Annotated in this window: 61 protein-coding genes and 1 riboswitch (1 of these 62 only partly in view); of the genes, 32 read left to right on the plus strand and 29 right to left on the minus strand. The window is 50.2% G+C overall.

Annotated features, from left to right (window positions below):
• Positions 1-481: 481 nt before the first annotated feature.
• Positions 482-952, minus strand: a complete 471-nt coding sequence (bfr, locus tag IOQ59_RS08315) for a bacterioferritin (protein ID WP_193952818.1) — start codon at positions 950-952, stop codon at positions 482-484.
• A 20-nt stretch (positions 953-972) separates the two neighbouring features.
• Complete coding sequence (gene bfr / locus IOQ59_RS08320) at positions 973-1,443, minus strand: bacterioferritin (protein ID WP_193952819.1); 471 nt, start codon at positions 1,441-1,443, stop codon at positions 973-975.
• A 195-nt stretch (positions 1,444-1,638) separates the two neighbouring features.
• On the opposite strand from bfr (IOQ59_RS08320), the gene IOQ59_RS08325 reads away from it, so the two are divergent.
• Positions 1,639-1,848 carry a (2Fe-2S)-binding protein gene (locus IOQ59_RS08325; RefSeq protein WP_193952820.1) on the plus strand — a complete coding sequence of 70 codons (210 nt, stop codon included), beginning with the start codon at positions 1,639-1,641 and terminating at the stop codon, positions 1,846-1,848.
• A gap of 90 nt (positions 1,849-1,938) precedes the next feature.
• Here IOQ59_RS08325 and IOQ59_RS08330 read toward each other — a convergent pair whose 3' ends face one another.
• On the minus strand, positions 1,939-2,334 hold the full coding sequence (locus IOQ59_RS08330) for a gamma-glutamylcyclotransferase family protein (RefSeq protein WP_193952821.1): 396 nt from the start codon (positions 2,332-2,334) through the stop codon (positions 1,939-1,941).
• 244 nt (positions 2,335-2,578) lie between these two features.
• Here IOQ59_RS08330 and IOQ59_RS08335 point away from each other — a divergent pair, with 244 nt between their 5' ends.
• Positions 2,579-2,869, plus strand: coding sequence for a hypothetical protein (locus tag IOQ59_RS08335; RefSeq protein ID WP_193952822.1), 291 nt, complete (start codon positions 2,579-2,581; stop codon positions 2,867-2,869).
• Here IOQ59_RS08335 and IOQ59_RS08340 read toward each other — a convergent pair.
• Positions 2,857-3,294: a GNAT family N-acetyltransferase gene (locus IOQ59_RS08340; protein ID WP_193952823.1), complete on the minus strand. Its 438-nt coding sequence runs from the start codon at positions 3,292-3,294 to the stop codon at positions 2,857-2,859. The two genes, IOQ59_RS08335 and IOQ59_RS08340, sit on opposite strands and share 13 nt — an antisense overlap.
• 438 nt (positions 3,295-3,732) lie before the next feature.
• Between IOQ59_RS08340 and IOQ59_RS08345 the strand changes: the two genes are divergently transcribed.
• On the plus strand, positions 3,733-4,389 hold the full coding sequence (locus tag IOQ59_RS08345; RefSeq protein WP_193952824.1) for a TorF family putative porin: 657 nt from the start codon (positions 3,733-3,735) through the stop codon (positions 4,387-4,389).
• 261 nt (positions 4,390-4,650) lie between these two features.
• Here IOQ59_RS08345 and gatB read toward each other — a convergent pair whose 3' ends face one another.
• The 3 genes from gatB to gatC all read right to left on the minus strand — a co-directional run bounded on the left by gatB (position 4,651) and on the right by gatC (position 7,924).
• On the minus strand, positions 4,651-6,105 hold the full coding sequence (gene gatB / locus IOQ59_RS08350) for an Asp-tRNA(Asn)/Glu-tRNA(Gln) amidotransferase subunit GatB (RefSeq protein WP_193952825.1): 1,455 nt from the start codon (positions 6,103-6,105) through the stop codon (positions 4,651-4,653).
• A 14-nt stretch (positions 6,106-6,119) separates the two neighbouring features.
• On the minus strand, positions 6,120-7,571 hold the full coding sequence (gene gatA / locus IOQ59_RS08355) for an Asp-tRNA(Asn)/Glu-tRNA(Gln) amidotransferase subunit GatA (RefSeq protein ID WP_193952826.1): 1,452 nt from the start codon (positions 7,569-7,571) through the stop codon (positions 6,120-6,122).
• Between the two features lie 65 nt (positions 7,572-7,636).
• Positions 7,637-7,924: an Asp-tRNA(Asn)/Glu-tRNA(Gln) amidotransferase subunit GatC gene (gene gatC / locus IOQ59_RS08360; protein ID WP_193952827.1), complete on the minus strand. Its 288-nt coding sequence runs from the start codon at positions 7,922-7,924 to the stop codon at positions 7,637-7,639.
• Between the two features lie 359 nt (positions 7,925-8,283).
• On the opposite strand from gatC, the gene IOQ59_RS08365 reads away from it, so the two are divergent.
• From IOQ59_RS08365 to IOQ59_RS08395, 7 genes are all read left to right on the plus strand, one after another.
• The gene (locus IOQ59_RS08365) at positions 8,284-9,321 is read left to right on the plus strand and encodes a rod shape-determining protein (RefSeq protein ID WP_193952828.1); all 1,038 of its coding nucleotides are present in this window, start codon (positions 8,284-8,286) and stop codon (positions 9,319-9,321) included.
• 121 nt (positions 9,322-9,442) lie between these two features.
• On the plus strand, positions 9,443-10,270 hold the full coding sequence (mreC, locus tag IOQ59_RS08370) for a rod shape-determining protein MreC (protein ID WP_255512533.1): 828 nt from the start codon (positions 9,443-9,445) through the stop codon (positions 10,268-10,270).
• A complete protein-coding gene (gene mreD, locus IOQ59_RS08375) occupies positions 10,267-10,755 on the plus strand; it encodes a rod shape-determining protein MreD (RefSeq protein WP_193952829.1) in 489 nt (162 codons plus the stop codon). The genes mreC and mreD overlap by 4 nt, the downstream gene beginning before the upstream one ends.
• A complete protein-coding gene (locus IOQ59_RS08380) occupies positions 10,745-11,368 on the plus strand; it encodes a Maf family protein (RefSeq protein WP_193952830.1) in 624 nt (207 codons plus the stop codon). Before mreD ends, IOQ59_RS08380 begins: the two co-directional genes overlap by 11 nt.
• 25 nt (positions 11,369-11,393) lie before the next feature.
• Entirely contained in the window at positions 11,394-12,878 is a 1,485-nt protein-coding gene (gene rng / locus IOQ59_RS08385; protein WP_193952831.1) for a ribonuclease G, read from the plus strand.
• A gap of 11 nt (positions 12,879-12,889) precedes the next feature.
• On the plus strand, positions 12,890-16,744 hold the full coding sequence (locus IOQ59_RS08390) for a YhdP family protein (RefSeq protein WP_193952832.1): 3,855 nt from the start codon (positions 12,890-12,892) through the stop codon (positions 16,742-16,744).
• Positions 16,744-17,571, plus strand: a complete 828-nt coding sequence (locus tag IOQ59_RS08395; RefSeq protein WP_193952833.1) for a carbon-nitrogen hydrolase family protein — start codon at positions 16,744-16,746, stop codon at positions 17,569-17,571. The genes IOQ59_RS08390 and IOQ59_RS08395 overlap by 1 nt, the downstream gene beginning before the upstream one ends.
• A 10-nt stretch (positions 17,572-17,581) precedes the next feature.
• Here IOQ59_RS08395 and yjgA read toward each other — a convergent pair whose 3' ends face one another.
• The 13 genes from yjgA to IOQ59_RS08460 form a co-directional block, all read right to left on the minus strand.
• Entirely contained in the window at positions 17,582-18,112 is a 531-nt protein-coding gene (gene yjgA / locus IOQ59_RS08400) for a ribosome biogenesis factor YjgA (RefSeq protein ID WP_193952834.1), read from the minus strand.
• Between the two features lie 12 nt (positions 18,113-18,124).
• On the minus strand, positions 18,125-19,474 hold the full coding sequence (gene mgtE, locus IOQ59_RS08405; protein ID WP_193952835.1) for a magnesium transporter: 1,350 nt from the start codon (positions 19,472-19,474) through the stop codon (positions 18,125-18,127).
• Positions 19,475-19,719: 245 nt separating this feature from the next.
• A complete protein-coding gene (locus IOQ59_RS08410; protein ID WP_193952836.1) occupies positions 19,720-19,989 on the minus strand; it encodes an HPr family phosphocarrier protein in 270 nt (89 codons plus the stop codon).
• 13 nt (positions 19,990-20,002) lie between these two features.
• Complete coding sequence (rapZ, locus tag IOQ59_RS08415) at positions 20,003-20,863, minus strand: RNase adapter RapZ (RefSeq protein ID WP_193952837.1); 861 nt, start codon at positions 20,861-20,863, stop codon at positions 20,003-20,005.
• Positions 20,864-20,895: 32 nt separating this feature from the next.
• Complete coding sequence (gene ptsN, locus IOQ59_RS08420) at positions 20,896-21,351, minus strand: PTS IIA-like nitrogen regulatory protein PtsN (RefSeq protein ID WP_193952838.1); 456 nt, start codon at positions 21,349-21,351, stop codon at positions 20,896-20,898.
• A gap of 24 nt (positions 21,352-21,375) precedes the next feature.
• Positions 21,376-21,666 (minus strand): ribosome hibernation-promoting factor, HPF/YfiA family, encoded by a 291-nt coding sequence (gene hpf / locus IOQ59_RS08425; protein WP_193952839.1) that lies wholly within the window; start codon positions 21,664-21,666, stop codon positions 21,376-21,378.
• Positions 21,667-21,714: 48 nt separating this feature from the next.
• Positions 21,715-23,223 carry an RNA polymerase factor sigma-54 gene (locus IOQ59_RS08430; protein WP_193952840.1) on the minus strand — a complete coding sequence of 503 codons (1,509 nt, stop codon included), beginning with the start codon at positions 23,221-23,223 and terminating at the stop codon, positions 21,715-21,717.
• A 56-nt stretch (positions 23,224-23,279) separates the two neighbouring features.
• A complete protein-coding gene (lptB, locus tag IOQ59_RS08435; RefSeq protein WP_193952841.1) occupies positions 23,280-24,005 on the minus strand; it encodes an LPS export ABC transporter ATP-binding protein in 726 nt (241 codons plus the stop codon).
• Positions 24,002-24,511, minus strand: a complete 510-nt coding sequence (gene lptA / locus IOQ59_RS08440) for a lipopolysaccharide transport periplasmic protein LptA (protein WP_193952842.1) — start codon at positions 24,509-24,511, stop codon at positions 24,002-24,004. The genes lptB and lptA overlap by 4 nt, the downstream gene beginning before the upstream one ends.
• Positions 24,501-25,067, minus strand: a complete 567-nt coding sequence (lptC, locus tag IOQ59_RS08445; RefSeq protein ID WP_193952843.1) for an LPS export ABC transporter periplasmic protein LptC — start codon at positions 25,065-25,067, stop codon at positions 24,501-24,503. The genes lptA and lptC overlap by 11 nt, the downstream gene beginning before the upstream one ends.
• A complete protein-coding gene (locus IOQ59_RS08450; protein WP_193952844.1) occupies positions 25,067-25,609 on the minus strand; it encodes a KdsC family phosphatase in 543 nt (180 codons plus the stop codon). The genes lptC and IOQ59_RS08450 overlap by 1 nt, the downstream gene beginning before the upstream one ends.
• Positions 25,610-25,649: 40 nt before the next feature.
• A complete protein-coding gene (locus IOQ59_RS08455; RefSeq protein ID WP_193952845.1) occupies positions 25,650-26,624 on the minus strand; it encodes a KpsF/GutQ family sugar-phosphate isomerase in 975 nt (324 codons plus the stop codon).
• A 20-nt stretch (positions 26,625-26,644) separates the two neighbouring features.
• Complete coding sequence (locus IOQ59_RS08460) at positions 26,645-27,598, minus strand: calcium/sodium antiporter (protein WP_193952846.1); 954 nt, start codon at positions 27,596-27,598, stop codon at positions 26,645-26,647.
• A 255-nt stretch (positions 27,599-27,853) separates the two neighbouring features.
• On the opposite strand from IOQ59_RS08460, the gene IOQ59_RS08465 reads away from it, so the two are divergent.
• The 9 genes from IOQ59_RS08465 to hisD all read left to right on the plus strand — a co-directional run bounded on the left by IOQ59_RS08465 (position 27,854) and on the right by hisD (position 34,473).
• The gene (locus IOQ59_RS08465; RefSeq protein WP_193952847.1) at positions 27,854-28,663 is read left to right on the plus strand and encodes an ATP-binding cassette domain-containing protein; all 810 of its coding nucleotides are present in this window, start codon (positions 27,854-27,856) and stop codon (positions 28,661-28,663) included.
• A 2-nt stretch (positions 28,664-28,665) separates the two neighbouring features.
• The gene (gene mlaE / locus IOQ59_RS08470; RefSeq protein ID WP_193952848.1) at positions 28,666-29,448 is read left to right on the plus strand and encodes a lipid asymmetry maintenance ABC transporter permease subunit MlaE; all 783 of its coding nucleotides are present in this window, start codon (positions 28,666-28,668) and stop codon (positions 29,446-29,448) included.
• A gap of 1 nt (position 29,449) precedes the next feature.
• Complete coding sequence (mlaD, locus tag IOQ59_RS08475; RefSeq protein WP_193952849.1) at positions 29,450-29,905, plus strand: outer membrane lipid asymmetry maintenance protein MlaD; 456 nt, start codon at positions 29,450-29,452, stop codon at positions 29,903-29,905.
• 10 nt (positions 29,906-29,915) lie between these two features.
• Positions 29,916-30,560, plus strand: coding sequence for an MlaC/ttg2D family ABC transporter substrate-binding protein (locus IOQ59_RS08480; RefSeq protein WP_193952850.1), 645 nt, complete (start codon positions 29,916-29,918; stop codon positions 30,558-30,560).
• Positions 30,553-30,849: an STAS domain-containing protein gene (locus IOQ59_RS08485; RefSeq protein ID WP_193952851.1), complete on the plus strand. Its 297-nt coding sequence runs from the start codon at positions 30,553-30,555 to the stop codon at positions 30,847-30,849. Before IOQ59_RS08480 ends, IOQ59_RS08485 begins: the two co-directional genes overlap by 8 nt.
• A gap of 108 nt (positions 30,850-30,957) precedes the next feature.
• The gene (locus tag IOQ59_RS08490; RefSeq protein ID WP_193952852.1) at positions 30,958-31,200 is read left to right on the plus strand and encodes a BolA family protein; all 243 of its coding nucleotides are present in this window, start codon (positions 30,958-30,960) and stop codon (positions 31,198-31,200) included.
• A gap of 26 nt (positions 31,201-31,226) precedes the next feature.
• Entirely contained in the window at positions 31,227-32,489 is a 1,263-nt protein-coding gene (gene murA / locus IOQ59_RS08495) for a UDP-N-acetylglucosamine 1-carboxyvinyltransferase (protein ID WP_193952853.1), read from the plus strand.
• Between the two features lie 20 nt (positions 32,490-32,509).
• The gene (gene hisG / locus IOQ59_RS08500) at positions 32,510-33,166 is read left to right on the plus strand and encodes an ATP phosphoribosyltransferase (protein ID WP_193952854.1); all 657 of its coding nucleotides are present in this window, start codon (positions 32,510-32,512) and stop codon (positions 33,164-33,166) included.
• Positions 33,163-34,473 (plus strand): histidinol dehydrogenase, encoded by a 1,311-nt coding sequence (hisD, locus tag IOQ59_RS08505; RefSeq protein ID WP_193952855.1) that lies wholly within the window; start codon positions 33,163-33,165, stop codon positions 34,471-34,473. The genes hisG and hisD overlap by 4 nt, the downstream gene beginning before the upstream one ends.
• A 77-nt stretch (positions 34,474-34,550) precedes the next feature.
• On the opposite strand, the gene IOQ59_RS08510 is transcribed toward hisD, so the two are convergent.
• Positions 34,551-35,702 (minus strand): trypsin-like peptidase domain-containing protein, encoded by a 1,152-nt coding sequence (locus tag IOQ59_RS08510; protein ID WP_193952856.1) that lies wholly within the window; start codon positions 35,700-35,702, stop codon positions 34,551-34,553.
• Positions 35,703-35,782: 80 nt separating this feature from the next.
• Here IOQ59_RS08510 and IOQ59_RS08515 point away from each other — a divergent pair, with 80 nt between their 5' ends.
• A complete protein-coding gene (locus IOQ59_RS08515) occupies positions 35,783-36,544 on the plus strand; it encodes a Nif3-like dinuclear metal center hexameric protein (RefSeq protein WP_193952857.1) in 762 nt (253 codons plus the stop codon).
• 73 nt (positions 36,545-36,617) lie between these two features.
• Here the strand turns inward: IOQ59_RS08515 and IOQ59_RS08520 are convergent, their stop codons facing one another.
• Positions 36,618-37,181 carry a Z-ring associated ZapG family protein gene (locus IOQ59_RS08520; protein ID WP_193952858.1) on the minus strand — a complete coding sequence of 188 codons (564 nt, stop codon included), beginning with the start codon at positions 37,179-37,181 and terminating at the stop codon, positions 36,618-36,620.
• 139 nt (positions 37,182-37,320) lie between these two features.
• The gene (locus IOQ59_RS08525; protein ID WP_193952859.1) at positions 37,321-38,061 is read right to left on the minus strand and encodes a FadR/GntR family transcriptional regulator; all 741 of its coding nucleotides are present in this window, start codon (positions 38,059-38,061) and stop codon (positions 37,321-37,323) included.
• A 122-nt stretch (positions 38,062-38,183) separates the two neighbouring features.
• On the opposite strand from IOQ59_RS08525, the gene acuI reads away from it, so the two are divergent.
• The gene (gene acuI / locus IOQ59_RS08530; RefSeq protein WP_193952860.1) at positions 38,184-39,167 is read left to right on the plus strand and encodes an acrylyl-CoA reductase (NADPH); all 984 of its coding nucleotides are present in this window, start codon (positions 38,184-38,186) and stop codon (positions 39,165-39,167) included.
• A 64-nt stretch (positions 39,168-39,231) separates the two neighbouring features.
• Here acuI and IOQ59_RS08535 read toward each other — a convergent pair whose 3' ends face one another.
• Positions 39,232-40,410 carry an NnrS family protein gene (locus tag IOQ59_RS08535; protein WP_193952861.1) on the minus strand — a complete coding sequence of 393 codons (1,179 nt, stop codon included), beginning with the start codon at positions 40,408-40,410 and terminating at the stop codon, positions 39,232-39,234.
• On the opposite strand from IOQ59_RS08535, the gene IOQ59_RS08540 reads away from it, so the two are divergent.
• The 5 genes from IOQ59_RS08540 to IOQ59_RS08560 are packed head-to-tail and all read left to right on the plus strand — an operon-like array spanning position 40,385 to position 45,219.
• Entirely contained in the window at positions 40,385-41,470 is a 1,086-nt protein-coding gene (locus tag IOQ59_RS08540; protein WP_193952862.1) for a cobalamin-binding protein, read from the plus strand. The genes IOQ59_RS08535 and IOQ59_RS08540 overlap by 26 nt on opposite strands.
• Positions 41,467-41,982 carry a bifunctional adenosylcobinamide kinase/adenosylcobinamide-phosphate guanylyltransferase gene (gene cobU, locus IOQ59_RS08545; RefSeq protein WP_193952863.1) on the plus strand — a complete coding sequence of 172 codons (516 nt, stop codon included), beginning with the start codon at positions 41,467-41,469 and terminating at the stop codon, positions 41,980-41,982. Before IOQ59_RS08540 ends, cobU begins: the two co-directional genes overlap by 4 nt.
• Positions 41,979-43,052 (plus strand): nicotinate-nucleotide--dimethylbenzimidazole phosphoribosyltransferase, encoded by a 1,074-nt coding sequence (gene cobT / locus IOQ59_RS08550; RefSeq protein WP_228050788.1) that lies wholly within the window; start codon positions 41,979-41,981, stop codon positions 43,050-43,052. The genes cobU and cobT overlap by 4 nt, the downstream gene beginning before the upstream one ends.
• Positions 43,053-43,068: 16 nt before the next feature.
• Positions 43,069-43,686 carry a histidine phosphatase family protein gene (locus tag IOQ59_RS08555; protein WP_193952864.1) on the plus strand — a complete coding sequence of 206 codons (618 nt, stop codon included), beginning with the start codon at positions 43,069-43,071 and terminating at the stop codon, positions 43,684-43,686.
• Positions 43,687-43,707: 21 nt separating this feature from the next.
• Complete coding sequence (locus IOQ59_RS08560; RefSeq protein ID WP_193952865.1) at positions 43,708-45,219, plus strand: HDOD domain-containing protein; 1,512 nt, start codon at positions 43,708-43,710, stop codon at positions 45,217-45,219.
• A gap of 19 nt (positions 45,220-45,238) precedes the next feature.
• Here the strand turns inward: IOQ59_RS08560 and IOQ59_RS08565 are convergent, their stop codons facing one another.
• From IOQ59_RS08565 to IOQ59_RS08580, 4 genes are all read right to left on the minus strand, one after another.
• A complete protein-coding gene (locus IOQ59_RS08565) occupies positions 45,239-45,529 on the minus strand; it encodes a hypothetical protein (protein ID WP_193952866.1) in 291 nt (96 codons plus the stop codon).
• Positions 45,530-45,666: 137 nt separating this feature from the next.
• Positions 45,667-46,227 (minus strand): cob(I)yrinic acid a,c-diamide adenosyltransferase, encoded by a 561-nt coding sequence (locus IOQ59_RS08570; protein ID WP_193952867.1) that lies wholly within the window; start codon positions 46,225-46,227, stop codon positions 45,667-45,669.
• Between the two features lie 52 nt (positions 46,228-46,279).
• The gene (locus IOQ59_RS08575) at positions 46,280-48,166 is read right to left on the minus strand and encodes a TonB-dependent receptor family protein (protein WP_193952868.1); all 1,887 of its coding nucleotides are present in this window, start codon (positions 48,164-48,166) and stop codon (positions 46,280-46,282) included.
• Between the two features lie 33 nt (positions 48,167-48,199).
• Positions 48,200-48,400, minus strand: a riboswitch (cobalamin riboswitch).
• Between the two features lie 74 nt (positions 48,401-48,474).
• A complete protein-coding gene (locus IOQ59_RS08580; RefSeq protein WP_193952869.1) occupies positions 48,475-49,383 on the minus strand; it encodes a ketopantoate reductase family protein in 909 nt (302 codons plus the stop codon).
• A gap of 129 nt (positions 49,384-49,512) precedes the next feature.
• Here IOQ59_RS08580 and IOQ59_RS08585 point away from each other — a divergent pair, with 129 nt between their 5' ends.
• Positions 49,513-49,998, plus strand: coding sequence for a YajQ family cyclic di-GMP-binding protein (locus tag IOQ59_RS08585; RefSeq protein ID WP_193952870.1), 486 nt, complete (start codon positions 49,513-49,515; stop codon positions 49,996-49,998).
• Between the two features lie 49 nt (positions 49,999-50,047).
• A complete protein-coding gene (locus IOQ59_RS08590) occupies positions 50,048-51,625 on the plus strand; it encodes an AmpG family muropeptide MFS transporter (protein ID WP_193952871.1) in 1,578 nt (525 codons plus the stop codon).
• A gap of 144 nt (positions 51,626-51,769) precedes the next feature.
• Here IOQ59_RS08590 and IOQ59_RS08595 read toward each other — a convergent pair whose 3' ends face one another.
• Positions 51,770-52,537 carry an SDR family oxidoreductase gene (locus tag IOQ59_RS08595; RefSeq protein WP_193952872.1) on the minus strand — a complete coding sequence of 256 codons (768 nt, stop codon included), beginning with the start codon at positions 52,535-52,537 and terminating at the stop codon, positions 51,770-51,772.
• A gap of 424 nt (positions 52,538-52,961) precedes the next feature.
• On the opposite strand from IOQ59_RS08595, the gene IOQ59_RS08600 reads away from it, so the two are divergent.
• The 4 genes from IOQ59_RS08600 to IOQ59_RS08615 all read left to right on the plus strand — a co-directional run.
• Positions 52,962-53,501 carry an FxsA family protein gene (locus IOQ59_RS08600; protein ID WP_193952873.1) on the plus strand — a complete coding sequence of 180 codons (540 nt, stop codon included), beginning with the start codon at positions 52,962-52,964 and terminating at the stop codon, positions 53,499-53,501.
• A gap of 157 nt (positions 53,502-53,658) precedes the next feature.
• Positions 53,659-53,952, plus strand: a complete 294-nt coding sequence (locus tag IOQ59_RS08605) for a co-chaperone GroES (RefSeq protein WP_193952874.1) — start codon at positions 53,659-53,661, stop codon at positions 53,950-53,952.
• A 60-nt stretch (positions 53,953-54,012) separates the two neighbouring features.
• Positions 54,013-55,662, plus strand: coding sequence for a chaperonin GroEL (groL, locus tag IOQ59_RS08610; protein WP_228050789.1), 1,650 nt, complete (start codon positions 54,013-54,015; stop codon positions 55,660-55,662).
• A 141-nt stretch (positions 55,663-55,803) separates the two neighbouring features.
• Positions 55,804-55,854 carry the beginning of a hypothetical protein gene (locus IOQ59_RS08615; protein ID WP_193952875.1) on the plus strand. 924 nt of this gene lie beyond the right edge of the window, so only the first 51 of its 975 coding nucleotides appear in the window; it begins with the start codon at positions 55,804-55,806; its stop codon lies beyond the right edge, outside the window.

Here is a 55,854-nt window from a genome sequence, read left to right on the forward strand (position 1 = left end):
TAAAAGAGGCCAGCCTAGTGCTGGTTTTTTTGTGTCTGGAATTTAGCTTTTCAAGAAAGCATGGCGGTCGTCAGCCAAGGTGGCCCCGATCAAATCCGGTCCCCCGCTACCCATGAATAGTCGTGAGAAGTAAGCTGTTAGCTATCAAGCAGTAAAAGAGGCCAGCCTAGTGCTGGTTTTTTTGTGTCTGGAATTTAGCTTTTCAAGAAAGCATGGCGGTCGTCAGCCAGGGTGGCCCCGATCAAATCCGGTCCCCCGCTACCCATGAATAGTCGTGAGAAGTAAGCTGTTAGCTACCAAGCAGTAAAAGAGGCCTGTCTAGTGCTGGGTACCTGAAGTGTGGTGCTTTTAAGAAAACACAGAGGTCGTCAGCGAGGTGCCGATTATTCTTCGGGTAGCTGATTCTGTGCAGGGTGTTGTAGGTCGGGTAGTGCTAGCTAGGATACTGCACCTCAGAAGAGGTGCAGTATAGGGGTGTGGTTTAACCCATTTGAGACTGCAGGTAGTTCTGGATACCGACCTTGTTAATCAGGCTCAGCTGCTGCTCCAGCCAGTAGGTGTGGTCTTCTTCTGTATCACGAAGCAATACTTCCAGAATTTCGCGAGTTTGGTAGTCTTTTTCCTGTTCGCAAACGGCAATGGCGTCTTTCAGCGCCTGGCCTACTTCATATTCGACTTGTAGGTCGTTGGTCAGCATTTCGGGAACATCTTTGCCTACACGCAGGGGGTCGCGGGACGCAACATCAGGGGTGCCTTCCAAAAACAGGATGCGTTCGATCAGCGCGGATGCGTGCTCCAGTTCTTCTTCCTGTTCGTGAGAGATTCGCTCGTGGAGTTTCTTAAAGCCCCAGTCTTCGTACATGCGAGAATGGATGAAGTACTGGTCTGCTGCGGACATCTCATTGGTGAGTAGTTTGTTCAAGATGTCGATAATCTTGGTATTGCCTTTCATGTGTCTGCTCCTTCGTGCAATCAGTCATCCAGTGTGGACTGGAGATAGTTTGGCAGGCCAATATTGCTGATCAGGCTGATCTGGGTTTCCAGCCAGTCGATGCGTTCTTCTTTAACTTCCAGAAGCTTTTCCAGCAACTCGCGGCTAATATAGTCCTGCAGAGCTTCTGCTTCAGCGATCGCTGCGACCAGATCCTCACGGGCTTCTGTATCCAGTTGGTAGTCGCCTTTAAAGATCTCTTCGACGTCCTCGCCCAGAATCAACTTTCCCAGATCCTGCAGGTTAGGCAGACCTTCCAGGAACAAAATGCGTTCGATAATATCGTCCGCTAACTTCATTGCTTTGATCGACGCTTTGTATTCGTGCTCGTTCAGCTCTTCAAAGCCCCAGTTTTTGCACATGCGAGCATGCAAAAAATACTGGTTGATGGCGGTTAGCTCGTTTCTCAGTACCTGATTGAGGTGTCTAAGTACTTTTGGATCACCTTTCATAGATAGCACTCCGCGGTTCATTGTGTTTTCCGGACAGGGTAGCGGACAGTATAGAACAGTCGTTTCTCTATCCAGAATATTGAAAATTTATTGCAACGTAGATTGTCCTGTATGAAAAAAATTAATGCAATTGATATTGCAAACTGTTCTCATTAAGGTGTAGTATCTGATCATCTCTTAACCAGAGGCTTGATTATGTACGTCTGTATCTGCAACGCTGTCACTGACCGCGATATTATGAAAGCAATTGATGAAGGTGTTTCCACAGTTGAAGGGCTGGGTGAAACGCTGAATGTCGGTACGTGTTGTGGCCGCTGCACAAGTTGTGCAGAAGGTTTAATACAGAGTACGCGAATGAAGGCAGGATATGATAGTGACCCGATGCAGTTGGCGGTCAGTGCCTGATCAGGTCGCAGGGTTTATCTGTATTTAATTTGTTGATTGGTAAGAATGATAAAAAGCCTGAATGGGAAACTGTTCAGGCTTTTTTGTGTGCTAGCGGCGATTAAAGTTTGCCAGGTCGACGTTTAGAAAGTGCTGATAATCCCACATATCAGAAAGCAGCTCAGGATAGTATTCGGGTTTTATCAGATAGCACCAAGCGGTGTGATCGTTTGTTGGGGCTGAGACCCTGACTCTTTCCCGGCTATAGAGGTAGCCTTCGTATCTGTCTAGATGCTCTATATCTGCTGTGGTCAGTTCCTGATAAAGCATGCCATAGGTGGTTTTTCCGTTTGCTGGACGAATCCCCGGAAAGGTTTGTTGTCTGACCTTGAAGCACCCGAAGTTTTGAAGTTTCGCAGGTGTGCCGGGTTGGATGCTGCGCTGTGTAACTCTGTTGATGATTTCCGGCACCATCAAGGTGCCATAACAAAAGAGAAAATTCTGCATTGGTTTGTGAGATGTCTTTGTATTGATTTAATCCATCATACCGTTATGTGCCTGAAAAGTGAGTTGAGATGATCCGGAGCTTGTCGATTTAGTTGAATACTTTCACGAAAGTTCGGGAACTTGTTCTCGGTTGGTATGCCTGAGTAGGACTGTGGGTCTCAATGGCATACTCCTTGGTTATTCAAAAAGTGTGCTTTAGACTGGATGTACGTTTGGTGGCTTTAGAAAAGTGCAGGAGTAAAAGATGCCGCTTAAAATAGTGGGAGTATCTGGGATATTGCTGGCGATGTTGTTGGCTGGTTGTGCCGGGCAGCAGCAAGGTCGATTGGATTTGGCCTGTCGTCAGGGTATAGAAACCGCTTACGATGAGTTGAGCTTCGCGCGTAGCCAGGGGTTCAGTGGCTCCGTTGCATGGAGTAAGGCGACAAGCTTGCTTGGGGCTGCAAAGGTGGTTGAACAGGTCGAAAACTATCAGCAGTGTGTTGATAATGTTGAGAAGGCTCGTTTTTATATCCGTCAGTCTCAGGGCAGTTGATACTGCATCAGAATCAGCTCTTCGCCTCGTTGTTGGTAACGTATCAGTTGTGACTGATATTGGGGCGGTGTTGACTCGTCTGCCGGTGTAAAGCCGGCTTTGGCGTAAAATTCCTGCAAATGTTGATAAGGGAAGCAATAACAGGCTTGTTGCTTCCAGTAGCTACTGCATGCTTTCAGCAGTAACCCTCCCAAGCCTTGTCTGCGTATATTACAGTCTACCCAAAGGCCTCGTAAAAGCGTGCCTTCTGCCGTTGGCGTAAAGCGTACCGCGGCGGCTATCTTCTCATCTGTGATTAACCAATAAGCCTTGTCCTTGCTATCTGCTTTGCCCTTGTGTCCGTTGCGCTTATAAAAGCGATTCAGCAGGTAGAGTTCCTCTTCTGTTACTGCTGAAACATGCGGATGAATACTCAGAGGCGGCAACGTTTTAATCCTTGGTCATCGATTGATAAGTATTTCTGCCCCGATTGTATACAGGGCTTTCTATGTGGTGTTAGGGCAGGGTTATGTTTTGGTGTTAAGGCTATTCCCTGAAAGCGGGGAATAGGTCTTACGTGTCTGATAGACGGCTTATTTTAGTGCTGTAGGTTTGACTATAGTAGTTTAATCCATGTCTCCAATTTGGATCAGCATGGGGTGATTCATGAACGTGTCGTCTTTTGCACGCTGATAGTGCTCACGCCGTATTTTTGCACTGCAATATAGCTGTCTCAATTTTGTCATAGAGTGTTATTGGTGACAAAAAAATAATTTAATGCTTTTAGTTTGTTGTTTTTTAAGGATATTTTATGTTTTGGCATAACCCGTGCTTTCTTGGTTGTAAATCATCAGAATATTTGAAGTCCGAAGGGGGATATATCAATGATGAAACCATTTGCAAAAGCACTTGTAGCTGCCGGTTTGATGACGGCCTCGGTAACAGCTTCAGCAGGCTTGTCCGCTAATATCGGTGCGATGAGTGATTACTGGTTCCGCGGTTTGGATCAGACCGGAGCAGGCAACGGTGCTTCTATGATGGCGGGCCTTGATTACGATCAGTCAGGCTTTTACATCGGTACTTGGGCTGCGGACGTGTCCAATGGGCTGGAATATGATCTTTACGCAGGTTATGAAGGTGAAGTCGAAGGTATCGGATACGGTGTTGGTGTTACGGGTTACTTCTATACTGAAGAGTCTTTTATTGATGGCTCCTATGAAGAGCTGAATTTGTCTCTGTCTTATGGTCCGGTGAGTGTGAGCCATAACATCGGCACTTTTAAAGATGATACAGCGGGCCCTGATGTTGATTACAGTTTTACATCGTTAACGGGTGAGTATGAAGGTGGTTATCTCACATATGCTGTTTACGGTGACGAAGTTGACGGGGATTACGTTGAAGTAGGTTACGGTCTGACGTATGAAGGGCTGGACTTTGGTGTGGCAGCGATCTTTCCGGACGATGACGCCTCGGCTGCGAATAATTGGGTGAGCAGCAGTAATACTGTCACGCTGACCATCGGCAAGAGCTTTGATTTGTAGGGTGTCCTACTAGTCAGTGATTGGTCTCACTCTTGGGTGAGGTATTTTTATATCTGGCGGTTGGGTATTGCTGCAGACGTAGTGGCTTCAGTCAGGTGTTTGGGGCAGTGTGGGGCTCTTAATATCGTTATGCGGGCTGAGGCTTGCTGATGTGGCATGGGCAAACAATAGTCATGCGTCAGATATAAAAAGCCTAATGGATTGGGCATAAAAAACCGCAGCGTTTGCTGCGGTTTTTTTTATTGCGTCAGACGCGAGTGTTTAGTCGCACAATGCGTCCAGCTTCTTCTTAAGGATGCCGTTGACTGCGCCAGGGTTGGCTTTACCACCTGTTGCTTTCATAACTTGTCCCATAAAGAAGCCTAGCATTTTACCGCGCTTGTCGGGTTCGGCTGCTTTGTATTGCGCTACCTGTTTATCCGCTTTAGAGATAACCTCATCGACAATCGATTCAATTGCACCGGTATCGGTTACCTGCTTCAGGCCTTTGGCTTCGATGATTTCGTCAGCGCTTCCGCCTTCTGCCCACATCACTTCAAACACCTGCTTCGCAATCTTGCCGGAGATGGTGTTGTCCTTGATGCGCTCAACCAATCCGCCAAGTTGTTCGGCAGAAACCGGGCTGTTAGCAATGGTGGTGTCGTTTTGGTTCAGGTGCTTGGACAGTTCGCCCATGACCCAGTTTGCAGCCATTTTTGCATCGTTTGCCGCTTTTGCGACGATTTCGAAATAGGTGGCGAGATTGTGGTCGCCTGACAGGACCATCGCATCGTAGTCGCTCAGCTTATATTCTTCGATAAAGCGCGCTTTGCGTGCATCCGGAAGCTCGGGCAGGCTATCGCGTACAGCATCGATGTAATCTTCGTCGATGACGATCGGTAGCAGGTCCGGGCAGGGGAAGTAACGGTAGTCGTTTGCTTCCTCTTTGGAACGCATGGAGCGCGTTTCGTTTTTGTTGGCATCGTACAGGCGGGTTGCCTGTATCACGCGACCGCCATCTTCAATCAAATCGATCTGGCGCTCGATCTCTCCGACAATCGCTTTTTCAATAAAGCGGAAGGAGTTGATGTTTTTGGTTTCGGTCCGTGTGCCAAACTCTTCCTGGCCTTTAGGGCGTACGGAAACGTTGCAGTCGCATCGGAACGATCCTTCTGCCATGTTGCCGTCGCAAATGCCCAGGCTGGTAACCAGCGCGTGGATCTTGCGTACGTACGCAACCGCTTCTTCCGCAGTACGCATATCCGGTTCGGATACGATCTCCAGCAGCGGTGTGCCTGCCCGGTTCAGATCGATACCGGTCATGCCTGGGAATTCGTCATGCAGGGATTTGCCTGCATCTTCTTCCAGATGCGCGCGGGTCACGCCGATGCGTTTGCTGGTGCCGTCTTCCAGTGTGATATCGATATGGCCGATGCCAACGATTGGGTGGAATAACTGGCTGGTCTGGTAGCCTTTTGGCAGATCCGGGTAGAAGTAGTTCTTGCGGTCAAATACCGATGTGCGACCGATCTCTGCATCAATTGCCAAGCCGAACTTCACCGCCATACGCAGAGCTTCTTCGTTAAATACCGGCAGGGTGCCGGGCAGCGCCAGATCAACGGCGCATGCCTGGGTATTAGGTTCGGCACCAAATGCAGTGCTGGCACCGGAAAAGATTTTGGATTTTGTGGCGAGCTGGGCGTGGATTTCCAGCCCGATTACCGCTTCCCATTCCATTATACGTTAACCTCTCAGATGCCTTGTGGTGCTTGCTTGTGCCAGTCAGTTGCCTGTTGGAACTGGTGGGCGACGTTCAGCAGTTTCTGTTCTGCAAAATAGTTGCCGATGATCTGCAGGCCCACAGGCAGACCTTCGGTCTGACCACAAGGGATAGAGATACCTGGCATACCGGCAAGGTTCAGGGAGATGGTGAAGATATCTTCCATATACATTGCGACCGGGTCAGAGGTTTTCTCGCCCAGTTTAAATGCTGGGTGAGGCGTGGTTGGCCCCATGATGACATCCACTTCGTTCAGTGCGTTCACGTAATCCTGTTTGATCAGGCGGCGAATTTGCTGTGCTTTTTTGTAATAGGCGTCGTAGAAGCCTTCAGACAGTGCGTAAGCGCCGACCATGATGCGGCGTTTAACTTCCGGCCCAAAACCTTCGCCACGGGAGCGTTTGTACAGATCTTCCAGATCAACCGGGCTTTCGCAGCGGTAGCCGTAACGTACGCCGTCGAAGCGAGACAGGTTAGATGAGGCTTCTGATGGCGCGATGATGTAGTACGCAGGAATTGCCAGGCCCGTATTAGGCAGGCTGACTTCCTTAACGGTTGCACCCAGTGCTTCATATTCTTTGATGGCAGCTTGCACCTGCTGTGCAATCGCCGGGCTGAGATCATCCGGGAAGAACTCTTTTGGCAGGCCAATTTTCAAGCCCGCCAGCGGTTTACTCAGGTCAGCAGTGTAATCCGGTACGTCTTTCTGCATGCAGGTGGAGTCGTTTGGATCAAACCCCGCCATGACGTTCAGCATCATTGCTGCATCTTCTGCGGTGCGGGTCATCGGGCCACCCTGATCCAGTGAAGAAGCAAATGCGATCATGCCAAAACGAGACACGCGACCGTAGGTCGGTTTCAGACCGGTAATTCCACACAGCGCCGCAGGTTGGCGAATAGAACCGCCGGTGTCGGTGCCTGTTGCCGCCGGGGCCAGCAGGGCTGCTACTGCCGCAGCGGAACCACCGGAGGAGCCTCCGGGAACGCAGTCCGTATCCCACGGGTTACGCGCAGGACCATAAAAGCTGGATTCGTTGGAGGAGCCCATCGCGAACTCATCCATATTCGTTTTGCCAAGCGTGACTGCGCCCGCTGCGTTGAACTTATTCACAACAGTGGCGTTGTACGGCGAGATGAAGTTGTCCAACATTTTCGATGCACAGCTGGTGCGCACACCCTCAGTGCAGAAAATGTCTTTGTGAGCAATGGGCAGTCCAGTAAAAGCGCCTGCATTACCGGCTGCACGTGTGGCATCCGCGGCATTGGCTTGTTCAAGTGCCAGTTCGTCGGTCACTGTGATATAGCTGTTGTATTTGCCATCTTCCGCTTTGATGCGGTCAAGGTAGGCTTGCGTCAGCTCGACACTGCTGAAATCGCCGTTTTCCAGCCCCTGGGCCAGTTCGGCTAGCGTTTTGTCAAACATGAGAATTTGAGTCCTTCGATATTCCGATAAGGTGCAAGAAGTGGTTCGTCATTAATGAGTGGGGATCACTCAATAACTTTAGGAACCTGGAACAGACCGTTTTCCACGGCTGGGGCAACCGATTGAAGATTCTCGCGATTGTTATCTTCGGTTACCGCATCTTTGCGCAGACGCTGAACAGCGTCCAGTGCGTTCGCCATTGGCTCAACATCACTGGTGTCTACGGCCTGCATCTGGTTGACCAGATCCAGAATGTTGGACAGGTTTTGGGTATATTCCGGGATATCCTGCTCATCAATTTGCAGGCGTGCCAGATGGGCAATTTTTTCCACATCAGAGCGGTCTAGAGCCATAGTTGCTTCTCGCTGGGTTGGAAGTCGTTTTGACGAAAAGAGATTAGCGGATAACGTTACCACATCAGCGGTTTTACATGAAGGCTAGGCGGGTGGTTTGAACTGCCCTTGTCTTGAATGCGAGGTGAGTTTTTGAGGGTTTTTACGTTTGATTTGGGTGTCGCCTATTTCCGACTTTGTCGGTGGAATGGCGACAGTTTTTTAGCGAGGGCTCCTAAATGGGTAAAATAGACCCACTCATTTGGTTTTGAGTGCTTCTGAGGTGCTTTCAATCTTGCTGAAATGGCACCCGATTGTTAGAGTTAGCTGTTTAATACAGTGCTCATTCAGTCCTTTATAATCCCAGGAATAAGTATTCCATGCTCAAGAAAATTCGTGGCCTTTTTTCCAGCGACCTGTCCATCGACTTGGGCACCGCTAATACCCTGATTTTTGTTCGTGATAAGGACATTGTTCTTGATGAGCCGTCTGTTGTAGCGATACGCGAAACTGGCAATCAGAAATCGGTTGCTGCGGTAGGTGCCGACGCTAAACGTATGTTGGGTCGTACGCCGGGAAATATCACCGCTATTCGTCCGATGAAGGACGGTGTCATCGCTGACTTTCATGTGACCGAAAAAATGCTGCAGTACTTTATCAGCAAAGTACATGACAACAGCTTCCTGACTCCCAGCCCTCGTGTGCTGGTGTGTGTGCCATGTAAATCTACACAGGTAGAACGTCGTGCGATCAAAGAATCCGCGATGGGTGCGGGTGCACGTGAGGTTTACCTGATTGATGAGCCAATGGCTGCGGCAATTGGTGCAGGTCTTCCGGTTGAGGAAGCGCATGGTTCTATGGTCGTTGATATCGGTGGTGGTACTACCGAGATTGCCGTGATTTCCCTGAACGGTATTGTGTATGCCGATTCTGTACGTGTGGGCGGTGATCGCTTTGATGAATCTGTTGTCACTTATGTTCGCCGTAACTACGGCAGCTTGATTGGCGAATCTACCGCCGAGCGTATCAAGCAGGAGATCGGTACCGCATACCCTGCTAGCGAAGTGCGTGAAATTGATGTGCGTGGCCGCAATCTGGCGGAAGGTATTCCACGCAGCTTCACGCTGAACAGCAACGAGATCCTTGAATCGTTGCAAGAACCGCTGTCGGCTATCGTCCAGTCTGTTAAGAGTGCGCTGGAACAGTGTCCGCCTGAACTGGCATCCGATATCGCCGAGCGGGGTATTGTATTGACCGGCGGTGGTGCATTGCTGCGTAATTTGGATCGTTTGATCAGCGAAGAAACTGGTTTGCCGGTGGTCGTTGCTGAAGATCCGCTGACCTGTGTGGCGCGTGGCGGTGGTAAAGCGCTGGAGATGCTGGATAAGCACGCGTTTGAACTGCTAACTCACGACTAACCTGTGCCTTACGCTAAATCTATCTTATTAAGACGCCTTTTTATGCTGTTGTTGCGTAAGGGGGTGTCTTATTAAGCCTATCTTCCGAAGTGGATCTTCCCGCTTCTTCATTGTTGTTCTTCTGCTGTCTATCCTGCTGATCACTGCCGATGTGTTCTGGAACGGTATGCGACAGGGGCGTGCGTACATCTCTTTGGTGTTAACGCCTGTGCAGTGGTTGGTGGATCTACCTGCTGAACTGGCTGATGAAGTCTCGGATGTGGTGGTTGATCGCGGCTTGCTGATGAAGGAAAACGCGCGTCTGAAAGCAGAGGCCTTATTGCTGGAGCAAAAAGGCCAACAGCTTGATAGCCTGGCAGAAGAGAACAGTCGATTGCGCTCGTTGCTGAATGGGCGTATCCGCATTCCCAATGAAGTAACGCTGGTGGAACTGATCGGCGTGAATCCCGATCCATTTCAGCACCAGGTGGTGGTCAACCGGGGGAGTGAGGACGGTTTGTTTCTTGGACAGCCGGTTCTGGATTCTGGCGGCATCATGGGACAGATTGTAGAGATGTCCCATTATACCAGCCGTGTGATGTTGATTACGGATGCCCGGCATGCAATCCCCGTGGAGCTAAACCGGACCGGGTTTCGGGCGATTGCGCTGGGTAAAGGCGAGCCGGATGAGCTTGAGCTTCAGCATGTCTCGGATACGATTGATATACAGGAAGGCGATCTGTTGGTGACCTCTGGTTTGGCTGGGCGTTTCCCTCGAGGCTATCCAGTAGCCGTGGTGACTGAAGTGACTCATGACCCGGGTCTCTCATTTACTAAAGTACGTGCAAAACCGTCCGCGCGATTAGATAAGAGTCGTCATTTGCTGTTGGTTGACCCGCTTGCGGATATGACTGAGCAGACCGATGCTGATGCTCAAGCTGACACCGTGATTGTGGAGTCAGTTGAGTGAGTCAGCGTCAGCAAGGCGGTGGACTGATTATTTTTGCCACATTTTTATGTGGAATTGTGCTCAGTCAGATGCCATTACCTGAGTTTATCGGTTGGGCGCGCCCTGAGTGGGTCGCTATGATCCTGATCTATTGGGTTATCGCCTTGCCTCAGTCTGTTGGAGTTGGTTCCGGTTTTGTGGCCGGACTGGTACTCGATGTTATCCGCGGTAGTGTATTGGGCGCGAATGCGTTGGCGCTGACGATTGTTGCTTATATAGCAATGACGCTTTATCGCCGTATGCGGGTGTTCCCTCTGTGGCAGCAATCTCTTCTGGTGATGGTATTAGTTGGCATCCATCAGCTAATTTTGCATTGGATTCAAATGTTTGTGGGTTATACCGGTGATAGCCTGCTGTTTTTACTGCCTGCGGCAGTGAGTGCACTCTGCTGGCCGCCTATTTTTATTTTTTTACGCCGTATAAGGCGAACTTTTTATGTCTCCTGATACTCTTAAAGACTTACATGCGGATAAGGCTGTAAGTAATCAGTTGGTGTTGGCATCGGCATCGCCGCGCCGTAGAGAGCTGTTACAGCAGATTGGTGTACAGTTTTCAGTGCAGCCTGTTGATATCTGTGAAGATGTATTGCCGGATGAATCTGCTGAAGTATATGTCGCGCGATTGGCGCGTGAGAAGGCGGAGGTTGGTTTACAGCGCAGTGGTGCAAAGGCCGCGCTGGGATCAGATACATCGGTGGTTATGTCCGGTGAGATTCTGGGTAAACCCGAAGATGCATCAGATGCTGAGCGCATGCTGATGCTGCTCTCTGACAGTGAACATCAAGTGATGACCGGTGTTGCGCTGGCAACAGAATATGAGACACAGGTGTGCGTTGTCACAACTGTTGTACACTTTAAAGAGTTAACTCCTGAGATATGTCGTGCCTACTGGGCCAGCGCTGAGCCTTGTGATAAGGCTGGAGCTTACGGTATTCAGGGGTTGGGCGCTGTATTTGTAGACCGCATTGAGGGCAGTTATTCCTCTGTGGTTGGATTGCCGCTGGCGGAAACAGCTGAGATGCTGGCGCGCGCGGGAATACCCATTTGGCAGCCAGTTTGAGTTGCGTCTACGCCAAGGAGCGAACATGGGCGAAGAGATACTGATCAATTTTACCCCGATGGAAACCCGGGTTGCCGTTATCGAGAACGGTATGCCGCAAGAGGTGTACATTGAGCGGGTTCGCCGACGGGGTATCGTCGGCAACATTTATCAGGGCAAAGTTGTACGTGTGTTGCCTGGTATGCAGGCTGCATTTGTCGAAATTGGTCTGGAACGCGCTGCGTTTATCCATGTTGAAGATGTACTGCCGCAGACGGCTACTTCTGAAGAGAAAAGTAACGCGTCTATCGCTCATCAATTGCGAGAAGGTCAATCGTTGGTGGTACAAGTCACCAAAGACCCCATCGGAACAAAAGGCGCACGTCTGACCACACATCTGTCCATTCCATCCCGTTACTTGGTTTATATGCCGGGCAACGATCATATCGGTGTGTCTCAGCGAATCGAAGATGTGGAAGAGCGTGATCGTCTGCGCAGTACTATTGCGGGTTTGCTGAAAGAGATCACCGATGATGAAGAAACTGACAAGTCCCTTGGTGGCTTTATTCTGCGTACGGTTGCAGAAGGTGCTTCAGAAGCGGAATTAAAAGAAGATATTAAATTTCTGCGCCGGTTATGGGGCAAAATTCAGCGTAACCTGAAGGGTGCCAAAGCGCCGTCGGTCATCTACGAAGATCTGCCGCTGAATATGCGTACCTTGCGTGATATGGCGCATACCGGGTTAGAACGTATCCGTATTGATTCTCGCGAAACTTATCAAAAAGCGACGGAGTTTGTGCGGAGCCTGGTGCCGGAGATTGCTGAAAAGCTGGAATACTATCCCGGTGAGCGGCCTATCTTTGATCTCTTCAACGTCGAAGAGGAGTTGCAGCGTGCATTGGGACGCAAAGTCGAGCTGAAATCCGGTGGTTATCTGATCTTTGATCAAACCGAAGCGATGACAACGGTGGATGTGAATACCGGTGCTTTCGTTGGACACCGCAATCTTGAAGAGACCATCTTCAAAACCAATCTGGAAGCAGCCACTGCGATTGGGCGTCAGCTACGCCTGCGTAACTTGGGCGGCATTATTATCCTCGATTTTATCGATATGGAAGATCCGGATCATCAGCGCCAGGTGTTACGAACGCTGGAACGAGTGCTGGAGAAAGATCACGCTAAATGCAAAGTGACCGGCGTGTCAGAGCTGGGTTTGGTGGAGATGACCCGTAAACGTACACGGGAAAGTCTTGAGCATGTGCTTTGTGAGACGTGTGAACAGTGTCAGGGGCGTGGTTCGATTAAGACCCCGGAAACTGTCTGCTACGAGATTTTCCGTGAAATTTTGCGGCAGCATCGCGCGTACGATACGGACTCCTATCTGGTGTTAGCTGCACAAAATGTAGTGGACTATATGGTCGACGATGCATCTGACCATGTGGCAGAACTGGAAGCGTTTATTAGTAAAACGATCCGCTTTCAGATTGAACCTATGTACGGTGCCGAACATTACGACGTGGTGTTGCGGTAGCAGGGTAGACAATGATCGCCCGAACAAAAAAATTGATCTGGCTGAGTTACTGGATACTGGTAGCTCTGCTGGGCTTAACTGCATTGCTGGTTGTGACTCTGCGGCTGGTATATCCGTCGCTGCCTGATTATCAGCAGAGTATCGAATCCCATTTGTCTGAAGCGTTAGGCTCCGAGGTGACTTTTACCCGGATGCATACATACTGGCGTGGACAAAATCCTGTGCTGGAATTGGACGGGCTACGTATCAGCGGTACTACGGACGTGACGGTTGATAGTGCTGTTCTGGCGCTGGACCTGCCTCGTTCCTTAGCTTTTCAGCAGTTAGTCTTCACTCAGTTAGACGTTAAGCAGCCCCACATTAAGGTTGTTGCTGACCTACCTGAAGTCTCGACAGATGATCCGTCTTCGCGACCATTAAACCCCGATGATGCAAAAGGTGCTCAGCTGCTGAGTCTGTTGCTCAGGCAGGAGCGTATTTCTGTTTCTGATGCTTCGATAGAGCTGCACGTTGGGGAGTTACCCCCAGTTACCTTGACATCTTTTTCCGCCCATCTCCGTTCTAGCGGTCAGTTACATCAGCTAAAGGTTGGGGCTGCATTGACTGCCGGTGGCGTCAGCGCGCCTTTCCGCTTTATTACTGAGGTCAATGGAAGTCCGGCGCGGCGGCCTCTCAACTTTTACTTTGATCTACCCGTTCTGCCACAGCAGGTTCTGAATCCCTGGCTTCAGTATGTGGGGCTAGAGCCGATCAATAATCTGGATGGGGGGATCAAACTATGGGGCGCCTATCGAAGAAACGCGCTGGAATATGCCTATCTTGATACACAGATATCCACACTTCAGGCTGCTGGCCAGTCGTTAACAGATACTCAGGTTTTATTGAGCCTTCAACCCGCGGAAAGCGGTTATCAAGCTCAGTTGAGCGGAAAGCTGATTGCGAATGATAAGCCCTATACGTTGCCTTTGGTGATAGCGAATTGGGAGCAGGGTTTGGGGCTAATGCCTGATCAGCTATCAATGGATTCGCTCGACCTGAAACAGTTGAAGGGTTGGCTGGATGGACAGTCTTTTTTGCCTCATATCGGTCAGCGTGCTGTGACGATGCTGAATCCGCGTGGGTATATCGAACAATTGGATATCCGCTGGACATCACCTGAATGGACATCTTTTGTTGCGAATGCTGATTTGATTGATGTGTCTGTGTCACCTTGGGGTGGAGCACCGGGTTTACGTCATATTACCGGTCGTTTACGTCACGACATAAGCGGAGGGTCGGTTGATCTTGATAACAATCAGTTCGCGATGTCTTTCCCGGATCTTAAAATGCCTGAGTGGCAGTATGACTTCGCTCGGGGGCACGTAAACTGGCGCTTGACAGACAGCGCAGTGGAGGTGGGTTCGGGGCTGCTACAGCTCAAAAACAAAGATGTAACGGCATCGGGGCGTTTCTTTTTTCGCCTGCCCTATGATAAAGACGGACAGACAGATCTCACTCTATTGATCGGTGTTAGAGATAGCTTAGGCACTGCTTTTAAGGACTATATCCCCCCTGAAGAAGTGGGTGTAAAAACCCATAAATGGCTAATGAGTGCGATTCAGGGTGGGCAGGTCCATACCGGCGGCTTTATGTTGAATGCCAACACCCGTTCCCGTTTGTCTGATTATCAAAAGCCTGTTGTTCAGCTGTTTCTTGATGTGGATAAATTGCAGTTTGGCTTTGATCCCGAATGGCCGAGCGTGACGCAGGGGAAAGGTTACTTCCTGTATCGTGATTTTGGTTTTCTGACCGAAGCTTCAGGCAGGTTACTCGACTCCAAAGTGCAAGAGGCTTGGGTTTACAGTGGGCCGGGTACAACGCGTCTGCAAATATTGGGGAATGTTCAAGGGGATGCAAAGGATATTCGCAAAATCCTGCTGCAAACACCTATACGAAGCGAGGTGGGCTCTGAATTGCCCCGTTGGGAGTGGTCGGCGAAAGCAGATACTCAGCTTGATATTGATATCGCCCTGAATGGTAAGCGCGCGCCTGCTGTCAGTGCATCTACACGCTTACGTGATGGACGTTTTGTCTCTGTCGAGAATCGACTGTCTTTTGAGAAGATTTCGGGTGAGCTTCGTTTTAGTACCAAGCAGGGGCTGCAGAGCAATAAGCTGGATGGCAGCTTATTTGGTCAGCCTGTTAAAGCGGTGATCGAATCATCCCGTGATAAAGAACGAGGTCAGCAGATGCGGCTTGCACTGGATGGCATGGCTGATATTCGACAAGTGCAAGAGTGGCTGAATCAGCCGTATCTGGCAGTCTCAGAAGGTAAAGCTGCTTATCGTGCAGAGCTGGAGTTGTGTACGGGGAATCCGTTCTGTAATCAGCTTAAGATTCGCTCGGATCTGGTCGGTATCAGCGTGGATGCGCCTGCTCCATTCGGAAAAGGCTCGGATGAGCCTCGTCTTTTTGATGTGCTCTATACCTTGGGTGATGAAGCACAGCAGCGTATCTGGCTGAACTATGGTGGAGACTTAAGGGCGGTTTTTCAGCTTAGTCACGGTAAGGTTAAGGCCGGCCAGTTGGCGCTGGGTGCTGATAGTGTAAAGCTACCGACCAAGCCTGGATTGTGGATTGACGGTACGCTCGCGCGATTAGATGTTGCAGAGTTGCGGCGTTTTTTGACTAACGCAGAGTTTTTACCGTCGGATACTGAATCCCATACAGCTGCGGATAGCGTGGGAACAGAAATGCCGCTGGAAGATATCCGGCTGGAAATTGGAGAGTTGATCTCAGGTGGGCTGACGTTACCTCAACTACAGATACTGGTGCGAAACGCCAATGCTGGGTGGCAGATCAACGGTGAAAACCAAATGCTCAAGGGGCAGTTGTTCCTCCCTGAGGATAGGCGCCAAATTTCCAGCTTAACGCTGGATTATCTGAAAATTGGGCGCGATCAGTTTTCTGATACTGGCAGTTCTCATTCGGATGCAGCGTCTCAGGACTCTGGCTTTAGTGCCTCGGAGTTACCGGTGATTGATCTGAATGTGAAGGCAGTCGAGGTGCGTGGAAAGCCCTATGGCGCATGGAGTATGGAGATGCGTCCGGATGCGTATGGTGCAACGTTTCAGAATGTGCGCGGGAGTATGTTTGGGGTAAACGTCAGCGGGGATGCGCGCTGGTCAACGGCGGGTATTGAAAGTTCTGCGATACTACTGAACTTTGAAAGTGAGACGCTGGAGCCTCTGCTTAAAGCCTGGCAATACGACCGCTTTATCGAAAGCCAGTTTTTAAATGTTGATGCTAATCTTGTTTGGGAGGGGGCGCCGTGGGCATTTTCTCTGGAGCGTCTGCATGGTCACTTCTCTTTGTTAGCAAAGAACGGTCGTATTATCGAGGCAGGCGGGTCAGGTCAGTTCCTGCGTGTGTTAGGGATTCTGAATTTGGAAACTCTGGGGCGTCGTCTGCGGTTAGATTTTAGTGATTTATTCGCGCAGGGTTTGGCGTTTGATCGTGTGAATGCAGACTATACGCTGGCCCATGGTGTTGCTGTCACTCGATCACCTTTTAAGCTGAAAGGTCCTTCTGCTGATATGAAACTGACGGGATCATTAGATCTGGTCAAAGAAACGGTGGATAAGGACATGGAAGTTGTACTGCCTGTCACTAAAAATCTGCCGTTGGTGGGCGTTTTGCTGGGGCAGCCTCAAGTCGCAGGTGCAGTCTATTTGATTGATAAGCTGATTGGGGATAGGTTGGAGAAATTCACCACTATCCGTTATCACTTGTCCGGGGATTGGACTGATCCACAGTTAGAGTTGGAGACCCAGAAGCAAGATGATTCTTCACCAGCTGACCCTATTTTTCAGCAAGGAGGGGAGTGATGAAACGCGTTGCCTTGTTGCAGATGATGTCTACAGCGGATCTAGAGTCAAACCTTGAGCAAGTAACAGGCTTGTTGAGGCAAGCCGCAGAACAAGGTGCGGTGCTGGCGGTTTTACCTGAGAACTTTGCACTGATGAATACCGAAGGCTTACGAGCTTTTGCAGAGACGGAGCTCGATAGGGTTGTGTCTTTGTTGTGTGCTCAGGCGGTCGATCTTGGCATATGGATCTTGCTGGGCAGCGTGCCTATGTCGACCTCAGAACAAGGTGAGCCTGTCATCGCCCCACGCGTGCGGGCAGCCTGTTTGCTTATTGATTCTCTGGGCAATATTCGTGCACGTTATGACAAACTGCATCTGTTTGATGTTGATGTTGCCGATCAGCAGAAAACGTATCGTGAGTCGGCATTTGTCGATGCGGGTGAGGAGCTGGTTGTGGTTGATACTCCCGTCGGGGCTTTGGGATTAAGTATCTGCTATGACTTGCGTTTCCCTGAGCAATATCAAGGCTTACGGGAGGCTGGCGCTGAACTGATTGCAGTGCCGTCTGCGTTTACGCATGTCACAGGTCAGGCTCACTGGGACGTTTTATTACGTGCGCGGGCTATTGAGAATCAGGTATATATTCTCGGGTGTAATCAAGGCGGGGCACATGGAGAGGGGCGTGAATCGTGGGGCCACTCGATGATTGTGGATCCATGGGGGAGCCCAATAGCGCAGTGTCAAAAGGGCAAAGGGTTAGTGGTGGCTGAAATCGATCTGGAATATTTAGCCGACATTCGTCAAAAAATGCCGGTGTTGGCACACCGGCATCGCACAGGATTTTAGTGCCTGTTTGTTAGAGTTTTGCTTCCGCTAACTCACGCAAATATTTAAACAGCTTGCGGGCTGCTGCCGGAGCTTGCTGTTTTTCTGCTTCTTTCTTTGCATTCCGAATCAGTTGGCGCAGGTGCTGAATATCAGCTTCTGGGGTTTCTGTCAGATAGGTCTGCAGCTCGTCGTTTCCGCCTTCGATTAAACGGTCACGCCAACGCTCTAAACGATGGAACATCGCCGTATGTGCCTGGCTACCAGCTTCAAAGCGCCCCATTGCCTGTTCAATTTCTTCCGCATCTTCGGTGCGCATCAGACGCCCCACATAGTTCATGTGGCGTTTCATCGCTCCACTACGTGGTTTGATGCGACTGCACTCTTCAATTGCCGCGCGCAAAGGCTCGGACATCGGTACGGTTTTTAGCTGCTCGGCAGTTAAAGTGCTGAGTTTTTCTCCCAGCGTCTGCAGGGCGAGCATCTCTTTTTTAATTTGGGTTTTACTGATCCACTCTTCTTCCGAGGAATCGTCTTTTGAAAAATCTTCGTTGTTAACCATGGATAACCAGTATTAGCTATAAAACATGGTGGCCAGACCCAGAAACGTAAAGAATCCAACCACATCGGTAATTGTTGTAAGCAGAACGCTGCCAGCAAGGGCAGGGTCGATACCGACGGCTTTGAGCCCAAGGGGTAATAAGGTACCCGCCATCGCGCCTGCAATAAGATTGATCACAATCGACAGAGCGATAATGATGCCTATTGTTGTGTCCTGGAACCAGACTATCGCTACTGCAGCTACGACAAGCGCCCACAAGAGGCCATTCATCGCACCAACGATCATTTCACGGCTCAGAAGCCAGCTTGCATTGGATTTCTCCACATGCCCCAAAGCCTGACCACGAATCACCAGCGTTAATGTCTGAGAGCCTGCAATTCCGCCCATTGATGCCACGATAGGCATCAGTACAGCCAGTGCTACGACCTTGTCGATCGTTTCTTCAAATAACCCAATGACGGCTGATGCAACAAAGGCTGTGATCAAGTTGATCCCTAGCCATAATGCGCGCCGACGGGTGGTTTTCATGACGGGCGCAAAGGTATCTTCATCTTCGTCCAGACCCGCCATGCTCATCAATGAGTGGTCAGCATCTTCACGGATGACATCTACAACATCATCGATGGTAATACGACCGAGCAGACGCCCATCGTCATCAATAACAGGCGCGGAGACCAGATCGTGTTGTTCGAAGAGTACCGCAACTTCATTGTCCGGCATTGTCGCTGAAATAGGCTCAATCTCAGTGACCATGATTTCACGAACAGTGATGTTCGGGTCCGATACCAGCAGTTTTGTCAGTGGCAGAATTCCGATATAGGAGTCTTTACGGCTGACGACAATCAGGCTGTCGGTCATTTCCGGTATCTCTTTGTGGCGGCGAATGTATCGCAGTGCCGTTTCTACAGAGATATCGGGTCTGATGGTGACCGTATCGGTGTTCATCAGGCCGCCAGCAGTATCTTCAGGATAGGACAAAACCTGTTCTACGCGTTTACGGTTTTGTTTGTCCATTATCCGCAGCAGCTCTTTCATAACCGTGTTCGGTAGCTGCTGAATGACGTCAGCCATATCGTCGGTATCGAGCGATTCTGTGATCGCTAATACTTCTGTTGCGTCCATGCGGCTTAGAATTTCCGCCTGCACGTCATCCCCCAAATCCTGCAGGACTTCACCTTCCAGATCGGTATTGATCAGATTCCAAAGAATCTGTCGTTCCTTAGGTGGGGACTTTTCAATCAGGCGGGCGACTTCTGCCGGGCGAAGGCTATGATTGAGGACAAAACGAATCTGTTGAAATTCGCCACTATCCAGCGCATCTGCAAGCTTTTCAAACTGTGTTCTCTGCGCTGATGTACTCATGCCGCGTTAACTCATAGTCCGGACGATAAACAAAGATAGGCTCCAATCCGTCCCAATTATAGCGGATTGTGAAGAGGGGAATAACCCACGTCCGGGGGAGTGTAGCAAAAGCAGAGGTTTAAACCAGCCTGAGTACAAGGCTGATTTGAAACAACCTTATCGAAGCCGTGCGGTTAACCTTACTGCTAATCGGGACATTAGGGGTGGGGGCGCTGAGAAGGGGAGGAGGCTCAGTCGGAAGTATCCTATTCTTCTTCGTCGAAACGATTATTCACCAATGTCTCGATGGCTTCCATTGCATCCTGTTCGTCATCGCCTTCTATGCAAAATGTCAGTTCGGTGCCGATGCTGGCAGCCAGCATCATAACAGACATAATGCTCTTGCCGTCGACCTGGCGCCCTTCCTTCGCGATCTTTATATCGCTGGAGAAGCGGCTGGTTACACCGGTGAGTTTTGCGGCAGCGCGGGCGTGCAGACCCAGTTTATTAATTATTTCCAGTTTCTTTTCGATCATGTTGTTAGATCTGTCACTTCAGTTCACGATGGCGGACATGGACATTATCCATAAGTTGCTCGAAATGAGAAGCTAAACGGGTGGCCAAATAGACTGATCGGTGATGGCCCCCTGTACATCCTATGGCGACGGTGATGTAGCTGCGATTGTTTGCGGCGAAGCGTGGTAACCAGCATTCCAGGTATTGGGTAATGTGGTCCTGCATCTCCTGAACCTGATCTGATTCCGACAGGAAGTTAATGACTGGCTGATCCAGACCGGAGTACTGACGCAATTCTGGAATCCAGTAAGGATTAGGTAGCACCCGAACATCGTAAACGATATCGGCATCCAGCGGCACACCGTGTTTAAAACCAAATGACTCAAACTGTACGGCGAGTGACTGATCACTACGGTCAGCAATGCGGCTTTTAACCGTGTCGCGCAGGTCGTATAAGTTCAGGCGGGTTGTGTCGATGCGCAAATCGGCCATTTTGGCGATCGGCTCAAGTAACTGCTGTTCGAGTTGAATCGATTCCAGTAACCCCCGGTTATCATCCGAAAGAGGGTGTTTTCGGCGCGTAGAACTGTAACGTTTAAGCAGGGTTGCTTCTGATGCATCGAGATAAAGCACTTCGTAATGTGCTTCCTGCTCATCTTCTTTCAGTGCTTCGAGAATGGAGGGAAGCTGTGTCAGATTGCTGAGTAAGTTGCGTGCATCGATGCTGATTGCGATGTGTTCGGGGTGCTGTGGATCGCTGGTCATCTGTGTAACCAGCGAAGGCAGCAGGGTTGCAGGAAGGTTATCGATACAATAGAAGCCGATATCTTCTAACGCTTGAAGCGCTGTACTTTTACCAGACCCAGATCGGCCACTGATAACTACAAGCTTCATGTACCCTCCTGCCAGTGTGATGAGGTGATTTGTTATTTGCCTAGATCAGAAATGACGGTATACAGAGCGGCATCATCACTCGTATTGCGCAGGGCGCTGCGTACCGACTCCTGACTGAATAGTTCAGCCGCTGATGCCAGTGTTTGAAGGTGTTCATCACAGGCTTCTTCCGGCACGACAAGGGTAAAGATCAGATCCACCGGCTTGCCATCAATTGAGTCAAAATCAATCGGTGAGTCCAGTGTGATCAGATAGCCCAAGGCGTTCTGGCAATCTTGAAGCCGACAATGGGGAATGGCGACGCCATCACCGATACCGGTGCTGCCGAGACGCTCCCTGCCAAGTAGTCCTGAGAATACAGTATCAGCTTCCAGGCCGGGGTTTTGCTCGGCGATCAGCTGACTCGTTTTTTCCAGTACACGTTTTTTGCTTCCGCCCTCGAAGCCGCATAGGGTTCTCGAGGGCGTCAGTAGCTCTTGAATCAACATAGGTTGTGTTGAGTATGATATGACTTATTTGTGTTTTTTGAGTTTTTCTTTGTGCTTAATGATCTGACGATCCAGTTTATCGACAAGGCCATCGATAGAGGCGTACATATCATCATGTTCGTGCGCAGCAAAGATCTGTCCGCCGGCAAGGTGAAGGTCACCTTCTGCTTTCTGGCGTTTTTTGTCGACGCTGAGTGTCACCTGGACGTTGGTGATATTGTCAAAATGCCGTCCCAGTTTTTCAAACTTGGAGTGCACATAATTACTCATAGATTCAGTCAGTTCGACATGATGGCCAGTAATATTAATCTGCATAGGTCTCTCCTATTGGCAGTGACTGTATTCGTCCTGTTTACATTTCCATTAAACCAGACGCTTGCGTTCATTAGAAGGCGGAATACTCATTGCTTCCCGATATTTCGCAATTGTACGTCGGGCTACTTTAAATCCTTGTTCGTCCAGAAATTGTGCAATCTTATTATCACTTAATGGTTTTGCTGGATTTTCTGCGGCAACCAGCTTTTTAATCAGCGCTCGGATTGCAGTAGAAGAGGCTGCTCCACCATCGTTGGTGTTTACGTGGCTGGAGAAAAAGTACTTCAGCTCAAAGATTCCCCTGGGCGTGTGCATGTATTTCTGTGTTGTTACCCGGGAGATGGTGGACTCGTGCATTTCCACGGCTTCTGCGATGTCATGCAGCACCATGGGTTTCATCCCTTCTTCACCGTGCTCTAGAAATCCTTCCTGTCGCTTAACGATTTCGTTCGCGACTTTCATCAGTGTCTCGTTGCGGCTCTGCAGGCTTTTTATAAACCAGCGGGCCTCCTGAAGGTTACTCTTCAGGTAGTTGTTATCGGCGCTGTTATCAGCCCTGCGTACAAGATCGGCGTAGCCTGAGTTGATTCTCAGGCGAGGAGACACTTCTGGATTAAGATTAACCATCCAGACGCCACGCTGTTTAGTGACAATGACATCCGGTATTACGTACTCAGCGGTGCTGGAGGTGATTGTCGCGCCAGGCTTAGGGTTGAGCTGCTGGATGAGCAGGATGACCTGCTGTAACTGAGGCTCCTTGAGTCTCGCTTTGCGCATCAGTTGGCGGTAATCGTGGCTACCGAGCAGTTTTAGGTAGTTTCTGACGACCGTCAACGCCTGCTTCTTCCAGGCGGTGTCATCCGGGAGTTGCTCTAACTGAATTGCGAGACAGTCGCTGAGATCTCGTGCACATACGCCAGGAGGATCAAACTGTTGAATGCGTCGCAGTACGGCTTCGACTTCATCCAGATCTAATTCCTCGATACCATCCTGTTGACGCAGATGTTCGTGAATATCTTCCAGCGTGACAGTGAGGTAGCCGTCGGGGTTGATGCCATCGATTAGGCTGGTAGCGATCAAGCGGTCCTGATCGCTCATTGGCGTCAAATTCAACTGCCAGTGAAGATGATCCTGAAGGGTTTCTTCAGCGGTATCGTTGGATTCAAAGGTGCCATCTGAATCGTCTCGGCTACTACCTGGTGAAGAACTTTGAAAGGTATCATCCCAGCTGCTGTCGGTACTGAGTTCGGCTGGGATCTCATCATTCCAGTTATCGTCGGCAACTTGAGTTTCTTCAGTATGCTCTTGATCTGCATGGGCTGTAACTTCGGTATCCGGAGTTGTATCTGAGGCTGATTCCGGCGTGTTTTTTTCTTCACTTGCCGGAGTATCTGCGTCACCTTCCTCATTAACATCCAGCATCGGATTGTTTTCAAGCGCTTCCTGAATCTCCTGCTGCAGGTCCAGTGTCGATAGCTGCAGCAATCTGATCGCCTGCTGAAGCTGAGGCGTCATCGTGAGTTGCTGGCCGATTTTGAGTTGTAGCGCTTGCTTCATAACTACCCGATAGAAACCTGTGCTGTGTTAAAGAAAAGTACTGCCTGAATAATGACTTACAGTTGAAACGTATCACCCAGATAGGCTGCACGTACAGCGTTATTCTGCATAATAGCATCCGGAGCGCCACTTGCGAGGATCGTTCCTTCACTCACGATATACGCTTTCTCACAGATATCCAGCGTTTCCCGAACATTGTGATCTGTGATCAGGATGCCAATGCCCTTGCTTTGCAAATGCTTAATCGTACTTTTAATATCGTTGACCGAGATAGGATCGACGCCTGCAAAGGGCTCATCCAGCAGGATGAATGAGGGTTCGGTGGCCAGTGCACGGGCGATTTCTACGCGGCGCCGTTCACCGCCGGATAGGCTCATACCTAAACTGTCGATGATATGTGTGATATGGAACTCTTCCAGCAACTCGAACATTTTCGTTTCGCGTTGCTTTTTGTCCAGATCTTGTCGTGTTTCGAGAATGGCTAACAGATTGTTCCGGACGCTCATCTTACGGAAGATTGAGGCTTCCTGTGGCAGGTAGCCGATACCGCAGCGGGCACGTCCATGCATTGGTAGATGGGTTATCTCTTTTTCATCAATCTGTACCTGTCCGCGATCAGCACGCACCAAACCAACGATCATATAGAAGCAGGTGGTTTTCCCAGCGCCGTTGGGGCCTAACAGGCCAACAATTTCTCCGCTTTTAATCGACAGGGAGACATCTTTGATGACCTCGCGGCCTTTGTAACTTTTGGCAAGATGCGTCGCTTGCAGCTTACTCATTGAGCGTCCTTATCTTTTTTGGGCTGGATGATCATCTCTACCCGACCACTACTGCCGTCTTTGCCATCGCTATAGGCGTCCACAACTGATGTTTTGAGGTTGTAGAGTATGCGGCTACCCGTGAATGTGTCTTTGTCGCTAATGACTTTGGCATTTTTCTGAAGTGTGAGGTGCTCTTTCTCTACTTTGTAGATAATTGTGTCCCCCCAGGCATCGGTATACGGCTTGTCTGTATCGGGCTTCTGGCGGAAGTGGGCTTGCTTGCCAAAAGCGGTGACCCGCTCAACACCTTCTTTACCACGCTCCATTTCTACGCGATCGGCTTCGATCAGCAGGGTGCCCTGAGTGATTTTCACATCTCCCTGGTAGATGGTTCGGCCAGACTTTTCATCGATAGAGGCGCTGTCGGCACTGACGTGAATGGGTTTCTCACGGTCTTCTGGTAAGGCGTTGGCTGTGGCGCTGAATACCGTTGCAACCAGCAGTGCCAGAAATTTAGTCTTCATTCTCATGCAATCCCTGTACGTTTGATAACAACTTAAGTGTTTTGTTTTCGAACGAAGCTGTCATACCGGTAGCGTCGTAACGAGTGTTGTCAGAAAGGATGGTGACGGATTCATCCGTTTCAGCCAGTTTGGTATCGGGGTAAAGCGTTAGTGTTTCAGTTAGAACGAGGGTGGTGGCCCCAGAGCTGGCACGATCTTTAATCTGAACGTTTCCCGTGAGCAGAGCCTTCGCTCGGTCATCAGGTAGGGTGCCTTGTGTTGCTGTTGTGGTGGTTACAGAACCGTCTGTACCGTAAAGGACGATCTCAGGGCTAGTGAGTTCGCTCTCTGCCCGATCGGGGTAATGATCCAGACGTGGAGTCGAAAGTGTTTGCTCTAACATGCCCTTGTCGTCAAATACCCGGGTGCGAGTATCTGTAGCAAAGTAATCTTCGCCTTCTTGCAGCGCTTTGGGAGGTTGGCTTCTTTCACTGGGAGCAATGCCCAACCCCCAGTACAGCAGTACGGGGCCTAGCAGAAGCGCTGCGATAATTAAACGAGTGCGAGCAGTAGACACTAGAGGTATGGCTCCCATACCTGATCCAACTTGTCTTGTGCTGCCAGTATTTTCTCGCAGAATTCACGCCCGGCGCCTTCGCCGCCACGACGTAATGTGCACCAGTCCGCATGTTTCTGAACCAAAGGATGGCCGTTGGGTACAGTAGCCCCAAATGTTACCGCGCGGATAGCAGACAGGTCGGGCAGATCATCACCGATATACGCCGTTGTGTTAGCGTTGTGCCCGCTTTTCTGCCATAGCTCTTTTAGCGCGATCAATTTGTCTTCGCGACCTTGCTCTAAATAGGTGATGCCTAGTGAACGTGCGCGTAGCTCAACCTGAGAGGAGCGCCGGCCTGTAATAATCGCTGTCTCGATACCCGCTTTTTGTAAAAGCTTAATACCAAGCCCATCTAGGGTATTAAACTGCTTCACTTCCTGACCGTCCGGAAGGAATAGCAACTGACCGTTGGTTAAAATGCCGTCAACATCGAATACTGCCAGCTTAACATCCTGAAGTTTCGTGGCTTGTTCTTCGGTTAGATCCTGGCACCAGTTCATCTGGTCTGCTCCACATTCTGTTGGTTTAATGGGGGGGGTATCAGAGTACGCCTGCTTTAAGCAGATCGTGCATATTCAGCGCACCAATAGGTTTGTTGTCGTCATCGACGACTAGCAATGCATTAATCTGCTTGCTTTCCATAATCTGAAGGCACTCAGCTGCCAGAATATCGGCACGAATCGTAGTGCAGTCAACGGTCATTACCTGTTCAATCGGGGTGCCCTTCAGGTTGACTTCATGATCCAGAGCTCTACGCAAATCTCCGTCAGTAAAGACTCCGGTAACAACACCGGCTTCATTAAGTACTGCGGTCATGCCCAGGCGTTTTTGGGTGACTTCGAAGAGTGCGTTGTGCAGTGACGTCCCTTCCTTTACACAAGGGACATCGTCACCACTGTGCATGACATTTTCTACTTTCAACAACAGTTGTCTGCCAAGGCTGCCGCCAGGATGGGAGAAGGCAAAGTCTTCTTTGCTAAATCCTTTGGTTTCCAGCAATGCGATCGCTAATGCATCACCCATGACCAGCTGCGCTGTTGTGCTGGAAGTCGGGGCCAGGTTGAGTGGGCAGGCCTCTTTCTCCACGCCTATATGTAAATTGGCATTCGCGGCTCGGGATAGATTGGAATCCGGTTTGGCCGTCATGCTGATAAGTGGGGCGTTCATCCGTTTGATCAACGGTAAAATAGTCACGATTTCTGCCGTTTCACCAGAATTTGACAGGGCCAGGACGACATCTTCAGATGTGAACATCCCCAAATCCCCATGGCTGGCTTCACCTGGATGCACAAAAAAAGCAGGCGTGCCTGTGCTGGCAAGTGTGGCAGCAATCTTGCGGCCAATATGGCCCGACTTGCCCATGCCTGTAACGATGATGCGACCGGTACATTGGCTCATGAGTTCGCAGGCGTGTTGAAAGTCACCGTCCAGATGATTCTCTAGGTCTTTTACAGCTTCGGTTTCCAGCTGGATGGTGCGGCGTGCAGACGCCAGGAAGTCAGCTTTTTTTGTCATCGTTGTCTCGGTGCCCGGAATTAAACGGTCATATTGTATAGTAGGACCAGATAGCCTGCATATAAGGCGGTAAGTAGTACGCCTTCATATCGGTTGATCTTCGGTGGTTTCTGAATTAAACCGAAAGCAATCAACGCGACGGTGAGGCCCAGCATAACGCTGTAATCCCTTAACAAAACTATACTATCAATCGATAGCGGTGCGATAAGCCCCGGAACGGCCATCACCGCAACAAGGTTAAATATGTTTGATCCGACCACGTTGCCGATGGCCAGATCATGATGGCCTTTTAGGGCGCTGGCCACAGATGCTGCTAATTCAGGCAAGCTTGTGCCAATGGCGACGATGGTCAGTCCAATGATGAGTTCGCTAACACCTAATGCCAAGGCTACTTCGGTCGCTCCCCAGACTAGCAGTCGAGAGCTTCCTGCAAGGATAACAAGTCCTAAAATCAGCCAAAAAACAGCATTGCCCGTTTTAAGCTCGGGCAGCTCTTCCTCTTCGCTGGCGTTCTCTTCAGGTGACGCGTTACGCTGAAAACGTTGGAAGAGATATAGACTTAACGCCAGCATAGACAGTAAAACGACACTATCGACTAAGGTGAGCTGAAGATCTAACAGCAGCATGCCAGCAAAGACTGTGACAGCAAGCAATAGAGGGAGTTCTTTGCGCAACACGCCGGATTTGACCGGGAGGGGGGCAATGATGGCTGTAATACCCAATACTAAAGCGATGTTGGCTATGTTGGAACCTAACGCATTACCGACCGCTAACTCGCCAGCGTCATTGATAGAGGCCATGTATGAGACCAGTATCTCAGGTGCAGAGGTGCCGAAGGATACGATGGTCAGTCCGATAAGCATTGGCGACATGCCAAAGTTACGGGCGGTTGCAGCAGCGCCGATCACAAACCGGTCAGCGCTCCATACCAGTAAGACCAAACCTGTAATGATTGCGAGTGTTGGGTACAGCATTGTGCATCTCGTTGCCAGTAAATAGAGGGGGCTATTAAAACAGAATGCGGGGTGTGATTAAACGCTGATAGGGGCGCTCATTGGAATAATCTATTGCATTGAGCAAAATTATTTATTGTTCAGATTTAAGGTGGTCAGTGGTACAATTCGCGGCCTTTTGAATCCGGTAATGCTCCTCCAGTCTTTCGAAACAGTATTCGATAAAAATGTTGTTTAGGAAGGAACTAGCCGCAACTCCCTACATCTATAGAGCCTATGGATAGCTTCGACGACGTCATTATTGACATAAAACAACTCAGTTTTTCGCGTGGAGAACGGGCGATATATGACAACGTGGACATTCAGGTGCCACGTGGAAAAATCACCGCCATTATGGGCCCCTCTGGCACCGGTAAAACAACATTGTTGCGTTTGATCGGTGGGCAGTTGATGCCGGAAAACGGTTCAATTCTCGTAGATGGGAAGGATATTCCGCGTCTGAACCGCCGTGAGTTGTTCAAGATGCGCTCACGTATGGGGATGTTGTTTCAAAGCGGAGCACTTTTTACGGATATCAGTGTCTACGAGAATGTTGCGTTCCCGATGAGAGTGCATACGGATCTGTCGGAAGAGATGATTCGTGATGTCGTTCTGATGAAGTTGCACGCGGTTGGATTACGTGGCGCGCGTGATCTGATGCCCAGCGAGTTGTCTGGGGGGATGGCGCGACGTGTGGCATTGGCGCGGGCGATTGCACTGGATCCGGAAATTGTTATGTACGATGAACCCTTTGCCGGGCAGGACCCGATCGCAATGGGTGTTTTAGTGAACTTAATTCGTCGACTCAATAGAGCCTTGGGTCATACCAGTATTATTGTTTCCCATGATATTCAGGAAACTCTGGCGATTGCCGACTACATTTATCTGATTTCAGATGCTGAAGTTGTTGCCAGAGGAACACCGGAAGAGATCAATAATGCGACTTCAATGAAAGTGCGCCAATTTATTCAGGGATTACCTGATGGGCCTGTGCCGTTTCACTTCCCGGCCGGGGATTATCAGTCTGAACTGTTGCAGGACAGCTGAGTATGCTGGATTTACTAGCCCGTCTTGGGCATAACGGATTGAAAAAGCTCGAAGCGTTTGGTTCGGCAGGCATTATTTTGATGCAGTCGCTGATTGCGCGTCCGCAGCCCGCGACTATGCTGCCGCTGGTGATAAAGCAGATTCACTTTGTGGGTGTGTTGTCACTGATCATTATTGTGGTCTCAGGTTTGTTTATTGGTATGGTGCTGGGGCTTCAGGGCTATACGATTTTAGTGGACTACGGATCCGAGCAGGCTGTAGGACAGATGGTGGCGCTGAGCTTGGTGCGTGAACTTGCGCCAGTGGTTACTGCTCTGTTGTTTGCAGGTCGGGCAGGCTCTGCACTTACGGCAGAGATCGGTTTGATGAAAGCAACTGAGCAGCTTTCTAGTCTGGAAATGATCGGGGTTGACCCGTTGCGACGTATTGTTGCGCCACGTTTGTGGGCGGGTTTTATCTGTTTGCCGGTATTGGCGACCATCTTCTCTCTGGTCGGTATATTTGGCGGCGCGCTGGTGGGTATCGAGTGGCTGGGTATCTACGAAGGATCATTTTGGTCCAACATGCAAAACTCAGTGGATTTTTCTGAGGATATCCTAAACGGCCTGATTAAGGCGGTGGTATTTGGTTTTGTCGTAACCTGGATCGCAGTGTTTCAGGGATATGATTGTGTTCCAACGTCGGAAGGGATTAGTGATGCCACGACCAAAACGGTGGTTTATGCCTCGTTGTCGGTGTTGGCACTAGACTTTGTTCTGACTGCATTAATGTTTGGAGATTTATAGTATGCGCATCCGGGTCTTGGAGATAGGAGTTGGTGCTTTCCTATTGATGGGGTTGGTGGCTCTGTTGATGCTGGCGGTGAACGTCAGCGGTCTTAATTTCGAGAGCAAAGGGACTTACCGTGTCTATGCGCGCTTTGAGAATATCGGCGGGCTTACGGAGCGATCTAAAGTCACTATGTCAGGGGTGCTGATTGGTCAGGTAACGGATATTCGTTTGGATTCTGACGCACTGCAGGCCTTGGTGGAGATGGAAATCTCCAAAGATGTGGATTTTCTGTCGATCGACAGTTCTGTATCTATACTGACCGCTGGGTTGCTTGGGGAAAAATATATTGGTGTGGTAGCTGGTGCTGAAGAAGAGTTTCTGCAGGATGGTGATTTCTTCGAGGATACCCAGTCAGCCTTGGTGCTTGAGGACTTGATTGGTAAGTTCCTATTCAATGAAGTTTCGGAATAAAGGTTTTTCTATGTTTAAGCAGCTTGTAAACAAAGTGACAGTAGTTTTAACCGCATTGTTGTTGACGACGTCTCTGCCCGCCGTGGCTTCATGGGAGGAGGCAAGCCAGGTTGTCGAAGATGCAACGGGCAAAATGCTAAATTTAATGGAAGATACCAGCTATCGGGAGGAAGGGAAGTTTTCAGCGCTGGTCTCCGAAATTGATACGTTGCTGGATCCAGTGGTGGATTTTCCTTACATCTCCAAGCTAGTTATGGGTAAGTACTACCGTAAAGCTTCTGCTGATGATCGTACTGAGTTTGCGGGCGTATTTCGTACTACATTGCTGAAAACTTATGCGAAAGCCATTGTTGGCTTTGATATTAAGGGTTATGAAGTCGTTCCGGCGAGAAAGAAAAGTCCTAAGCCGGATAAGCAAATTGTGACGGTTGAGGTTACATCTGGTGCTGGCACAAAGTTCACGCTGGTGTACTACATGCGCAAAAAAGCGGGTGAGTGGCGTTTAGTTAATGTGAACCTGGATGGTGTGAACTTGCGATTGACCTTCAAAAATCAGTTTGCAGATTTGGCGCAGAAATCCCGGGGCGATGTGTCGCGCACGGTGGCGATGTGGAAAGAGCAAATTGACCCTGATAAAGGCGTCAGCAATGGCTGATTGGAAAGTCGAGCGCACGGGTGAGCTGGAGTTGCAGTTATCCGGTGCGTTAAAGTTTTCGGATATTACTGAAATCCGCAAAACTGTCGATCAGTTGTTGGGTGAGATGTCAGGCGAGGTCTCTTGTGATTTTTCCGGCGTGAGTCGGGTTGATAGTTCTGCTCTGTCATTGTGGTTGTGCGCATTGCGTCGTGCAGAGGTGTTAGGTCTGACCTTGAAGCCAGTTAATGTCCCATCTGATATGCAGTCCATTGCGGGGTTGGTGGGGCTGGAGCAATGCTTTAGCTAATTGAATACTCATTAGAAGGCGATCTGACAGATCGCCTTTTTTGTTTCAATCCGGTATGATTTCGCGTTTATTTGAACACATTGCATAGTTCGCCAGTTGGAGTATGAAATGCAAGCAGAAGAAGTCAAACAGATCATCGAGTCCAAACTCGAAGGCTGTACCGCATATACTGCCGGTGAAGGGTGTGATTTTCAGGTGACTGTTGTTGGGGGGCTGTTTGAAGGCCTGCGCCCGGTAAAAAAACAGCAGTTGGTTTATGGATGTCTGAATGAATACATCGCTGACGGCACAATCCACGCATTAACCATCAAAGCCTACACTCCCGAGCAGTGGGACGCGCTGCAAAAATAACCTTCCAATGAGCTTCAGGTAAGTCAATGGATAAACTGATTATTTCAGGCGGCACGCCGTTGCACGGTGAGGTGAAAATCTCTGGTGCGAAAAACTCTGCCCTGCCTATTCTAGCTGCGACTCTGCTATCAAAAGAGCCGATTAAGATTGGCAATCTTCCTCATTTGCACGACATCACCACCATGCTTGAGCTGCTGCGTCGCATGGGTGTCGATCTGGTGATGGACGAAAAAATGCGCGTTGAGATCAATGCGGGCACTTTGACTGAAACGGTTGCACCCTATGAGCTGGTTAAAACCATGCGTGCTTCCATTCTGGTACTGGGGCCGTTGCTAGCGCATTTTGGTGAGGCCGAAGTCTCTCTGCCTGGTGGTTGCGCAATTGGTTCGCGTCCTGTGGATATGCATATTCACGGCCTGCGTGCCATGGGTGCAGAAGTCTTGGTTGAAGCTGGATACATCCGCGCTAAGAGCAATGGTCGCTTGAAGGGAGCCCGGATATTCTTTGATGTAATATCTGTGACCGGTACCGAGAATATTCTGATGGCCGCTGCATTGGCAGAAGGTCAGTCCATATTGGAAAACGTGGCACGTGAACCTGAAGTCGTTGATCTGGCAAACTGCCTGAATGCGATGGGTGCTGACATTCAGGGTGCAGGCACTGATACTATCGTCGTGAATGGCGTCGAAAGCCTTCACAGCTGTTCTTACGATGTGCTACCGGACCGTATCGAAACGGGTACATTCCTGGCTGCGGCGGCTGCAACGGGCGGCAGTGTTAAGGTTAAAAATACCGATCCAACTACGCTGGATGCGGTATTGCAAAAGTTGACTGAAGCGGGTGCAGAAATTACCTCCGGCGATGACTGGATCGCGTTGGACATGCACGGTAAGCGCCCTAAAGCAGTGAATATTACAACAGCCCCTTACCCTGCGTTCCCAACAGACATGCAGGCTCAGTTTGCTGCGATGAATGTGGTTGCAGAAGGGGTGAGTCGTATCAAAGAAACCGTGTTTGAGAATCGTTTTATGCACATGCAGGAGATGATCCGCATGGGTGCAAAGATTTCCATTGACGGCAATACTGCTGTAACTGAAGGGATTGAGGTGCTGCAGGCCGCGCCTGTTATGGCAACCGATCTGCGTGCATCAGCCAGTTTGGTGATTGCAGCGTTGGTGAGCGACGGTGACACGGTGATCGATCGTATTTATCACATCGATCGCGGTTACGAGTGTATTGAAGAGAAATTGCAGTTATTAGGTGCGCGTATTAAGCGTGTGCCAGGTTAAATACAGGTATTGAGAGTAGCATGAAGCAGCAACTGACCATCGCGCTGTCCAAAGGGCGTATCCTCAAAGAGACCCTGCCTCTGTTGGCAGCGGCTGATATTGTTCCGGCTGAGGATATCTTCAGTAGCCGTAAGCTTATCTTTGATACGAACCATGAGCATATCAAGTTTGTGGTGATTCGTGCGACCGACGTGCCAACGTATGTTGAGTATGGTGGTGCGGATATGGGGATCGCCGGTAAAGATGTGTTGCTTGAGCATGGTGCTAAAGGCTTGTATGAACCACTGGATCTGAAGATTGCCCGTTGCAGGCTGATGGTTGCCGGTATGAAGGGTGCGCCTGCGGTTGAAGGTCGTATGAAAGTGGCGTCCAAGTTCGTCAATATCACCCGTGATTACTTTGCTAAGCAGGGTGTTCAGGTTGATATCATCAAATTGTACGGCGCGATGGAGCTGGCACCTATTATGGGTCTGGCGGATCGCATCGTAGATATTGTTGATACTGGCAATACGCTGCGCGCTAACGGTCTGGAACCGATGGAATCGATTGATGATGACATCAGTTCCCGTCTGGTTGTCGGACAGGCATCCATGAAAATGAAACACAAACAGATTCAGCCGATTTTGGATAAGCTGGCGGCCGCTATCGATGCCAGAGAGGCGGAGGCATCTGTATGAGTGACCTGAGTATTACCCGTCTGGATTCTCAGCAGGATGACTTTGCAGCTGAACTGGACCGTCTTTTGGCTTGGGAATCCGTATCTGATGGTAAGGTTAATCAGATTGTTGATGAGATTCTGGGGCGTGTGAAGGCCGAAGGTGATGCAGCAGTGGTTGAATATACCAACCGCTTTGATCGTCTACAGGTTGAATCTATGGCTGAGCTGGAGATGAGTCAGGAGCGTTTGCACAATGCTCTCGACAATCTGCCTGCTGAGCAGCGCCAGGCCTTGGAGACGGCCGCTGAGCGTGTGCGTGGTTATCACGAGCGCCAGAAAGGTGAGTCTTGGCAGTACTCCGAAGCTGACGGCACAATGCTGGGCCAGAAAGTAACCCCGATGGACCGTGTTGGCTTGTATGTGCCGGGTGGTAAGGCATCCTACCCATCATCAGTCCTAATGAACGCAATGCCGGCAAAAGTTGCGGGTGTGGCCGAGATTATTATGGTCGTGCCGACGCCGGATGGTGAGGTGAACGAGCTGGTGCTGGCTGCGGCTGCGCTGGCGGGTGTTGATCGTGTCTTCTGTGTGGGTGGCGCTCAAGCGGTTGCTGCTCTGGCTTACGGTACTGAAACTGTGCCGAAAGTGGATAAGATCGTCGGTCCTGGCAATATCTTTGTTGCTACGGCTAAGCGTGCGGTTTTTGGTGCCGTTGGCATCGATATGATCGCAGGTCCATCTGAAATTCTTGTTGTCTGTGATGGCAAGACGGACCCTGACTGGATCGCAATGGATCTGTTTTCACAGGCAGAGCATGATGAAGATGCGCAGTCTATTCTCGTGTCTCCTGACGCTGATTTTATTAGTGCAGTGGAAGCGAGCATTAATAAGCTGCTGCCAACGATGGAGCGAAAATCGATTATCGACGTCTCTTTACGTGAGCGTGCTGCGCTGATTAAAGTGAAGGACATGGACGAAGCGATGGAAGTGACCAATCGCATCGCGCCAGAGCATCTTGAATTATCGGTTGAAGATCCTGAATCATTAGTGCCGAAGGTGCGTCATGCTGGGGCGATTTTCATGGGACGGTATACCGCGGAAGCGCTGGGTGATTACTGTGCTGGCCCCAACCATGTTTTGCCGACATCGGGTACCGCACGCTTTTCTTCGCCACTGGGTGTCTATGATTTCCAGAAGCGTTCATCACTGATTATGTTCTCCGCAGAGGGTGCTTCAGAGATGGGTAAAGTGGCGTCTGTACTGGCGCGCGGAGAAAGCCTGACAGCTCACGCCCGTTCTGCTGAATACCGTATCAAGAAAGATTGATCGCTACTGGGTGATCGACAAATAAAAAAGGCTCCCTGGCGGAGCCTTTTTTATAGTCTGAATGTCTCTGTGTTATATCAGCTGCGGCTGCGTGGTCGTTCAAAGATTTTCACTGTCAGAGACAGTTGCTGATCGTTTCGAATGACATCAATGCTAATCTCGTCACCCGGCTTATATTTGGCGATTTGGTCCATGGATGTCCGGCGATCACGGATCGGTTTATCGTTGATCGCAATCATGATATCCCCGGGTTGAATCCCCGCCTGATGGGCGGGTCCGTTTCGAAAAATACCGGCGATAATAAGACCACGCGTATCAGACATGCCAAACGATTCGGCTAACTGGGGTGTGAGTTCCTGTACTTCAATGCCCAGCCAGCCACGAATAACCCGGCCATGCTGGATCAAATCCTGCATAACCTGCTTCGTCAGGTTGGATGGGATTGCAAACCCAATACCCTGAGAGCCGCCTGATTTTGTATAAATGACGGTATTGATACCAATCAGGTTACCGTAAGCATCGATCAATGCTCCGCCTGAGTTGCCTGGATTAATGGCGGCGTCTGTCTGAATAAAATCTTCATAGGTATTCAGGCCCAGACTATTACGTCCTGTGGCGCTGATGATGCCCATAGTGACTGTTTGGCCAACGCCAAATGGGTTGCCTATCGCGAGAGTTACGTCGCCAACCTGAATGCCATCTGAGTCCGTAAGTGTGATGCTGGGCAGGCTTTCCAGATCAATCTTCAGAACGGCAAGGTCTGTTTCCGGATCGTTGCCGATCAATGAGGCCATTGCCTCTCTGCCGTCTTTCAGAGCGACAACAATACTATCGGCACCTTCGATCACATGGTTATTAGTGGCAATGTAACCTTGTGGGCTCAGAATAACGCCTGAACCTAAGCTGGATTCAATGCGTTGCCTGTGTGGTGTATCGCGCTGATCAAGGAAATTACGGTAAAACGGGTCATCAGCGAGGGGTGTTTTTTGCTTAACCAGTGTCCGGGTATAGATATTTACGACGGCAGGCGCAGCAATGTTTACCGCATCCGCATACGACACAGGTCCCTGGCCTCGAGCGCCAGCGGGTTGTAGGGAGGGCTTATCCGTCTGCCGGATTTCTACCGTGTTAACCTTAGGGGCAAACAGGTCAGGAAAAAACTGCAGCAGAATAATCGCTGCGAATATACCGGTGACGACGGGCCATAGTAAAAAAGAGAATCTTCGCATTGTCTCGGGGTTGAAGGTTTAACGGGATTCTTGAATTATACGAAGATAACAATGGTTATGTGAATCTGAATCAGGATTATATGTCGATAAGTAGGAAAGAACTGGTCAACTATCTGGACCAAAGGCTTACACCGGAACGTTTTCGCGACTATGCGCCGAATGGGTTGCAGGTCGAAGGGTGTGAGCAGGTGAGTCGTATTGTGACAGGTGTGACGGCGTCGCAGGCGCTGATTGATGCCGCTGTCGCGTGGAATGCTGATGCGATATTGGTACACCACGGATATTTCTGGAAAGGGGAAAATCCCTGTATTACCGGAATGAAACAGCGACGTATTAAGACCTTACTGCAGCATGATATCAATCTACTGGGCTATCACCTGCCACTGGATGCGCATTCGGAGATTGGTAATAACGCGGTTTTGGCCAAATTGCTGGGAATAACGGTCACCGGCGGATTGGAAGAGGGTAACCCCCTCAGTATCGGCGTGACGGGCAGACTTGATGCGCCTATGAGTTTGCAGGAGCTGGGTGATCGCGTCAGTCAGGTTTTAAATCGCCCTCCCATGCTTATTGCGGGTGGGGAGCATCGGATTACCACAATCGGTTTGTGTACCGGTGGTGCACAAGGCTATATCGAGAAAGCTATTGATCTTGGATTAGATGCATATTTGTCGGGTGAAATTTCAGAACCCACGGTGCATAGTGCGCGTGAAAATGGCGTTCACTACATTGCAGCCGGGCATCATGCAACAGAGCGCTTTGGCGCGAAAGCCTTAGGGGAAGAGCTGGCCGAAAAGTTTGGTATTGAGCAGATGTTTGTGGATATCGATAATCCAGTCTGATCAGTACAGTATTTGGGTACAAAAAACCGGCCTATATGAGCCGGTTTTTTGTACTGGATAAACGAGTAATCATTCAGGCTGGTTTAGTCGTTTCTTCAGTCTTGTTCTCTTCTTTTTTCTCTGCAAAGTCAGCAGGATCAGCAGGGGTTTCTTCACCCTCCTTTTCACCTTCTTTCAGACCGAAGGTTTCAGACAGCGTACCTTCTTCGTCTGGTTTTTTCGGTGCGTAATCCAGTGGTGCTGCCATTGAGCTATCGCTCTCTTCAGACGTTTCGGATGCTGTAGCGTCTGCGACAACATCTTCTTCAGGTTCTGCGGTCAGACGTGGCTGAGCAGCTTCTTCCAGCGTACGGGTCGCAACGTCACTACTGCACAGTTCAACAGAGCTTTTCGCCAGATGCAGGTGAACCGCTTTGTAGCTATCGGTCAGACTGCTGACCAGATCGGCCGTCTCTTCAAAGTGTGTTGTGACCTTCTCTTTGTATTCCGCCAGTTCGCGTTGAGTTTCGTCCAGCTGCTCAATCAGCTCTAGCTGACGATTGTCATTGCCGCCAGAACGTCCCAGCAAATAACCAATCAAAGTACCCACGATTAGTGCTACAACGGCGATGATCCATACAGTACTGCTTGCGTCCACGAGTGCTCCTTCTAGTCTGAAAGGGGGTCAGAAAAGTGTCATAAAACTACTGACAAGGATATAGCAATCAGTGCTGAAAGCCCATATGCCCTGTACGTGCAGTATTGTGCTGTTTGCGCCAGATCATGGGTATAAGCGATTAGTCGGCTTTGCCCGCGCGCCAGTCCTGTGCGTCTTGATGACGTGCAGCCAGATACTCAATTTGTTCCTTCAGAATACCGCACGCGAGATCGGCATCCTGTTGTTGAATCGCCTCGAGCAAACGCCGGTGATGGTCAATGATGACCGTACGCTCGCGAAATCGATAAGCGATCATATTCGCAACGGGCTGCAACGCTTCGATGACGGCATACATCACAAAAGCGAGCATGCGATTACCACTGGCATCGGCAATTATTCGGTGGAATCGAACGTCAGAGGCGCAGAAATCTTCCGCAGTGATACGTTCATCTGTCTGGACTTCCAGCTCGTGGATTAGCGCGCTAAGTTGGCTTTCGCTACGGTGTTGCGCCGCCAGGCGACAGCAGGTGCTTTCCAGTTCGAGACGAGCAGCGTTAATTTCGTCCAGATCCACCTCTTTCAGACTGACGAGCATCGTTGCCGCACTGGTCAGGCTATCGCTGAGTTGGGCAACTGAAGGCTTGGTGACAAATGTCCCGCCAGTGGGGCCGCGTTTTGAGCGGACCAGATTTTTTGCCGCAAGGCGTTTCAAGGCTTCACGAATCGTCGGACGGGATACTTGATATCGCTTGGATAACTCATCTTCTGTCGGCAAACGATCATCGGCTTTCAGCGTGCCATCAAGGATCGCTTCCTGCAGTTGATCGGCAATCTGACTGGATAGGCTGCTGCGATTTACCGGTTCTACCTCAAAGCTCAAAGGGGTGCTCTCCGATACTGAATAGTTGATCAGAGACTATTCTAACGTAAGAAAGCGTTGACTTGAATTTTTATTAATTTATATTTGTAAGACAAATTAACTTAATGATCGAGGACGAAGTGATGTTCAAAGCATTAGTGCTGAATGAGGTCGAAGGTAAAACGGTTTCCGCTGTGGAGTCGCTGGAGCTGGATGCATTGCCGGCTGAAGATGTGCTGGTTGAGGTCGATTACTCGTCCCTGAACTACAAAGACGGTCTGGCAGTGACCGGTACCGGAAAGATCATTCGTAACTTCCCAATGGTGCCAGGTATTGATCTGGTTGGTACGGTTGTGGAGTCGGCATCCGATGATTACAGCGCAGGTGACAAAGTTGTCATGACGGGCTGGGGCGTTGGTGAAAATTATTGGGGTGGCTACTCCCAAATGGCGCGTATGAAACCTGAATGGCTGGTACATCTGCCTGAAGGTATGGAGCCGCGCAAAACCATGGAGATCGGTACCGCCGGTTTGACCGCAATGTTATGTGTTATGGCGCTGGAAGACGGTGGTGTATTGCCAACCAGTGGCCCGGTCATTGTTACAGGTGCTGCAGGCGGTGTCGGCAGTGTTGCGGTGAGTATTCTGGCTGGATTGGGGTACGAAGTGGCTGCAGTGACAGGACGTCCGGAAACTGAAGCGTATCTGCGCGAGCTGGGGGCGACTACGATACTGACGCGAGAAGAGATGGCTGAAAAAAGTCGTCCGCTGGAACGTCAGCGTTGGGCGGGTGCTGTTGATACCGTGGGTGATGCAATTCTGGCGCGTGTGCTGGCGGAAATGAACTACAGTGGTGTTGTGGCGGCCTGCGGTTTGGCTGGTGGTTTTAAACTGCCAACCACGGTTATGCCATTTATTCTGCGTAACGTGCGTCTGCAGGGTGTAGATTCCGTGATGTGTCCGGTTGCACGCCGTCAGGAAGCCTGGGGCCGTCTACAGAGTCAGCTGCCTGATTCTGCACTGGGTGAAATCTCTGAACTGATCTCACTGGATCAGGTTGACGATTACGCTAATCGGATTGTAAATGGTCAGGTACGTGGTCGTGTGGTGGTTGATCTGAAGAAATAATCACCGGAACCAAAAAAAAGCCTGTCGTTGTGACAGGCTTTTTTGTATCTGTAGTAATTAGGTGTTAGCCGAAGAGGCCATCAGCACGTGGTTTAATCAGGATAGGCAAATAACGGATCAGGAACAGTATCCACGCCAGCATCCACAAAGTACCAGACAAATGTAATCCGGCCAGATACGGGATTGGCAGATGCGTGATAGAAACTCGAATCACCGCAGCCAGCGTCATCAGGATAAAGGCCGCTACAATCATCGGGGTCACGGCCAGAGGGCGTCCGGTATGACCAAGGGAGACACGAGCCATCATGCCAAGTGTGATCAGGCCAATACCGCCCACCGCAAAGCTATGAATTGCAATTGAACTGCTGACCAGCCCCGCAGAGGCGAGTGCCGTGAGAGCAAAACCCACCGGGATAAAGAGATAGCCCAACTGTAAAATCCACACCAGCGGGTTTTTGAAAATTGCCGGGCTGAACCAACCGTATAAGCGTACGAAACTCAGTACACAAACGATCACTGAAGCGATGCTAATCAAGGTGCTAAAACCACTCAGGGTCACTGCCAACCAGATGGCCGTGGCTGGGATGATCGACTTCTCAATCCACGCATAGCGTGTGCATGTCACGCCTTCGACACCTCGTTCGGTGAAGAAGGGAATAACGCGTCCGCCAATCACAGTGATGACCAGCAATACCAAATACAGCGCTACGTGGAGGCCCTTGAGCGCGGTGTTCTCCGTGATACCCAGTATCTCCAGATGAACCATGAGGTTCGCGATAAAAAACGCGGCCAGAATAGGAATGAACAGTAAGTTCCTGTAGTTTGCCGACCGGAGAATCGGTATTGCGATTCCCACCGCTACAACCGGTGCAAATGCCAGATCGACGACGGCGATGAGCCACTCCGGCAGTCCTGGAATAAAGGGCATAAAGCGGGCAATGAACCAGACGGCGGTAATCAGCATCAGAGGTTTGCCGAAAGGGGTCTGTACATTGGTCCAGTTACGGACCGCGGTGAGCAGAAACCCACCGATGATCGCCAGCGTAAAGCCAAAAATCATTTCGTGTGCATGCCAGTACATCGTGTTGCTGTAATACTGCACGCTCATGCCGCTGCTGTAGAGCACCAACCAGATACCTAGTAGAACAACCGCAGAGATTGCACCTAAGAGAAAAAATGGACGGAAGCCTAAATTGAACATCGCAAAAGGTGGGCTTTTGCGTGGCTCATTAATTGAGATCATGAATGCTGTCTCCGCGAAGTTTAAGGCGGTGGTATACTGCTGGCAATCCTGCCATTTGAACGGTAACGCTATGCCAACCGCTGCTTTCAGTCATGTTGCGGCCCTGACTTTCAGCTTTGATGCCGCATTATTTCATAATGTGCATAAAAAATACATGTTAAATGCTTTCTTCAGTCTTTGGCTGATGCTGATTTCTGGCAGTGTATTGAGCGAGATCAGCGTTGTCGATGACCAGGGGCAGGTTCTGATCCTGCCGCAACCTGCCAATCGGGTGATCAGTTTAGCGCCTCACGTGACAGAAAATCTCTACGCGATCGGTGCGGGTGATCTGTTGGTGGGGGCTGTCTCCTATTCAGATTACCCTGAGGCGGCAAAGTACCTCCCGCGTGTGGGCGATTATGCGAACTTGAATATAGAGCGTATTTTGTCTTTGCAGCCTGATCTGGTAGTCGCATGGATTGACGGTTCTCCCGGATCACAATTGGAACGAATCGAATCACTCGGTATTCCCGTGTTACGTGAATCCCCCGATAGTTTTGCTGAGATCGCCAGTGCTCTGCGCAGGCTGGGGGCGGTGACAGGGCGGAATGAGGGGGCAGAACAGGCCGCAACCGATCTGGAGCAGCGGATCAGAGTATTACGTGAAAAACACCGGTCCCAGACACCGCTCCGGGTGTTTTATCAGCTTTGGCATCAGCCGTTGATTACCGCCAATAGTAGTCAACTCATCGATCAGATTATCCAGCTGTGTGGTGGTGGAAATATCTTCGCCAATCGTCCAGAGGTTGCACCACGTGTGAACATCGAAGCGGTGATCGCGGCAGATCCCGATCTTATACTGGCAGGCGTAGAGCGGCACGACCCTCACTGGCGAGATCACTGGCAGCCCTGGTCTCAGATGAAAGTAATACGTTATCAGTTGTTATATGGCGTTGATGCAGATGCGATTCATCGTGCCACGATGCGTGCCGTAGACGGGGCTGAACAGGTATGCATACAGCTGGATGAGGCGCGTACAATTTTGCAGCGGGTTAATGCGGAGAAACAAAAGCAGCCATGAAACAGTTGATATTGGGCGGTGCCCGCTCGGGGAAAAGTCGTTTGGCAGAACAGCGGGCTCAGAATTTCGGCTGTCGTGTAGTTTACATCGCCACCGCTCAGGCGGGGGATGGTGAGATGTCAGACCGTATTTTACGTCACCGGGAACAGCGTCCGGCTGAATGGGGATTGGTCGAAGAGCCGATCGCGTTGGCTCAAGTCTTACATGAACATGCAGCGGATGATGTCTGTTTGCTGGTCGACTGCCTGACCTTGTGGGTTACAAATATATTATTAGCTGATCCCGGCGTTTTAGAGCGGGAATTGAATGCCCTGTATCAGGTATTGGACAATTTGCCGGGAGAACTGATTTTTGTAAGTAACGAAGTCGGTTGGGGGATTGTCCCGATGGGCGAGTTAAGTCGCCAATTTCAGGATCAGGCGGGTTGGTTACATCAGCGCTTGGGTGAAATTTGCGATCGTGTGACATTAACCGTCGCTGGTATTCCGCTGGAGATCAAACAGCCTTTATGAGTACACAGACTATGAATACCTGGTTGCATGAGCCCGTTGCCGTTTGTGATATGGATCATCAGCGTGCGGCCTATCAGCATCAAGCGGTATTAACCAAGCCGTTGGGAGCGTTGGGTGAGCTTGAAACTGTTGCGGTACGTTTAGCTGCAATGCAAGGGCGCTTTAAGCCGCAAGTGGACAATGTGCAGATCACGGTATTTGCAGCGGATCACGGCATCGCCGCAGCGGGTGTGTCAGCTTATCCGCAGGAAGTCACCGCGCAGATGGTGATGAATTTTGCATCTGGTGGTGCAGCGATCTCTGTATTAGCGCGTCATTTGGGTGCCCGGTTTGAAGTTGTGGACCTGGGCACGCTAGCGACCGTGCCCGAACATGACAATGTTATTTCACGCGTTATTGCGAAAGGCACTGAGGATTTTTCGACGGCGGCTGCAATGAATGCAGATCAGTTGAGTCGAGCACTAAAGGTTGGGTTTGAACGTATTGAGCAATCTCTATCGGCCCCCCCGGATCTGTTTATTGCGGGTGAAATGGGGATTGGAAATACGTCGTCGGCCAGTGCGTTGGTTGCTACGTTGCTTCAGCGCCCGGCAAGAGAGCTGGTTGGACCGGGTACGGGATTGGACGCGGCGCGGGTCGAACAGAAAGCACAACGGATTCAACAGGCGCTGGATTTACATCAAGTCGCGGCGGATCAGCCGTTAAAGGCGCTGCAATGTCTCGGTGGTTTCGAGATTGCGGCCATGACCGGAGCATATATCCGTGCGGCACAGCGAGGGATTCCGGTGTTGATTGATGGTTTTATCAGCACGGCGGCAGCGATGATTGCCATTGCGATGAAGCCCGAGGTCAAAAACTGGTTTATTTACGGTCACTGCTCTGATGAACCGGCGCATCAGCTGTTGTTGGATCATCTGCAGGTGACACCGTTGCTTAAGCTGGGGATGCGTCTTGGCGAAGGCAGTGGGGCGGCATTGGCGGTAGACCTTCTGCGTGCGGCGTGTCGTCTTCATGCGGAGATGGCAACATTTGCTGAAGCGGGTGTGGCAGATAAAGATTCCACAGGATGAAAGGGGGCAGACATTGATGCGGACCTTAACTCTTGATCTGTTACGCCATGGGGAAACTAAGGCACAAGGTATTTATCAGGGGGTAACTGATGTGCCGCTCTCAGTCACGGGCCAAAAACAGATGGAGAGAGCCGTGTCTCGTTCTATTGGCTGGCAGAAAGTTCTGTACTCTCCTTTACAACGTTGTGCTCAATCTGCCATTAAGGTCGCAGCGCAATATGGGCTATCCTGTGCAGAGGTCGCCTGGTTACAGGAGTACGACTTCGGTGACTGGGATGGCAGAACGCTCAGTGAGGTCTATAGTGAACAACCAGAGCGTGTTGATGCGTTCTGGCGTGATCCGGCGCACAATACTCCGCCTGGAGGTGAAAGTATTAAGGCTCTCCAGCAACGCGTGCTCTCTGGCCGGGATGGGTTACTGAATGACTCCGATGACCACCTGCTGTTGGTGACACATGGGGGTGTGATTCGTACTTTGATCGCAGATTGCTTAAAGATTGATCCCGCGCGCTGGAGTCATATTCGTTTGGATCATGCCCACTTTACCCGGCTCAGATTTTACTGTGATCAAACACAGATCTGGCCCGAACTTGTCACTTGTAATGTTGCTCAATTGCCGTCGCAGGCGTTGTAACCCATTGATGGAAACTGGCTGTTGAATTACTCCGATACCCTTCGTTTTGTGTACGAAAAACTTGACCGGTTGGGTGACTTGCCGGTGTTCAGTACGACCGTTAACCGAATTCAACAAGTCAGTAGTTCCGAAGAGAGTGACGCCATGGCATTAGCGATGGCGATCATGAAAGATGCCAATCTCTCCGCGAAAATTCTGAAAATAGCGAACTCCTCAACCTATCATCGTGGTGGTGCGGCTATTACTGTCGTGTCGCGCGCAGTGGTGTTGATTGGCTTTAAAAAGATCAAAAACATCTGCCTCACCTTGAAGTTGGTTGAGGGTTTTCACAAGAGTCACCCCGATATCAATACTCCAGGATTGCTGATGCGTGCATTTCTCAATGCCAATATTGCCAGTGATCTGGCGATACGCAGCAACCATGTCAGTGATGCTGAAGAAGCTTACATTAATGCCCTGTTGTACGGATTGGGTGAGATTGTGATCGCCCATACGATGCCTTCGGTTTACCGAAAAATGCTGGTGGAGCGTAAAAAGGCTGAACTGCCCTGGCGTAAGATCCAGCTGAAAATGCTGGGCGGCACATTTAGCGATCTGGGGCAGGATCTGGCGCGTAGCTGGGGGCATCCTCCGTCAGTAGTGCACGCGATGTCGGTGAAAAGTGAGTTTGTTGAAGGTGATCATGCTGCTCAGATAGCGGGTTTAAGTTATCAGTTGCTTGAACAGTTGTATGATCTTGATGACCACGGCGATCACCCCTACGGCGAGTTGGTTGATGATTTGGGTACAGTGACCGGTTTGGATGCTGATCAGATCGGCGAGACGGCACTGCGTTGTTATCAAAAAGTTTCTCAGATGGCATCTGACTATGGCCTGAGTTGCGCCAGTATGGCGAGAAAGTACACCCCGAGTGGGCATGAAGCAAAAGATGAATTGATGCGTCAGATGGCCTTTATTACGGCGCAAAGTGGTTCTGTCGATGATGACGCACAGGGTGTTGTTGAGCTTGATGATGAGCAGACCCCCTCAGCTGAACAGCAGCTGGATTACCTGCATCAGGTCACCGAGATGATCAATCAGGGGGAAGCGCTCCCGACAATTCTGAAAACCGTTATTGAAGCAATGGCGGGTTGCACGCGACTGGATCGTGTGCAGCTATGCCTGCTTAATCGCGGTGGTACACGGCTTGAGCCAAAAATGTCTGATGGCGATGCTATTGAACCTCTCCAACGGTATTTTTCCCGTAGTAAGGACGGCAGCAACAACGATATGTTTTTCCGTGTTATTGCGCGTGGTGCAACGTTGTTGGTCAGTGACATCGACGAAAATGGCTGGCACGAACGGATACCGGCTGACTTCATTCAACAGGTGCGTTGTCAGGGGTTTGTTGTGGCGCCGATTGTGGTGAAGGAAAGAGTGATAGGCATGCTTTATGGAGATCGTTTAAAAGGGCAAGGCGCACTGGATGAACAGGACTTTAAAGTGTTCAGCCAGTTTGCCAGTCAGGCGCGTTTAGCACTGCTTAACGCCTGAGTTGCTTCGCCTACAGTCGTTATTCTGTCGCGCCTTTGATAAAAGACTTGGTGTTTTCCCAGGCTTTCTGGCTGGCGTCTACGGCTGTTTCTGCGCCTTTTTTGCCGACTTCGATCACAGTCTCTGCACCTTTTTCAGTGGAGCATGCGGCACGCTGAGCGATGCATTTCGACTTGCAACCGGTCGCAGCTGCATCGTCGCCCAAATGGGTCACTTTGCATTTGCTTTCACAAAACGTTTGTTTCATACCGCAGTCGGCCAGCACCGGGCCAGAAATCAGCAGGGCCGCGGACAGCAATAAATAACGCATATTTTTCCCCTAATTGAAGATTGATTTCACGCATGCCAGAGAGCCGGCAGGGTGTTTAGGGAACCTTCGAACTTATTCGTAGGTTCCTTGGCTCGCTATTATAAGTGGCTGGACTGAATAAGTCCTGAACCCGGGATTCAGCTACGTTGTTTACGTGGCTGCCAGAGTACTTCGCCAGTGCCTTCGCGTGCGAGAATGCGGGCGGCAACAAACAGCAGATCGGATAAGCGGTTCAGGTATGCCGCACCCTGAGGATTGATATATTCCTCATGTCCCAGTTCAACCATACGTCGTTCCGCCCGACGGCAGATACTGCGGGCCAGTTGGCAATTCGCGGCTACGCGGCTGCCACCCGGCAGAATAAATTCCTTCAGGGGTGGCAAACTCTCGTTGAGACGGTCCAGAACAACTTCCAGTCCTTCCACAACTTCTTCTGTGATCACCTGATAGGATTCATCTGCCACCGCGAGCTCTCCACCCAGATCAAACAGATCATGTTGCAAGGGTGTCAGGTCGTTGACGAGCGCGTGCTCTGGCTCCAGATCCGCAATTAAGACACCCAGTAGGGAGTTGAGTTCATCCACCGTACCTAAGGCTTCGATACGAGGATGAGTTTTAGCAACGCGGGAGCCATTGGCCAGTGCAGTGGTGCCCTGATCACCGGTACGGGTGTAGATGCGATTTAGACGGTCAGACATGTGTAGGCCTCATACAAAACGGGGCCAATGACGGCCCCGTGGTTTGAATCTGTTAGAAACTATAGCCTAATGTCAGCATCAGCTGGCGACCGGCTGCAGGATAGTAGGCACTACCTCCCGGAAGCCAGGGTGCGGCGATGGTGTAAGCATCGTATTCTTTGTCGAACAGGTTGTTGATACGCAGTGACGCATCCCATTGCTGGAACGACCAACGTACGTTAGCGTTGACCACCGTGTAGCCTCCAACTTGACTCAGGCTGTTCGCTTCATCGTCATCCCTGAACTGGGCGCCGGTATATTTAGCGTCCAGATAGACATTGGTTTCGTTTGTTAGCTGATAGTCGAGTCCCAGTGCAACGCTGTGGTTAGGGACGTAAGGAACTTCGTTTCCTGCATGCGTGCCAGCCTTGATCTCTGAATCCGTATAGCTGTAGTTTCCGGTTAGCTGCAGATCAGGCGTCAGACCATGACGGGCACTAAGAATCAATCCGCGGCGGCGAGATTCGTCCAGGTTTTCGTTGGCAAATGTGGTCGCGTTGTATTTGATTTCGTTATCCAGGTCCAACTGGAACACTGTCGCTTGTAGCTGAGTGGTGGATTGAGACCATTCCCAGCCAAACTCCAGTGAGGTGCCTTCCTGTGGTTTCAGAAAGGTTTCACCGGCTGGCAGAGCCGCCAGTTCATCCATATTGGCATAACGGAAGCTTTCGTCACGACGCAGGAAAACACGCTGTTCTGCTGAAAGCTGATAGGTCAGGCCGATCTCTTTTACAAAACGAGACTGGGAGTTGTCTTGGTTATTGCGAAGGTCGATATCCTTTACCCGGCTTTCACGGCCACCAATAGTCAGTTGCAGATCATCTAAGATCAGTGGCATCTGCGCACGGGCGTATATCGCATTGGCTGTTTGTTGGCGGGTTTGCGGAGAGTAGCCGCCGCGTACGTAATCGGTACGGTGGCGGTCGTAACCCAGCGTGATATCTGCGTGGCCTAGCTTACCCAATAACCGGGGTGTGAAGGATTTAACCCGCGTATCCTGAGTGTAATCGGAAAACAGAATACCCTTACCGTCTGTATCGCGAATGCTGTATTCACCTCGCAGTTCCCATTGCTCTGCCAGGTCCTGTTCCAGACCCAGAACAACCACGTCGCTGTCGTAATTAAGGAAATCAGATGAGGTGCTTTGACGACGGTTGGCCTGTTTCTGATTAATATGCAGAGAGTTGGGCAGCTCTACATCATCTTCTGTTTTCTGTAACTCAACGAACACGCGTCCGCTGTCGTGAATCTTCTCAATTTCGCCAAAAACGTTGTTAAAGTCGGTGGCGCTATGATCACGGTAGTTATCTGCATGCTGGGATTCGGCGCTCAGGCGTAGACCAAAACCGTTATCAAATCCTCGGCTGTATGCCAGGTTGTAGCGTTCCTGATCATCGGAACCTCGACTGATGCTGATGCGTCCCTGAGCATCGGTAATGGGTTGGGTAATGATGTTGATAACACCACCAACGGCCTGTTCTCCGTATAACGTACCCGCACTACCCTGAATGATTTCGATGCGCTCAATATCGTTCAGTGCAATCAGGTTGAGGTTCGGCGCTTCCAGTGTCTGATTGTTCAGGCGGCGTCCATTGACCAGTACGAGCACGTTGTTGGTGCTGTTTTGGCCAAATCCACGCATGGAGATTGCAACGCGATTATTGGTACCTGAGGCGTCACGCAGATGCAGTCCGGGTTGGGTACGTAAAACATCAGCGATGTTGTTGGCACCGCTGGCTTCGATCTGCTCAGCGGACACAACGTTGACCATTGTTGGTGTGGTGTTGCCGGAAGCTTCGAAACGGGTGGCAGATACGATGACCGTATCCAGCTGAGTATCCTGCGCGTAAGCAGGCAGGGCTGCCAGCAGGGCAGCAGACAGAGACAGTGTATTCTTCATGATTCCCCTTGCAATGTGCCCACCGCACACTGTCAGAAAATGAGGTCACTGGTCGGTCTCCGGACTCACGACAGGCGGTTTTATTCGCGGAGGAGACCGCGCCTTCCCAGACTTTTAAAATCCAGTGGATATGCGGTCACCTATGTCGTTTACCGTTGCGGGGGCAGTGCTGGAATCTCACCAGTCTTCCCGATTATCCCTATGTTATTAGGCTCCAGTAACAGGCGCCGCGTAGTGTAGGGTTTGTTAGCTCAATGGGCAATTGAAAGGCAGTCAGTGGAAGATGAAGGTCATTCATGAACATCTTGTCATTCTGACTTTTCTTTCAAGTCGTTATAAAGCTGCTCATTGGCAGGAAGTTCTATGCCCGCGATTTGCGCTTGTTTTAACAAATAGCCAGTAATGAAATCTAATTCCGTTTTACGTTGATGGCGCACGTCCTGAAGCATTGAGGAGAAATTGCTGCCTGTGGCTTTTGCGACAATTTCTGCCTGTTGCAGAATTGGCCCGTCAAACAGTTTCAGATGCTTGTGATGACAGAGTTGTTCGATCTCATAGCACAACCGCGCCATATGCTGATGTTTCTCCGGGTCTTCGGCTAAGGCTCCATTGCGGCAATCGTAGAAAGCGGTGAGTGGATTGATGGCGCAATTGATCGCCAGCTTTCGCCATAGACTGAGTTCAATCGATGGGTCTGCCACTAATTTGAGTGGTGCTGCCGGTGTCATCCCGGCAGGGAGGTTGGGCAGATCTCCCTTCGAGAGTGCGCCCACTTTAGTCTCTCCGTGTCCGGCATACACCACATGAAAAGGAGACTTAAGCCAGGCCCCATCGGTTGTGGATGCGGCCCAAACATTGATCGGCGCCATAAGTTCTGCTGCTTGCTGCTGAGCGCCCATTCCATTTTGTAATATCACGATTGATGCGTTGGACCGGCATTTGTCCTTCAGCGGTTGGATGGCGCTGGCGGTATCGTATGCCTTAGTCGTCACCAGTAGATGGCTGATGTTATCGCATCTGTCAGCGAGACAGGCTTCAACTGCATAGTCTTCGGTTGTGTCATTTGTTTCCAGACGAACCGATCCCGCTTTCTCAAATTCATCCAATCGGTGGGAATTCCGCAGAATCATTGTCACCTTGTGGCCAGCCTTTACCAGATGGGCGGCCCAGAGGCAGCCGATAGAGCCTGCACCCAAAATATGCCAGTGATCAGCCATTGATTCGTTTTCCTGTGTATCGCTTCGGTTCGAGGGAGAGCTGTAATGATAACTATCTGAACGACAGGGTGAAATGGGTCAGAGGCTCATATAAAATCCCAGTATTGGTTAAAATTACAGGAGCAATCAATGCCATCTTTTGACGTAGTATCTGAACTGGATACTCATGAGCTGACCAACGCTGTCGATCAGGCCAACCGTGAAATTGATAAACGCTATGATTTTAAAGGCGTGGATGCCACATTCGAGCTGAATGATGATTCTATCGTGATGATTGCTGAGGTTGATTTCCAGCTACAGCAGATGATGGATGTTCTGCGGACAAAGATGGTCGCGCGCAAAATTGATATCCGTTGTATGGATGTTAAGGATGCTGAAATGGCTAACATGCGTGCGCGTCAGACGGTTGTACTGAAGCAGGGTCTGGATCAGCCTACCGCGAAAAAGATCACCAAAATGATCAAAGACGATAAAAAGCTGAAAGTGCAGACACAAGTACAGGGTGAACAGGTACGTGTGACGGGCAAGAAACGTGATGACCTGCAGCAGGTGATTGCGATGTTACGTGAATCTGATCTGGATATTCCTCTCCAGTTTAACAACTTCCGCGATTGATCGTTGTCTCACCGCAACATGCTTTAATTGACTTAAAACGGAGCTGCTTATGCAGGAGCCTCAGGCCAGCTGGCGTGAATCGCTTGGGGCTTTTCTTCATCCCCGTGTTGTTGTGATGTTGTTCTTGGGGTTCTCTGCGGGAATTCCCATTCTCCTTATCTTTTCTTCTCTTTCGCTCTGGCTGCGTGAAGCCGGAGTTGAACGTGCTGCGATTACGTTTTTCAGTTGGGCTGCACTGGGTTACTCCTTCAAATTTGTCTGGGCGCCGCTGGTGGATCAATTGCCTGTGCCCTGGTTATCGCGTTGGTTGGGGCGACGGCGTAGCTGGTTGCTAGTGGCGCAGTTTGCCATCATCGCTGCAATAGGCGCGATGGCGAGCATTGATCCGGCGTTGGGGCCGGAGAGTCAGACAGCGATGGCACTGGCGGCTGTTGCGTTGGGTTTCTCTTCTGCCACGCAGGATATTGTGATTGATGCCTACCGTATTGAAGCGGCGGATACACGATTGCAAAGCATGATGTCAGCAACCTATATCGCGGGTTATCGCGTGGCGATGGTGGTGGCGGGTGCGGGGGCTTTAGTGCTGGCATCGGGCTTTGGTACTGAGCTGGGCAACTATCAGTACAACGCCTGGAGCAATACCTATTGGATCATGGCTGCGGTGATGCTGGTGGGGATTGCGACAACTCTGATTATTAAAGAGCCTGCACTGAGTGAACAGCGCAACTATACGTACAGTGCACTCGAATACGGTCGGTTTTGCGTGCTGTTTGCGCTGGCGCTCGCCAGTTTTATCCTTTGTTTTTATTTCACGTCAGAGCAGTCGGTATTGCTGAAAGAGGGTCTGGCCGAGTTTGTTGGAAATCAGGCGCTAGGTTCGTTTGTTATTGAAGCGCTGCGTTTGGTATTGGCGGCCTGTGTGAGCTTTGTAGTGGCGGGGGCTTTGTTGAAAACCGGTTTGGTCCAACACTCGATGGTTGATGAAACCTATGTGGCTCCAGTGCGTGATTTTTTTGACCGCTACGGAGTAAAAGCTGCATTGTTCCTGTTGTTGCTGGTGGGCAGTTACCGGATCTCTGATATCGTACTGGGTGTGATTTCCAATGTCTTTTATCTGGATATGGGGTTCAGCAAAGAACAGATTGCGACAGCAGTAAAAACCTTTGGAGTGGTGATGGCCATCGTGGGCGGTTTTCTTGGCGGATTATTGGCCATGCGTCAGGGGGTGATGCGGATTCTGTTTCTGGGGGCGTTTCTATCGGCTGTGACCAACCTTCTGTTTATGATTCTTGCGGATAAAGGTGCGGATCTACTGTGGCTTTATATTGTAGTTGCCGCTGATAATCTCTCGGCAGGTTTAGCTGGCGCGGCATTTGTGGCGTTTTTATCCAGCCTGACCAGTATCTCTTTTACGGCGATGCAATATGCAATATTTAGCTCGCTGATGACCTTATTGCCGAAAGTGTTGGGTGGTTATTCCGGTTCCATCGTGGACAGTATCGGGTACGACTGGTTCTTTATCTTTACAACGTTGATCGGATTGCCGGTGCTGTTGCTGATCGTGATGGCGCGTCACTGGATTGGAATAGACGTTCTGCCACAGAAGACAGCCGTAAAGGTTGAATAAAAGAGCTCAGGCGTTTGAAGCGGCCGGGCTGAGTACGAAGTGTTATTCGTACTCGGATATTCTATAGGTCATTCTTCCAAAGTGAGAAATTTGGACACAAAAAAACCGGCCATTGGCCGGTTTTTTTGGAGAATGTATCGAGAATTAGATGCGCAGTGCGCCGTCTACTTCGATACAACGACCATTCACGTAGTCGTTTTCCAGAATGAAGGTCACAGTACGTGCGATCTCTTCTGGTTTGCCCAGACGCTTAGCTGGAATACCTGCTGCAATCTTATCCAGTGCTTCAGGTTTCATGCTCATAACCATTTCAGTACCGATGTAGCCTGGTGCAATGGATGTCGCACGAATGCCGTAGCGTGCCAGTTCTTTAGCCCAGGTTACAGCCATCGCTTCTACGCCTGCTTTAGTTGCAGTGTAGTTAGTCTGGCCCATGTTGCCGTGGCGGGAGATAGAGGAGATGTTGATGATGCAGCCTTCAACACCCAGATCAATCATCTGAGCTGCGGCTTCACGTGCACACAGGAAAGTACCGGTCAGGTTAACGTCCATAACCAGGTTCCACTGATCCATGCTCATCTTGCTAGCGACTTTACCCGTCTCACGATCAACCTTCAGGAACAGACCGTCACGGGTAACACCCGCGTTGTTCACAACACCGTTTAGAGTACCGAAGTCGGCAACCACGTTCTGGAACAGTTTTTCGACATCTGCTTCATCCGCAACGTTACAGATGTAGCCACGTGCTTCCACGCCTTTTTCCATGCAAAGACCGACAGTTTCGTCCAGTGCTTCCTGGCTCAGGTCAGCCAGAGCCAGCTTTACACCCTTACCAGCCAGTTCCAGTGCCATTGAACGACCCAGGCCGCGACCGCCGCCAGTAATTACAATAACTTTATCATTCAGTTCCATCGGGGTTACCTTATTCTCGGTTAACTCTATTTTTTATTGTGCGTTGCGTCATTTTGCGTAAGCAAACGTTATATCGCTTTTGCACAAAAGTCTAGAATCTGAATAGGTAAAATTAAGCGTTATCCCCTATGTTTTATGCCTGTTTCTTGGGGTTTTTGAATGCTGCGTCTGCTAACTGGCTGAAAAATAATGCATTTTGCAGGTGCGTAAAATTTATGTGCAGGTGCGCAATGAATGAAAATTTATCCCAAAGTAGGGGGTGAAATATACCTTTTTAACCCCATATAGGGTTACACATAATAGGTTGCTGACGGGGTGGGGAGGCGAACGTCATCGATCCGAGTGGTAAGTCTGCCCGTGTGGGCATATTCCCGCTATAGTCATGATGACTCATGACTATCCGAATTGTATCCAGAGGTATTTAATGCGGTTTCTTTTTCTGCTGTTCATTATCGTTCCTATCATCGAAATCACGTTGCTGATTCAGGTGGGTCAGGCGATTGGTGCCTGGTATACCGTGGGTTTGGTGGTGATGTCTGCATTTGTGGGTGTCAATATGCTGCGGTATCAGGGGCTTTCTACGTTGGCTCGCGCTCAGCAGCGGGCCAATCAGGGAGAAATACCCGGCAGTGAAATGGTTGAGGGTATTGTGCTGGCGGTGGGAGGAGCGTTATTGGTGACGCCCGGCTTCGTAACCGATGTGATTGGTTTCTGTTGCCTTATCCCGTATACCCGTCAGGGACTTGCCAAAGCGATGATCAGCCGTTTCACCGTGGTGGCGATGCATCATCAACAGTCTCCTTTTATGGGAGCCGGTTTTCCCCCATCCGGAAGTCAGCCTGATTCACCGTCTGAAGTCCCAGAGGGTGACACTAAATACAGCGATTCGCCATTTAAGAAAGATAAGCCATCTCGGCCACAATCCGGTGATGTGATTGATGGCGAGTACCACCACAAAGACTAAGTTGCACCAAAAAAAATCAAAAATTCTATGGGTTGGGTGTTGAAATCAATTTTACCGACCCCATCTAGGAAACAACCGCCTAAGGATGGTGGAACCATCCGGGCTTAAAACAAATAACATATTGTTTTTCGATCAGTTAGATCAGGAGAATGAACAGATGAAAATTCGTCCACTTCACGACCGTGTTGTTATTCGTCGTAACGAGGAAGAAGCTACCACTGCTGGTGGTATCGTACTGCCAGGCGCTGCTGCAGAAAAACCTAATCAGGGTGAAGTAGTTGCAGTTGGCGAAGGCCGTGTTCTTAACAGCGGTGACGTTCAGCCACTGACTGTTAAAGTGGGTGATACAGTTTTGTTTGGTGGTTACGCAGGCTCCAACACCGTTAAAGTTGGTGGCGAAGAACTGCTGATCATGACCGAAGGCGAAATTTACGGCGTACTGGAAGACTAATAGTCTCCAGGTTACCTATCGTTTTTTTAAGAATTTATCGATTACGGGATTATTTGAATCATGGCTAAAGACGTACGTTTTGGTGATGACGCTCGTCAGCGCATGCTGGCTGGTGTAAACATTCTGGCAGACGCTGTAAAAACCACTCTGGGCCCTAAGGGTCGTAACGTTGTACTGGACAAAGCGTTCGGTGCACCTACCGTGACTAAAGACGGTGTATCTGTTGCTAAAGAGATCGAGCTGGAAGACAAGTTCGAGAACATGGGCGCACAGATGGTTAAAGAAGTGGCGTCTCAGGCAAACGATGTAGCGGGTGACGGTACGACTACTGCAACTGTACTGGCTCAAGCTATCGTTAACGAAGGTTTGAAGTCTGTTGCTGCTGGCATGAACCCAATGGATCTGAAGCGTGGCATCGACAAAGCATCTGCTGCTGTTGTTGAGCAGCTGCAGGCGATGGCTGTGCCATGTGCTGATTCCAAAGCGATCGCACAGGTAGGTACTATCTCTGCAAATGCTGACTCTCAGGTTGGTGAGATCATCGCTGAAGCGATGGCGAAAGTCGGTAAAGAAGGTGTTATCACTGTAGAAGAAGGTTCCGGCCTGGAAAACGAACTGGATGTTGTAGAAGGCATGCAGTTTGACCGCGGTTACCTGTCTCCTTACTTCATCAACAACCAGGACAACATGAGCGCTGAAGTTGAGCAGCCATTCATCCTGTTGGTTGATAAAAAGATCTCCAACATCCGTGATCTGCTACCGGTACTGGAGCAGGTTGCTAAGTCTTCCCGTCCACTGCTGATTATCGCAGAAGACGTTGAAGGCGAAGCGCTGGCAACTCTGGTTGTGAACAACATGCGCGGTATCGTAAAAGTTGCTGCTGTTAAAGCACCAGGTTTTGGTGATCGTCGTAAAGCTATGCTGGAAGACATCGCGATCCTGACCGGCGGTACTGTGATCTCTGAAGAAGTAGGTCTGAGCCTGGAAGGTGCGACTCTGGAGCAGCTGGGTCAGGCGAAACGTGTTTCTATCACTAAAGAAAACACCACTATCGTTGACGGTGTTGGCGCTGCAGATACTATCGAAGCACGCGTTAACCAGATCCGTGCGCAGATGGAAGAGACTTCTTCTGATTACGACCGTGAAAAACTGCAGGAGCGCGTAGCGAAACTGGCAGGCGGTGTTGCAGTAATCAAAGTAGGCGCTGCGACTGAAGTTGAAATGAAAGAGAAGAAGGCACGCGTTGAAGACGCGCTGCACGCGACTCGTGCTGCTGTTGAAGAAGGCGTAGTACCTGGCGGTGGTGTTGCACTGATTCGTGCGCTGGATGCTGTTGCTGAGCTGGAAGGTGATAACCACGATCAGCGTGTTGGTATCGAGCTGGCGTTCCGTGCATTGGAAGCGCCACTGCGTCAGATCGTTGGCAACTGTGGTGAAGAAGGTTCTGTTATCGTATCCAACATCCGTGAAAAGGGTGAAGGTAACTACGGTTACAACGCTGCTTCCGGTGAGTACGGCGATATGATCGAAATGGGTATCCTTGACCCAGCTAAAGTAACCCGTTCTGCGCTGCAGGCAGCTGCATCTGTTGCTGGTCTGATGATCACAACTGAAGCGATGGTTGCTGATAAGCCTGCTGAAGGTGGCGCACCTGCGATGCCTGATATGGGTGGCATGGGTGGCATGGGTGGTATGGGCGGCATGATGTAATCACTAGCCCCTAGTGAACCCTGATAAAAGCCCCGCAATTGCGGGGCTTTTTGCGTTATGAGCCTCGCTGTAATCTTTTGTCTGAAGGGTAAAACTGCTAGTGTGGTTGGGTTAATTGGATTGAGATTTTGGTGACAGCGCATGAGTCGAGATGACTTTGATATTCCAGACCTGGGACCGGCGGAGCCGGAT

The sequence above is a fragment of the Pontibacterium sinense genome (assembly GCF_015209595.1).
GTDB lineage: Bacteria > Pseudomonadota > Gammaproteobacteria > Pseudomonadales > Balneatricaceae > Pontibacterium > Pontibacterium sinense.

Bases quoted from the DNA above. Each gene is read 5' to 3' on its own strand.
- bfr (WP_193952818.1), bottom strand. From the start codon at position 952: ATGAAAGGCAATACCAAGATTATCGACATCTTGAACAAACTACTCACC.
- bfr (WP_193952819.1), bottom strand. From the start codon at position 1,443: ATGAAAGGTGATCCAAAAGTACTTAGACACCTCAATCAGGTACTGAGA.
- IOQ59_RS08325 (WP_193952820.1), top strand. From the start codon at position 1,639: ATGTACGTCTGTATCTGCAACGCTGTCACTGACCGCGATATTATGAAA.
- IOQ59_RS08330 (WP_193952821.1), bottom strand. From the start codon at position 2,334: ATGCAGAATTTTCTCTTTTGTTATGGCACCTTGATGGTGCCGGAAATC.
- IOQ59_RS08335 (WP_193952822.1), top strand. From the start codon at position 2,579: ATGCCGCTTAAAATAGTGGGAGTATCTGGGATATTGCTGGCGATGTTG.
- IOQ59_RS08345 (WP_193952824.1), top strand. From the start codon at position 3,733: ATGATGAAACCATTTGCAAAAGCACTTGTAGCTGCCGGTTTGATGACG.
- gatB (WP_193952825.1), bottom strand. From the start codon at position 6,105: ATGGAATGGGAAGCGGTAATCGGGCTGGAAATCCACGCCCAGCTCGCC.
- gatA (WP_193952826.1), bottom strand. From the start codon at position 7,571: ATGTTTGACAAAACGCTAGCCGAACTGGCCCAGGGGCTGGAAAACGGC.
- gatC (WP_193952827.1), bottom strand. From the start codon at position 7,924: ATGGCTCTAGACCGCTCTGATGTGGAAAAAATTGCCCATCTGGCACGC.
- IOQ59_RS08365 (WP_193952828.1), top strand. From the start codon at position 8,284: ATGCTCAAGAAAATTCGTGGCCTTTTTTCCAGCGACCTGTCCATCGAC.
- IOQ59_RS08380 (WP_193952830.1), top strand. From the start codon at position 10,745: ATGTCTCCTGATACTCTTAAAGACTTACATGCGGATAAGGCTGTAAGT.
- rng (WP_193952831.1), top strand. From the start codon at position 11,394: ATGGGCGAAGAGATACTGATCAATTTTACCCCGATGGAAACCCGGGTT.
- IOQ59_RS08390 (WP_193952832.1), top strand. From the start codon at position 12,890: ATGATCGCCCGAACAAAAAAATTGATCTGGCTGAGTTACTGGATACTG.
- IOQ59_RS08395 (WP_193952833.1), top strand. From the start codon at position 16,744: ATGAAACGCGTTGCCTTGTTGCAGATGATGTCTACAGCGGATCTAGAG.
- yjgA (WP_193952834.1), bottom strand. From the start codon at position 18,112: ATGGTTAACAACGAAGATTTTTCAAAAGACGATTCCTCGGAAGAAGAG.
- mgtE (WP_193952835.1), bottom strand. From the start codon at position 19,474: ATGAGTACATCAGCGCAGAGAACACAGTTTGAAAAGCTTGCAGATGCG.
- IOQ59_RS08410 (WP_193952836.1), bottom strand. From the start codon at position 19,989: ATGATCGAAAAGAAACTGGAAATAATTAATAAACTGGGTCTGCACGCC.
- rapZ (WP_193952837.1), bottom strand. From the start codon at position 20,863: ATGAAGCTTGTAGTTATCAGTGGCCGATCTGGGTCTGGTAAAAGTACA.
- ptsN (WP_193952838.1), bottom strand. From the start codon at position 21,351: ATGTTGATTCAAGAGCTACTGACGCCCTCGAGAACCCTATGCGGCTTC.
- hpf (WP_193952839.1), bottom strand. From the start codon at position 21,666: ATGCAGATTAATATTACTGGCCATCATGTCGAACTGACTGAATCTATG.
- IOQ59_RS08430 (WP_193952840.1), bottom strand. From the start codon at position 23,223: ATGAAGCAAGCGCTACAACTCAAAATCGGCCAGCAACTCACGATGACG.
- lptB (WP_193952841.1), bottom strand. From the start codon at position 24,005: ATGAGTAAGCTGCAAGCGACGCATCTTGCCAAAAGTTACAAAGGCCGC.
- lptA (WP_193952842.1), bottom strand. From the start codon at position 24,511: ATGAAGACTAAATTTCTGGCACTGCTGGTTGCAACGGTATTCAGCGCC.
- IOQ59_RS08450 (WP_193952844.1), bottom strand. From the start codon at position 25,609: ATGAACTGGTGCCAGGATCTAACCGAAGAACAAGCCACGAAACTTCAG.
- IOQ59_RS08455 (WP_193952845.1), bottom strand. From the start codon at position 26,624: ATGACAAAAAAAGCTGACTTCCTGGCGTCTGCACGCCGCACCATCCAG.
- IOQ59_RS08460 (WP_193952846.1), bottom strand. From the start codon at position 27,598: ATGCTGTACCCAACACTCGCAATCATTACAGGTTTGGTCTTACTGGTA.
- IOQ59_RS08465 (WP_193952847.1), top strand. From the start codon at position 27,854: ATGGATAGCTTCGACGACGTCATTATTGACATAAAACAACTCAGTTTT.
- mlaE (WP_193952848.1), top strand. From the start codon at position 28,666: ATGCTGGATTTACTAGCCCGTCTTGGGCATAACGGATTGAAAAAGCTC.
- mlaD (WP_193952849.1), top strand. From the start codon at position 29,450: ATGCGCATCCGGGTCTTGGAGATAGGAGTTGGTGCTTTCCTATTGATG.
- IOQ59_RS08480 (WP_193952850.1), top strand. From the start codon at position 29,916: ATGTTTAAGCAGCTTGTAAACAAAGTGACAGTAGTTTTAACCGCATTG.
- IOQ59_RS08485 (WP_193952851.1), top strand. From the start codon at position 30,553: ATGGCTGATTGGAAAGTCGAGCGCACGGGTGAGCTGGAGTTGCAGTTA.
- IOQ59_RS08490 (WP_193952852.1), top strand. From the start codon at position 30,958: ATGCAAGCAGAAGAAGTCAAACAGATCATCGAGTCCAAACTCGAAGGC.
- murA (WP_193952853.1), top strand. From the start codon at position 31,227: ATGGATAAACTGATTATTTCAGGCGGCACGCCGTTGCACGGTGAGGTG.
- hisG (WP_193952854.1), top strand. From the start codon at position 32,510: ATGAAGCAGCAACTGACCATCGCGCTGTCCAAAGGGCGTATCCTCAAA.
- hisD (WP_193952855.1), top strand. From the start codon at position 33,163: ATGAGTGACCTGAGTATTACCCGTCTGGATTCTCAGCAGGATGACTTT.
- IOQ59_RS08510 (WP_193952856.1), bottom strand. From the start codon at position 35,702: ATGCGAAGATTCTCTTTTTTACTATGGCCCGTCGTCACCGGTATATTC.
- IOQ59_RS08515 (WP_193952857.1), top strand. From the start codon at position 35,783: ATGTCGATAAGTAGGAAAGAACTGGTCAACTATCTGGACCAAAGGCTT.
- acuI (WP_193952860.1), top strand. From the start codon at position 38,184: ATGTTCAAAGCATTAGTGCTGAATGAGGTCGAAGGTAAAACGGTTTCC.
- IOQ59_RS08535 (WP_193952861.1), bottom strand. From the start codon at position 40,410: ATGATCTCAATTAATGAGCCACGCAAAAGCCCACCTTTTGCGATGTTC.
- cobU (WP_193952863.1), top strand. From the start codon at position 41,467: ATGAAACAGTTGATATTGGGCGGTGCCCGCTCGGGGAAAAGTCGTTTG.
- cobT (WP_228050788.1), top strand. From the start codon at position 41,979: ATGAGTACACAGACTATGAATACCTGGTTGCATGAGCCCGTTGCCGTT.
- IOQ59_RS08555 (WP_193952864.1), top strand. From the start codon at position 43,069: ATGCGGACCTTAACTCTTGATCTGTTACGCCATGGGGAAACTAAGGCA.
- IOQ59_RS08565 (WP_193952866.1), bottom strand. From the start codon at position 45,529: ATGCGTTATTTATTGCTGTCCGCGGCCCTGCTGATTTCTGGCCCGGTG.
- IOQ59_RS08570 (WP_193952867.1), bottom strand. From the start codon at position 46,227: ATGTCTGACCGTCTAAATCGCATCTACACCCGTACCGGTGATCAGGGC.
- IOQ59_RS08575 (WP_193952868.1), bottom strand. From the start codon at position 48,166: ATGAAGAATACACTGTCTCTGTCTGCTGCCCTGCTGGCAGCCCTGCCT.
- IOQ59_RS08580 (WP_193952869.1), bottom strand. From the start codon at position 49,383: ATGGCTGATCACTGGCATATTTTGGGTGCAGGCTCTATCGGCTGCCTC.
- IOQ59_RS08585 (WP_193952870.1), top strand. From the start codon at position 49,513: ATGCCATCTTTTGACGTAGTATCTGAACTGGATACTCATGAGCTGACC.
- IOQ59_RS08590 (WP_193952871.1), top strand. From the start codon at position 50,048: ATGCAGGAGCCTCAGGCCAGCTGGCGTGAATCGCTTGGGGCTTTTCTT.
- IOQ59_RS08595 (WP_193952872.1), bottom strand. From the start codon at position 52,537: ATGGAACTGAATGATAAAGTTATTGTAATTACTGGCGGCGGTCGCGGC.
- IOQ59_RS08600 (WP_193952873.1), top strand. From the start codon at position 52,962: ATGCGGTTTCTTTTTCTGCTGTTCATTATCGTTCCTATCATCGAAATC.
- IOQ59_RS08605 (WP_193952874.1), top strand. From the start codon at position 53,659: ATGAAAATTCGTCCACTTCACGACCGTGTTGTTATTCGTCGTAACGAG.
- groL (WP_228050789.1), top strand. From the start codon at position 54,013: ATGGCTAAAGACGTACGTTTTGGTGATGACGCTCGTCAGCGCATGCTG.